Here is a 56,459-nt window from a genome sequence, read left to right as displayed (position 1 = left end):
GCGGAGGCCGAACTCGACCGGGACTGACCCCGCCGCTGCCGCCAGGACCGTACCCACCGAAGAGGAGCGTCGCCGTGCCGAAGCCGCTGATCGGCGTCACGACCTATCTGAACCCGGCCGCCTGGGGGGTGTGGAAACTGCCCGCGGCGCTGCTCCCCGCGGCCTATCCGGAGCTGGTCCAGCGCTCCGGCGGGCTCGCGGCCCTGCTGCCCCCCGACCCCGGCCCGGACGCCGCACGGGAGGCGGTGGCCCGGATCGACGGGCTGATCGTCGCGGGCGGCGCCGATGTGGAACCCGTACGGTACGGGGCCGAGCCGGACGCCAGGACCGGCCCGCCCGCCCGCGACCGGGACGCCTGGGAACTGGCCCTGATCGACGCGGCGCTGGAGTCGGGCACCCCGCTGCTCGGCATCTGCCGGGGCATGCAACTGCTGAACGTGGCCCTCGGCGGCACCCTCACCCAGCACATCGACGGCCATACCGGCGGCGAGGGCGTCTTCGGCAGCCACCGGGTCACCCCGGTCCCCGGCACGCGCTACGCCGCCGCGGCCCCGGTGCCCGTCCGGGTCCCCACCTACCACCACCAGGCCGTCGACCGCCTCGCCCCGCCCCTGACGGCCTCGGCCCACGCGGACGACGGCACGGTCGAGGCGGTGGAACTCCCGGGACCGGCCTGGGTCCTGGGCGTCCAGTGGCACCCGGAGATGGGCGACGACCTCACGGTCACCGAGGCCCTGGTCCGGGCGAGTACGGCCCGCTGAGCCCTGTCCGGGCCGCTGAGGTCCCGTTCAAACGGACGGCAGCCGGGGCACGCTGGCCACCAGGCGGGCCGTGTAGGGGTGTTCGGGGGTGGTCAGGACCTGTTCCGTCGGGCCCTGTTCCACCACCCGGCCGCCGCTGAGGACCGCCGTGCGGTCGCAGAGGGAGGCGACCACGGAGAGATCGTGGGAGACCATGACCAGGGCCAGTCTGCGGTCGTCGCGGAGTTCGCGGAGCAGTTCGACGACCTTGACCCGGGTGGTGACGTCGAGGGCGCTGACGGGTTCGTCGGCGAGCAGGACCCGGGGGTCGCAGACGGTGGCGCGGGCGATCGCGACGCGCTGGCGCTGGCCGCCGGAGAACTCGTGCGGATAGCGGTCGGCGGCGTCCGGCGGCAGCCCTACGGCGGTGAGCGCGGCGGCCACCCGGGGCGCGGCCTCCCGGCGGGTCGCGAGGCCGAGGGAGCGGAGGGGTTCGGCGACGGAGTCGCCGACCCGGCGGCGGGGGTCGAGGGAGGCGTACGGGTCCTGGAAGACGCACTGCACGCCCCGGCGGAAGTGCCGGGTCAGGGCGCGGTCGCGGGGCCTCAGCTCCTCGCCCTCGTAGCGGACCGTCCCGGCGGTGGGGCGGGCGAGGCCGAGGAGGAGCCGGAGCAGGGTGGTCTTCCCGGTGCCGGACTCGCCGACCACGGCGAGGCTCTCCCCCGGGGCGACCGCGAGGGAGACATCGGTGAGGACGCTCGCCCCGCCGCCCCGGTAGGCGTACGAGACCCGGTCGGCGGCGAGGACGGGCTCACCGCCCGGGGTTCCGGCGGTGGTACGGGTGTCCGCGCCGGTCCGGACACCGGCGTCGGACGGGCCGGTTCCGGCCGGGCGGCCGTTGGTGCCTTCGGCGGCTTCGGCAGCGGTCATCGGGGCGTCCTCCGTCCCGTCAGGGCGTTCTCCAGGGTCCGGGCGCTGGCCACCAGCGCCTCGGTGTAGGGCGCGCCCGGGGCGGTGACGACCCGGTGGACCGGGCCCTCCTCGACCGCCCGGCCGTCCTTCATCACCAGCGCCCGGTCGGCGACCCCGGCCACCACGGCCAGGTCGTGGCTGATGAAGAGGAGCGCCATGTCCCGTTCGCGGACCAGGGTGTCCAGCAGTTCCAGCAGTTCGGCCTGGACGGTGACGTCGAGGGCCGTGGTGGGTTCGTCGGCGATCAGCAGTTTCGGCGCGCAGGCCAGGGCCATGGCGAGGGCGACGCGCTGGCGCTGTCCGCCGGAGAGTTCGTGCGGGCGGGACCGGGCGATCCGGTCCGGCTCCGGGAGCCGGACCCGTTCCAGTTCGGCGGTGACGGCCTGCCCCAGGGCCGCGCCCTTGAGTCGCCGGTGCCGGGCGAGGGGTCCGGCGATCTGGGCGCCGACCCGCATCAGCGGGTCGAGGGCGGTCAGCGGCTCCTGGAAGACGACGGCCGCGTCCCGGCCCCGGACGGCGGTGAGGTGTTTCTCGCGGGCGCCGACGATCTCGGTCCCGGCGAGCCGGACGCTGCCCTCGGCGGTGAGTCCGGCGGGCAGCAGTCCGAGGGTCGCGAGGGCCGTCAGGGACTTCCCGGAGCCGGACTCGCCGATCAGGCCGAGCCGTTCGCCGGGGGCGATGTCGAGGGAGAGGCCGTCGACGAGGGCGCGGCCGTCGCGGGTGCGGACGGTCAGCCCGCGGACGGCGAGGAGGGGAGTCATGCGCGCCTTCCGCGGCTGGTGGGGTCGAGGGTGTCGCGGAGTCCGTCGGCGACCAGGTTGACGCCGACGACCAGGACGACGAGGAGGATGCCGGGCGCGAGGGCCCCGGCGGGCGCGGTGGTGAAGGTGGCCTGGGCGTCCAGCAGCATCCGGCCCCAGGAGGCGTTGGGCGGCGGCGCGCCGAGGCCGAGGTAGGACAGGCCCGCCTCGGCGAGGACGGCGAGGCCGAACTGGAGGGCGAGGTTGACCACGAGGGTGGGCCAGATATTGGGCAGGACGTGCCCGGTGACGATCCTCGGCCAGGTGGTGCCGGAGGTCCGGGAGGCGGTGATGTAGTCCTGGGCGAGGACGCGTTTGGCCAGGATCCGGACGAGCCGGGCGACGACGGCGCTCTGGGCGATGCCGATGGCGAGGATCGCGGAGCCGAGGCTGCCGGAGCGGGCGGCCACGATCAGCATCGCCAGCAGCAGGGTGGGGAAGGCGATCAGCAGATCGAGGCAGGCGGAGAGGGTGTCGTCGAGCCAGCCCTGGGCGAAGGCGGCGAGCAGTCCGAGTACGGTGCCGAGGGCGGCGGCGATCAGCACGGAGCCGAGACCGGCCTGGACGGCGATGGTGGCGCCGTTCATCACCTGGGTGAGCAGGTCGCGGCCGAGCTTGTCGGTGCCGAGGAGGTGCTCGCCGCCGGGTGCGGCGAGCCGTCCGCCGGAGGTGTCGTCGGTGGCGTAGGGCAGCCAGAAGAGGGAGACCAGGGCGAGGAGGGCGACGGCTCCGGCGAGTACGGCCCCGGTGATCAGGGTGTACGACCGGCGGGGCCGGGCGGCGGCCCGCTTTTGGGTGGGGGCATCCCCCGGAAGGGTGGTGGTGGTCATCGGGTGCCTCCCGCGAGTCCGGTCCGCAGCCGGGGGTCGACCACGCGCTGGACGATGTCGGCGGCGAAGCCGATCAGCAGCACCGCGAGGGTGGAGACGAACAGCACGCCCTGGATGACCGGGTAGTCGTGCTGGCTGATGCCGGTGGTGAGCTGGGAGCCGAGGCCGGGCAGGGCGAAGACGGACTCCACGACGACCGCGCCGAGCAGGGTGGAGGCGAGTTCGATGCCGAGGACGGAGATGACGGGTACGGAGGCGTTCCGCAGCCCGTGCCGCCACATCGCGGACCCGAAGGAGGCGCCGAGGGCCCGGGCGGTGCGGAGGTAGTCGCTGCCGAGGACGTCGAGCGTGGCGGAGCGTACGTAGCGGATCAGGGACGCGCTCATCACCAGGGCGACGGTGATGACGGGCAGGGTCAGGGCGCGGACCGCCTCGGTGGGGTCGGCCCAGCCGTCGGGCGGGAAGCCGCCGGAGGGGAACCAGCGGGCGTTGACCGCGAGTACGGCGACCAGGATCATCCCGAGCCAGAACACCGGGATCGCGATGCCGAGTTGGGAGACCCCGCTGAGCAGGGCCCCGTACCAGGTGTGCCGCTTGTGGGCGGCGACGAACCCGGCGGGGACGGCGACGGCGACGGCCAGCAGGAACGCGGCGAGGGTGAGCGGGAGGGTGACCTGGAGCCGGGTGGCGATCTCGGGTCCGACGGGCAGGGAGCTGACGAAGGATGTACCGAAGTCGCCGCGGACGAGCTGTCCGGTCCAGTGGACGAACTGTTCGGGCAGCGGCCGGTCCGAGCCGATCGACGCCCGGGCGGCGGCGATCTGCTCGTCGGTGGCGCCGACGGCGGTGAGCGCGTTGGCGGGGTCGCCCGGCAGCATCCGCAGCAGGACGAAGAGTACGACGGTGGCCAGCGCCAGGGAGACCAGCAGCAGGGCCAGCCGTCGCAGGACGTAGCGGGTCATCGGTTCTTCTTGATCCCGTAGGCGTGGAACTGGGAGTTCAGCCCGTTGAGGGGGTAGCCGGAGATCCGGCTGTCGGCGACCACGATCTGGGGGTAGAGGTAGAGCCACTCACTGGCCGCCTCACGGGCGGTGGTCCGGTTGACCTTCTTCAGCAGCTCGGTCTGCTCCGCCGGGGTCGAGGACCGCTCGGCCTCCTCGACCCACTTGGCGACCTGCGGGTTGTCATAGCCCCAGTAGAAGTCGGGGTTGCCGTACCAGACCAGATCTCGGTCGTTGACGTGCTCCTGGAGCGTGGCGTCGAAGTCCTTGTTCTTGTAGACCTTGGTGTACCACTGGTCCGGGGTGATGGGTTCGATCTTCACCTCGATGCCGACGGCGCCGAGCTGGGACGCGATGAAGGTCGCGGCGGTGGGATGCGGGTCGTACGACGGGGTCTGGAGGGTGAAGGAGAAGCCGTCCGGATGTCCGGCCTCGGCCAGCAGCCGCTTCGCCAGGGCCGGGTCGTACGGGTCGGTGCCGGTGAGGTCCTCGTACCAGGGGTCGGTGGGCGGGACCATGGAGCCGATCGGCTTGCCGTGGCCGCCCCAGACGGATTCCAGCAGCTTCTTGTCGTCGACGGCGGCGGCGACGGCCCGGCGGACCCGGACGTCGGTGAAGGGTTCGGCCTTGTCGTTGAAGGCGAGCAGCAGCTTGGTGGTGGAGGCACCTTCGGTGATCTTGTACGCCGGGTCCTTCTTGAAGCGGTCGAGCGCGTCGGGCGACTGCTGGCTGGTGACCAGGTCCACGCCCTTGCTGAGCAGGGCGTTGTTGAGCGCCGACGCGTCCTTGAAGTAGCGCAGCACGATCTTCTTGCTGGCGGCGGCCTCGCCCCAGTAGCCGGTGAAGCGGTCGAGTCCGAGGGACGAACCCCGGGTCCAGTTCCCCAGCTCGAACGGTCCGGTGCCGTCGGCAGCGGCCCGCAGGTCACCGGCGTCGGCGTTGACGATCCAGACGTAGCTCAGGTTGTAGACGAAGGAGATCGACTTCTGGGAGAGCGTGACGGTGACGGTCTTCGGGTCCGGGGCGGTGACCGTCTTGATGACGGAGAGGTTCTTCTTCCGCGCGGACTGGGAGTCGGGGCCGATCACCCGCTCCAGGCTGTGCTTGACGTCGGCGCTGGTGAGCTTCTTGCCGCTGTGGAAGGTGACGCCGTCGCGGAGGGTGAAGGTGTACGTGAGTCCGTCCGGGCTGACCTTGTGGGATGCGGCGAGCAGCGGCTCGGTCTTCCCGGTGTCGGTGAGCCGGAACAGGCCCTCGTAGACATTGCCGTGCAGGGCCTCGGTGACGCCCTGGCCGCCGCCCGCGGTGTTGTCGAGGTTCTGCGGCTCGTAGAGGGAGCCGATGGTGACGGTCGCGTTCGGGTCGTGCTTGCCGGTGCCGCCGCCGCTGCCACCGCCGACGGGGTCGCCGCCGCAGGCGGTGAGGGCGAGGACGAGGGCCGCGGCGGTGACGGCGGGCAGGACGTGACGGCGGGTGCGGGCGGTGCTGCTCATGACGGGGCTGCTCTTTCGTGCGGAGGTACGGCGGGACGGGATCAGTGCGTGGCGGTCGCGCCGCCGCGGCTGACGACCCGCTTCTCACCGGCCGTGACGGGCAGGTGGAGGCGGTTCTGCCGCGGCGGCATCGGACAGTTGTACTGATCGGAGTAGCCGCAGGGCGGCACGAAGGCCCGGTTGAAGTCGAGGCGTACGGAGCCGTCGCCGGTACGGGTCACGAAGAGGAACCGCCCGGCGCCGTAGGTGCCGTCGTCGCCGGGGGCACCGTTGGTGGGGTCGCCGAAGACCAGCAGCAGGGTGCCGTCGTCGTCGAAGGCGCTGAGGGTGTACTCGCGGCCGTCGAGGGTGAGGGCGATGTCGCCGGGGACGACGAGGTCGCGGGTGCCGCCGTTGTCCCTGATGTGTTCGAAGGGGATCCGGCGGGCGCCGGGGACGGGGGTGAAGGTGGCGTCGAAGACCCAGTCGGGGTCGTACGGGAAGACCTCGGTGCGCTCGTAGGCGCGGAGGGCGGGGGCGTCGGCGGACCAGAAGCGGAGCCCGTACTCGGGGGCGCCGGTGACCAGGTCGGTCCGTTCGACGGTGGTGACGGTGTCGCCGTCGGGGAGTCCGGCGCGGGCCGCCGCCGGGTCGGGGCGCTCCCCGGCCGGCAGCCAGCGGGTCTCGACCAGGGCGAGGTTGCCGGTGGGCGAGGTGACGGCCCGGTGGCGCTCGGCGCGCCATTCCTTCCACGCCCCGGCGGGGTCGCTGACCGGCGGTACGGGGGTGGGGTGGGACACGGCGGCACTCACTCACATCGGACGAAGGCGGGACGAACCGGGGGGACGGGCAGGCATACGAATGCTCCGGACGCACCGCCCATTCGTCACAGGGGGCGACGTTCAACCCAAAGCCTGATCTTTATCTTCCATAAGGTGAACTAATGTCAAGTACAACCAGATGCTGAGACGCGGTTCCGGACAGCCTGAGCGGCAGGGCGTTTCCGCAGGCCAGAGCCGTGCGACCGGCTTGGCACGGCAATCCCCTTACGACTGTGGGCGGTTGGGGCGGCCGTCGGGCTTCATCCGGATGTCACAGAGACGGGGTCGGCGCGGTCGTCACCGAGGCGGGTTCGACGCGGTGGTGAGCGCCAGCAGTTCGCGCGCCGGTCCGGCGGGCCGCTGGGAGCGCCGCCAGACCGCGCGCAGCGCCCGGCGCAGCGGAACGTCCGCCAGCTCCACCGCCACCAGCCGCCGGGCGGCCAGTTCGTCCGTGACGGCCAGCTCGCTCAGCACGGTCGGGCCCGCGCCGCTGACGGCCGCCGCCTTCACCGCCGTGGTGGAGGCCAGTTCGAGCAGGGGCGCCGCGGTGCCGCCGTAGCGGGCCAGCGCCGCGTCGAGCACCTGCCGGGTACCGGAGCCGGGTTCCCGCAGCACCAGCGGTGCCGCGGCGAGTTCCGCCGGGGGTACGGGGGTACGGCGCCGGGCCCAGGGGTGCCCGGGGGCGACCACCACCAGCAGCCGGTCCTCGGCGACGGTCGCCCCGTCGAGCCCGGCCGGGATCCGCAGCCCCTCGACGAAGCCGAGGTCGGCCTCGCCCGAGGCGAGCCGGTCGGCGACGGCGGCCGAGTTCCCGGCGTACAGGGAGACGGCGGTATCGGGCCGCAGCGCCCGCAGGGCGACCAGCCAGCCGGGCAGCAGGTACTCGGCGATGGTCATCGAGGCGGCGATCCGCAGCCGGGAGTCCCGGTGGCCGCGGAGCGCCTGGGCGCCCGCGTCGAACGCCTCCGCCGCCTCCACGATCCGGCGCGCCCAGTCGGTGACGAGGACGCCCGCCGGGGTGAGCCGGGAGCCCGTGGGCGAGCGGTCGACCAGGGCCACACCCAGCCGCGTCTCCATGGACCTGATCCGGCCGCTGGCGGCGGGCTGGCTGATGCCCAGCTCACGGGCGGCCCGGCCGAGACTGCCGTGCCGGGCGACGGCCAGCAGCAGTTCGAGGGCGCCCAGGTCCGGGACCCGGTGCGCCAGCGGCGAACGCCGCGGTGCCCGGTCCGCCGCGTCTTCGGGTCCGCCATCGCTCATCGGCCCAGCTTATGAGGTCATAGCGGATACGTCCCTGGCGGGGCCGGTGACCTGCGACGACAGTGGGGACCATGGCCACCGCCGCACAGCCCGTACGCCCCTCGCCCACCGCCGGACACCCCGTCGGAGGCACGCTCGACGCCGTTCCGACGGCGGGCCGGGAGACGCCCGGCGCCGCCACCGGCCGGGCCGCGGGGCCCTCGACCGCGACCGGGATCCCGGCGGACTCCCCCGGCACCGGCCGGGCCGCGGGAGTCCGCGCGCCGACGGCGCCCACCGGCGGAACCACGGGCCCGGATCCCGGGTCCGGCCCGGGAGCGGACGGACGGGCCCCGGCGGCCTCCGCCGGGGCACCACCGGCCACCCCCTCCCCCGGGCCGGTGGAACCCGCCGCCGCGGCCGTACGCCCCTCCCGCGTCACCGGCCGGGAAGCCGCCCCCGGGGCCCGTGCGGCCGGATCCTTCCCCCGGCTGCGGGAGTTCGGGCCGCAGTGGTACGCCGCCGTGATGGGGACCGCGAGCGTCGCCGTGGCCGGGTGGGCCGTGTCGGGTTCGGGCGGCCCGGTCCGGGCCCCGCTGGCCGCCGTCTGGGCGCTCTCCGCGGTACTGCTGGCCGCCGTGGCGACCGCGCGGGCGCTCCACTGGCGCCACCATCGCGACCGGGCCCGGGCCCAGCTCCACGACCCGGCCGTCGTGCCGTTCTACGGCTGTGCCGCGATGGCCCCCCTGGCCGTCGGGATCGGCGCGCTCGGGCCGGGCCGGGAGGTCGTCGGCGACCGGGCCGCGCTCCCGGTCGCCGTCGCCCTGTTCGCGGTGGGCTGCGCCGTCGCCGTACTCGCCGCGGCGGCGGTGCCGTATCTGCTGGTGGTACGGGACCGCCCGGCGCCGGACGCCCCGGCGGCGGAACCGTCGCCGGTCTGGCTGCTGCCGCTGGTCGCCCCGATGGTCGCGGCGGCCTTCGGCCCGCTGCTGGCGGCCGCGGCCCCCGACGGCGAGCTGCGGCGGACCCTGCTGGTGGTGAGTCTGGGGCTGGCCGGTGCCAGCGGTCTCGCGGCGCTGGCGGTACTGCCGCTGGTCCTGGCCCGGCTCTTCCGGCAGGGGCCGCTGCCGCTCGCGCTCACCCCGTCGCTGCTGCTGGTCCTGGGGCCGCTGGGGCAGTCCACGACCGCCGCGAACCAGCTGGCGGACGCGCTGCCGGGACGGCCGTACGCGGGTCTCGTCGCGGTCGGCTACGGGGTGCCCGTGATGGGTTTCGCCCTGCTGTGGCTGGCGCTGGCGGCGGCGATGCTGGTGCGCGCGGCCCGCCGGGGGCTGCCGTTCACCCTCGGCTGGTGGGCCTTCACCTTCCCCGTCGGCACCTGTGTGACCGGGGCGGCCGCGCTCGCCCAGCGGACCGGTCTGACGCTGCTCTGGGTGGTCGCGGCGGCGCTCTACGCGCTGCTGGTGACCGGCTGGGCGGTGGCGGGCTGGCGGACCGTGCGCGGACTGCTCAGCGGAGCGCTGCCCGCAGCGCCGCCGCCAGCTCCCGGGGCGCCGCTTCCAGCGACGGCCCGTACCAGGTCAGGGCCCGGCCGCTGACGAGGGCGGCGGGCAGCCCGGGGAACGCCTCCGGGCCGTCGCCGGGGGCGAAGCGGTACGGCTCGTCGGGCAGGACGACCAGTTCGGCGCCGGACGTCCGCAGTTCGTCAAGCGGGATCCGGGGATAGCGCTCCGGATGCCCCGCGCAGACATTGACCACGCCCAGCCGGGCCAGCAGATCGCCCGCGAAGGTGTCCCGGCCCAGCACCATCCAGGGGCGGCGCCAGATCGGGATCACCGCCGGTACGGGGCGGTCCGCGACGGGCCCGGCGGCGGCCCAGGCGGCCCGGGACCGGTCCAGCCACTCGGGCACAGGCGACCCGCAGCCGTCGGCCAGTACCCGGCGCAGTTCGCGCAGCCCGCCCGGCAGGTCGCGGACCTCGGTGACCAGGACCTCCACTCCGGCGGCCCGTAGCCGGTCCAGGTCCGGGGCCCGGTTCTCCTCCTCGTTGGCGACGACGAGATCGGGCCGCAGCCGCAGTACGGCGTCGGTGTCGGGGTTCTTGGTGCCGCCGATCCGGACGACGTCGAGGCCGGCGGGGTGGGAGCACCAGTCGGTGGCGCCGACCAGCAGCCCGGGGGCGGTCACGGCGATCGCCTCGGTCAGCGACGGTACGAGGGAGACCACCCGCATCCCGGTCAGCCGCCGGGGGGCGTCTCGATGTGTTCGGCAACGGTGACCACGACGACCCGGGTCTCCGCGCCCCCGGCCCGCCAGCGGTGCCGTACGCCACCGGAGAGGAACAGGGTGTCACCCCGGCCCAGCCGGTAGGCGCGGCCCTCGGCCTCGATCTCGACGGTGCCGTCGGCGACGTACATCAGCTCGTCGTTGCGGTGCTGGAACTCGCCCTCGGTGTCGTGCTCCCCGCAGAACTCCAGCGCCTCCAGCTGATGCCGTCCGTGGACCAGGCGGCGGGTGCGGGGCGCGGCGGGGGTCCCGTCGGCGGGGGCGGCCGGGTCGGCCCGGGAGACGGTGACCGTACGGGCCGCGTCGGAGGCGGCGATCAGCCGGTCCGCGGTGGTCTCCAGGGCGTCGGCGACCCGCTGGAGGGAGCGGCGGCTGGGCCGGGCCCGGTCGTTCTCGATCTGGCTGAGGAAGGGCACCGAGAGTCCCGAGCGCTCGGCGACGGAGGCCAGCGTCAGATCGAGGGCCCGCCGCCGCCTGCGCACGGCGGTGCCGACCCGGAGACGCTCGGTCTCCTTCGGGTCCCTGCCGTCCTTGGCGTCAGCGTCCATGCGCCGGCTCCCCTTCCTGCGTTCTGTACAACCTTACGCAGCTTCCGGCGCGGCTACCTCCGCGATCACCCCCGAGAGGGGCCGAAAACGGCCGGGGTGGCCCGGACACTGTCCGGAACCACCCCGTACCCCCGGGTGAACGCGTACGTCACCCGGTGACCGGAACCGTCTTCTCGACGAAGCCGGGGTTCTTCTCCAGCCAGGCCCGGACGGCCTGCTGCTCCTTGCCCTTGCCGGTGCGCTGGATCTCCGACTCCAGGTCGGTCAGCTCCTTCTCGGTCATCCGGAAGTCCTTGAGCCACTTTCCGACCTCGGGGTGGTCGGCGGCGAAGCCGTCCCGGGCCAGGGTGTGCACCCCGTCGCCCTTGCCCCAGGCGGCCTTCGGGTCCTTCAGCTTCTTCAGGTCGTAATCGCTGTAGGCCCAGTGCGGGGACCACAGGGTGACGACGACCGGCTCCTTCTTGGCGTAGGCGCGCTTCAGCTCGGCGAGCATGCCGGGCGTGGACCCGTCGACGACGTCGTACTCGCCTTCGAGGCCGTACTCCTTCAGGACCTTGTCCTTGAGCAGGCCCATCATCCCGGCGCTCGGCTCGATACCGATGATCCGGCCCTTGAAGGTGGACGACTTGCCCTTGAGATCTGCGAGTGAGTCGACCCCGTCGACGTAGGAAGGCACCGCCAGTTCGAGGGATGTGGGCCCGTACCAGGCGCCGAGGTCCTCCAGCCGGTCGCCGTACTTCTTCCAGTACGAGGCATGGGTCACCGGCAGCCAGGAATCCGTCTGGAAGTCGATCTGCCCGTTGGCGAGACCGGTGTAGAGGGCCCCGGTCTCCAGCTGCTTGGCCTCGGCCTCGAAGCCGCGCCGCTCCAGCAGCTCCTTCCAGAGGTAGGTGGAGGCGATGGCCTCGTCCCACGGGATGTAGCCCATGGTCACCTTCTCGCCCTTGCCGACGTTCTCCTCGCCCGTCACCGAGGTGGTGCCGGTGGAGGAGGGGCCGAAGACCGAGAATCCGCCCGCGACCAAGGCCAGGACGACCAGTCCGACCACGGCGACGGACGACTGGGGCCGGTGGTGCCGGATCGAGGGGCCGCCCGCCAGGGCGCGGGCCTTGGCCATCGCCCGGCGGCCCAGCGGGGAGACCTGGCGGCCCAGTTCGCCGGTGATCCGGTCCAGATACATGGCGAGGATGACGATCGAGAGCCCGGCCTCGAAGCCCAGACCGATGTCGACATTGCCGATGGCGCTGTAGACCTCGCCGCCGAGACCGCCGCCGCCGACCATGCCCGCGATCACGACCATGGAGAGGCCGAGCATGATGACCTGGTTGACCCCGGCCATCATGGTGGGCAGGGCGAGCGGGAGCTGGACCCGCAGCAGGGTGTCACGGGGCGTGGTGCCGAACGCCTCGGCCGCCTCGACGAGTTCCTTGTCGACCTGGCGGATGCCGAGTTCGGTCATCCGTACGCCGGGCGGCAGGGCGAACACGATGGTGGCGATGATCCCGGGGACCACACCGACACCGAAGAAGATGATGCCCGGGATCAGATAGACCATCGCGGGCATGGTCTGCATGAAGTCGAGTACGGGCCGGACGACGGCGCTGACGGTCGCCGAACGCGACGCCCAGATGCCGAGCGGGACCGCGATCGCCAGGGTGACGATCGTGGCGACCAGCACCAGGGAGAGCGTCGACATGGCCTCGTCCCAGAGGGCGACCGAGTCGATCAGGGCGAATCCGGCGAAGGCCAGCAGTCCGGCGAGCAGTCCGCGCAGCCACCAGGCGAGTACCGCCAGGATTCCGGCGAACAGCAGCGGCTCCGGGGTGGAAAGGACCGTGTCCAGTCCGTCGTACATTCCGGTGACCACGGTACTGATCGCGTCGAAGAGCCAGGTCAGATGGGTCTGGAGCCACTCGACAGCGCTGTCGGTCCATTCCCCGAGGGGCAGTCTAGGCATGGGCCACCGCCCCGGTGCCGGCGGACTTCGGGCTGGTACCGGAGCCGTCCGGCTCCATGGTCCCCGCCGTCTCCACCGGTTGGTCGGGGGTCATCGGCTCACCGAGCACGGCCAGCAGCCGGGCCCTCGGTACGACTCCGATCAGCTCGCCCTTCTCGCAGGTCACCGCCACCGCCACCCCGCTGGTGGAGCAGGGGGTGAAGAGTTCCGTGATCGGGGTGTCCGCCTTGACCACGGCGGGCGCGGCGGCCATCACCTGCTCGGCGGAGCCCAGCTCCTCGCCCTCGTCGGTCCGGGTGCCGTAGGCGGTCTCCGGTTCGGCCATGATCGCGCCCGCGGTCAGTACCCGGGTGCGGTCGACGTCCTGGGTGAAGGAGGCGACGTAGTCGTCGGCCGGGGTGACCAGGATGTCCTCGGCGGAGCCCTGCTGGACGATCCGGCCGTCCCGCATCACCGCGATCCGGTCGCCGAGCCGCATGGCCTCGTTGAGGTCGTGGGTGATGAAGACGATGGTCTTCTTCAGGGTCTTCTGGAGCTCCAGCAGCTGGTCCTGCATGTCCCGGCGGATCAGCGGGTCCAGGGCGCTGAAGGACTCGTCCATCAGCAGCAGATCGGCGTCCGTGGCCAGCGCCCGGGCCAGGCCCACCCGCTGCTGCATCCCGCCGGACAGCTCGTCGGGCCAGGAGTCCTCCCAGCCCGCGAGCCCGGCGAGGGCCAGCGCCTCGGTGGCCCGCCGCTTGCGCTCGGCCGGTTCGACGCCCTGCACCTCCAGCCCGTACGCCGCGTTCTCCAGCACGCTTCGATGGGGGAAGAGCGCGAAGTGCTGGAAGACCATACTGATCCGCCGCGAGCGTACGGAGCGCAGCTCACGGGCGCTGAGGGCGGTCAGATCACGGCCGTCGAAGAGGACCCGGCCCGCGGTGGGTTCGAGCAGTCCGTTGAGCATCCGCAGCAGGGTCGACTTGCCCGAACCGGAGAGGCCCATGACCACGAAGATCTGCCCGGGCTCGACGGTGAACGAGGCGTCGATGACCGCCGCCGTCGTTCCGTCGGCGCGCAGCTCGTCGCGGTTCGCGCCCCCTTCGATTCGCCGGACCGCCGCTTCGGGTCGTCTGCCGAACACCTTGTACAGATGCTCCGCCTCGAGCCTGGACACATACACCTCACGTCTCGTACGGAATCGATCCGCCACCCCCATCCGGGCGGATCGCGGAGCCCGGCGGGATCCGCCCGCCCCCGGCCCGCGCGCGGCTTCGGGGCCGCGGCGCCACGGGTCGGCTCCGGCGGCGCGCCTGCCCCCGGCCTGTACCGCCAAACGCAACAGTGATCCACATCACGCAACAGTGGCGGCCGGAAAGAGGTGTCCTGCCGGATTTCGGTGGGCGGAGGCGAGGCCGGGGGCCGCACCGGGGCGGGTGGCGGCTCGCCGGGCGGCCGGGCCCCACGAACGGGGGTCCCGGCGCCCGCCCCGGAGGGCGTACCGCGGGGCCGCTGTGCGGCCGGACTCACGGCCCGGGCGAGGTCCCGGCGGCGGGGCCGCCGGGACCCGCGAACGAGGGTCCCCGCACCCGCGGGCCCCGGCGCCCGGCACCGGACCAGGGGTCGGTGTCGCCTACCGGCGGGGCCACCGGCCGGCCGGACGCACGGCCCGAGCCGGGGCCACCGGCGGGACCCCGCGGTGCCGGGGCTGCCGGACGGCCGGGACCCGGGCCGGGGCCTCCGCCGCCGTCAGCCCTGCCGGCGGCGGGCCTTCGGCCCGCACGCGGCGGCGCGAGACGGCCGAGCGGTCCCGCCGCTTCCACCGCTTCCACCGCTTCCACCGGGGAGACCGGCTACGCGTCCGGCGACCGGCGCGGCGGCACCGGGCGCCCGGGCGGCCCACGTCCCGGCACCGCCGGTACGCGACACCGCCCCCGGCCGGGCGTCGGCGTACGGCCTCCCGGCCGCTGTCGGTGGCGTACGGCATGATCGGGGTGTGACGCGACGCCTGATGCTCCTCGACACCGCATCCCTGTACTTCCGGGCCTATTTCGGGGTCCCCGACTCGGTGCGCGCCCCCGACGGCACGCCGGTCAACGCAGTCCGCGGACTCCTCGACTTCATCGCGCGCCTGGTGCAGGACCACCGGCCGGACGATCTCGTCGCCTGCTGGGACAACGACTGGCGGCCCCACTGGCGGGTGGAGCTGATCCCGTCCTACAAGGCGCACCGGGTGGCCGAGGAGACGGAGACGGGACCCGACGAGGAGGAGACCCCGGACACCCTCGCCCCGCAGGTCCCGGTGATCGCGGAGGTCCTCGCGGCGCTGGGCATCGCCCGGGTCGGCGCCGACGGTTACGAGGCGGACGACGTCATCGGCACGCTCACCGCGCGGGCCGCCGGCCCGGTCGACATCGTCACCGGCGACCGCGACCTCTTCCAGCTGGTGGACGACGCCCGGCGGCGCCGGGTGCTGTACCCGCTGAAGGGTGTGGGCACGCTCCAGATCACCGACGAGGCGTGGCTGCGCGGCAAGTACGGCGTGGACGGCCCGGGGTACGCGGATCTGGCCCTGCTGCGCGGCGACCCGAGCGACGGACTGCCCGGGGTGCCCGGGATCGGCGAGAAGACCGCGGCGAAGCTGCTCGACGCCTACGGCGATCTGGCCGGGATCATGGCGGCGGTGGCGGATCCGGCCTCCCGGCTGACCCCGGCCCAGCGGCGGCGGCTCGCCGAGGCCCGGGAGTACGTGGCGATCGCGCCCAAGGTGGTCCGGGTGGCGCCGGACGCCCCGCTGCCGCCCTTCGACCCGGCGCTGCCGTCGGAGCCGCGCGATCCGGCGACCCTGGACGAGCTGGCGGAGCGCTGGGGTCTCGGCGGCTCCCTCCAGCGACTGCTGGCCGTTCTGAACCCCTGACCGCGTACGGCCTACGGACGCGTTCCGGTCGTGTTCGTACGGGCGTGTTCCGGCCGCTGGCGCCCGACGGCCGTCCGTCCGCGGCCGTACGGTGCCCCGCGTGGCCGTACGCGCCCGCGCGGGGCCTCCCGCGTCCGTACGCGCCCCCGTACCTCCGTCCCGTACCGGTACGCACCGGCCCGGGGCACACCGGCGGCTCTCCCGTGCTGAGCTTTCCGGCACGGAGTGTTAACTTAGGCAAGCCTAAGCAAGCGCAGCACGAGCCCGGGAGAGCGCCGTGACCGACCGACCCGCCCGCACGTCACCGTCGCCCTACAAGGCCCATGTCGTGCATGCCGAACGACTCACCCCCCATATGGCGCGGATCGTCTTCGGCGGCCCCGGGCTGGCGGGATTCGGGCTCGACGGCTATACCGACCACTATGTGAAGCTCGTCTTCCCGGCGGAGGGCGTCCGGTATCCGGAGCCCTGGGACATCGACCAGATCAAGGCCGACTTCCCCCGGGAGCAGTGGCCGTCCAACCGGACGTACACGGTCCGTAGCTGGGACGCCGAGACGGCCGAACTGACCATCGATTTCGTCGTCCACGGGGACGAGGGGCTCGCGGGCCCCTGGGCGGCCCGCGCCCGGGTCGGCGACCCGATGTGGATCATCGGCCCCGGCGGCGGATACGCCCCGGACCCGACCGCCGACTGGCATCTGCTGGTCGGCGACGAGAGCGCGCTGCCCGCGATCGCGGCATCGCTGGAGCGGATCCCCGAGGGCGCCCTGGTCCATGCCTTCGTGGAGATCGAGGACCCGGCGGAGGAGCAGAAGCTGGTGGCCCCGGCCGGGGTCACCGTCCAGTGGCTGCACCGGAACGGCCGCCCGGTGGGCCGGGCGATGGTCGAGGCAGTCACCGGACTGGACTTCCCGGCGGGCCGGGTGTCCGCCTTCGTCCACGGCGAGGCGGGCTGTGTGAAGGAGCTCCGGCGCCATCTGCGACTGGACCGGGGCATCGACCGCGCCCAGTTGTCGATCTCCGGCTACTGGCGGCTGGGGCAGAACGACGAGGCGTGGCGCGCGGTGAAGCGGGCGTGGAACGAGCAGGTGGAGCGCGAGCAGGAGAGCGCCGAGCCGGGCGACCGGGTGGCCTGACGCCTGTCGGCGGCGGCCGGATCCGGGCGTACGAGAACCTCTCCACGCCCCTGGTCCGGCCCCGCCGCCCGTCAGCCGGCCGACTCCCCGCCCGCCCCTGAAGTCCCCGTACCGGTATCCGTCTCCTTACCCGCCTCCGGCGGGGTGCTGCGGCTGCCGTAGCGCCGCGCGGAGCGGTCCGTCTGGGCGATCTGCCGCAGGGCCTCGAAGACCGCGTTCCCCAGGACGGTACCGACGATCACGGTCTCCACGAGCTGGTCCCGGCTGGTCCGGTCGGCGAGATAGCCGAGGTCGGCGTCGGCGACCAGTTCGGCCGCGTCCGCGTAGGCGTCCAGCAGCCGGCGCTCGAAGTCGCCGTGCCCGAGCCGGGCCATCGCGGCCAGCGCCCCGGCCAGCAGTTCGGGCCCCGGCGCGTCGTCCTCCACCTGCCAGCCGCGCCGGTCGATCAGCGCGTCGACCGTCCGCCGCGCGCTCTCCCCCGCCTCGTCCGGCTCGGGCTTCACCGGCCGCGCCACCAGCAGATCGGAGGCGGAGCCCAGGACGTGGTGGAGCGGCTTGCCGGGGTCGTCGACGGCCGCCAGCACCCCGCCGATCGCGGCGATCTTCAGCCCGCCGATGTCGAGCAGGGCCCGGATCAGCCGCAGCCGCCGCTCGTGCCCGGGGCCGTACGCGGCCTGATTGGGGCTGGTCAGCTCACCGGCGGGCAACAGGCCCTCGCGCAAGTAGTACTTGATGGTCGGTACCGGTACCCCGGTTCTCCGACTCAGCTCACCGATCCGCACGTCCGCTCACCGCCGTCTCACCAGGACCATGTCCGTCCCGGCCATCTTAGGTAGCGTCGCGTATCGCTATCCGTACAGCTCCCCTCCGTGTGCCCGCCCCGGCACCACCCGGGCGCCGAGGGACGACATCCGGCCGAAATACGGCCCGGGACGCCGCGGTCCTGATAGAGACGGCTCATGTCCGTCTCCGTCATGCTCTTCACCTCTGATCTGCGGGTCCACGACCAGCCGGCGCTCGCCGCCGCGGTCCGGGACGCCGATACCGTGATCCCCCTCTTCGTCCGCGATACCGGCATCGGCCGCGCCGGTTTCGACGCGCCCAACCGCCGGGCCTTTCTCGCCGACTGCCTGGCCTCACTCGACCGGAGTCTGCGCGATCGCGGCGGCCGGCTCGTGGTCCGCTCCGGCTCGGTCGTCGACGAGGTGTGCCGGGTGGTCGCGGAGACGGAGGCGGAATCCGTCCATGTCGCGGCGGGCGTCAGCCGGTACGCGACGGCCCGCGAGGACGCCCTGCGCGACGCCCTCGCCCCGGCGGGCGCGGCGCTGCACGTCCACGACGGCGTCGTCACGGCCCTGCCGCCGGGCCGGGTGACCCCCGCGAACCGGGACCACTTCGCCGTCTTCACCCCGTACTTCCGCCGCTGGGAGGCGGCCGGTACGCGCCCGGTGGTGACGGCCCCCCGCCGGATCACGGTCCCCGAACTCCCCGGCGAACCCCTGCCCCGGCGCGCCTCGGTCACCGGAGTGTCCCCCGGACTCGCCGCGGGCGGCGAGGAGGAGGGCCGGAAGCGGCTCACCGGCTGGCTGGCCCGGACCGGCGACGGGGTGGCCGCGTACGAGGAACGCCATGACGACCTCGCGGGCGACGCCACGTCCCGGCTCTCCCCCCATCTCCACTTCGGCACCCTGTCCGCCGTCGAACTCGTCCGCCGCGCCCGCGACAAGGGCGGCCCGGGGGCCGAGGCGTTCGTCCGCCAGCTCGCCTGGCGGGACTTCCACCACCAGGTCCTGGCGGCCCGCCCCGACGCGGCCGCCGTCGACTACCGCCCTCGCCACGACCACTGGCGCGACGCCCCCGAGGAGATCGACGCCTGGCGCGAGGGCCGTACGGGCTGCCCGATCGTGGACGCGGGCATGCGCCAACTGCGCCACGAGGGCTGGATGCACAACCGGGCCCGGCTGCTGACCGCGAGCTATCTCACCAAGACCCTCTACGCCGACTGGCGCACCGGCGCCGCGCACTTCCTCGGCCTGCTGGTCGACGGGGACATCGCCAACAACCAGCTCAACTGGCAGTGGGTCGCGGGCACCGGCACCGACACCCGCCCCAACCGGATCCTCAACCCCCTGACCCAGGCCCGCAGATTCGACCCCGACGGCGCGTACGTCCGCCGCTGGGTCCCGGAACTCGCCGCGCTCCCGGACCGCACGATCCACGACCCGTCGTCCCTCCCCGCGTCCGACCGGGCCCGCCTCGACTACCCGGCCCCCTTGGTCGACCTCTCCGAGGCCCGCACCCGCTTCACCCGCGCCCGGGGTCTCGACGACTGATCCCGGCGTCCGCCGGGCGTCCGGGAGTGCCGGAAGCCCGCCCGGTCGGGAGGATCGACCAGGCGGGCCCGAGAGCTCGGTCCTGCCAGGGCAGGAGGGTTTCAGGCCGAGATCACTTCCGGAGACCAGGGCTCGGGGGTCAGCCCTGCCGAAGTCGCACGGCCGTGGTCCGCCACTCCTCCATCACCGCCAGATACCCGAAGAGAGTCTGGAATGAGGCACCGATGCGCCGTGCGGGAGCCCTCAGCAGACGGCTGGAGGCGCCAAAGGTGTGCATCAGCGACATGGCTTCCTGAAAGTCCACCGGCCCGGTCTCGGAAGGGGCCTCTACCAGCTGCCGCAGTACATCGGTGAGGCCGTCCGGCCACTGGCCGCGCGGAGTGGCCTCCGCCCACTCCATGAACGCGTTGAGGGCGGAGGCGGCGACGTTCATCCGCTCGGCAAGGCGTTCCGTGGCCGACTCCAGTTCACCGGCGGGGCCGTCGAGCGCCTTGGCCAATTGGTGCATCACCGTCAGCTTGGCGCTCATCCGGGCGCCGGGATGAGTGACCCGGGCCATGTCCTCGGCGACGAGTTCCATCATCGCCGCGAGGTCGGCCACCGCCGCGTCCACATCGGCCATGTCCTTCGTGATGCCCTCCATCTGCACCTCCGCCTCCGCCACGAGGTCCAGGAGGCCGGGGGCGTTGTCATCGCCCCGCCCCGGATCGGCGCCGTCGGTCGCAGTCGTCCGGCCGGTGGTCCCGCTCGTGGTGGACGCCTCTCGCAGTGCGTCCGCCAGGAGACTCATGAGCTGATTTCGAGCCGGAGCCAGCTCCGAGACTTGGCGCGGGAGCGCGATGGAAGGGCTCGTACCTCCCCCAGGAGGGAGGGCGGCGCCATCGGCGAAATGAATGGTGCACCGGCCGAGTGCGTGTCGCACGCCGAGCCCGAAGGACAGTTCCTCGCCGGTGCCGCTGAGGTCGGCGACGACGATGTCCGCTTCCGCCACAAGACGCAGCAACTGATCCACCGGGAGTCCGGCCTTCGTCAGATCCTCGGCCCGCAGGAGGATGAGGCCGAACTGCTCGCAGGAGGGCCGCACGACGTCCTCGTAGAGGACCACTGAACGGTTCGGCCCGTTCCCCACGGAATCAGCGGAATCACTGGAGGGGAGAGGGATCGTGCCCCCCGTTCCCAGGGCAAGGCAGGTTGGCATGACAAATCCTCCGTCGATGGCTCGGATGTGTTCTGCGATGGAGTACCGGCGTCCCGGCCGGACGCTCAGTCGAAGAGTGTGAGCGCCACTCCGTCGGCGATCTCGTCGGCGAAGACAGGGCGCTCCTCGACGCCCAGCGACCGCAGCAGGTCGACCGTCAGTACGCGGTGCCGTCCGCCGACCCGACGCGTGGGGCAGGGGAACTCGTCGAGCGCGACGAGTCGGTAGGCCGTCCCCCGGCACATCCCGAACGCTCTGGCGGCCGTCCCCAGATCGACGCTGACGGGAAGATCGAAGATCTCGCGGAAGGTGAGCGGGGTCGCTCGGTGATCGGTCACCGGTTCCTCCCGGGCCGTCGCAGGGAGATCGTCGCGACCTGGCGGCCCCGGTGCGCACGCGGGATCTCCGTGACCGTGTCCGCCAGCCCCCAGGCCCGGGCCAGGGCACCGAGCCGTACGCCCTCGACCCGATGGCCGGGAACGGTGAACCGCAGACCGGCGGGGAGCCCCGCGGGCCGCACCGGTGGGTTGTACTCCACCTGCCAGGGGCCTTCCGGGCCCTCGCCGGACCACGATTCCCCGGCCCGGTCCGTATCCGCCACCGCCAGCTCATGGCGAGCCCAGCCCCATACTTCCCAGGCGCGTGAGCAGGCCGCGCGCAATACCCGGCCGCCCGGGTCCGAAGCATGCGTGCCGAACTCCGCCAGAGCCTCCAGATAGCAGGTGACGAGTTCGGCCTCGACGTCCTCGCTCTCCGCGCCCCGGGCGGCGACGATCTTGCGGGCGGTGCGCCGGAGCCCCGGCAGCCCCAACCACACCACCGCCGACGGCCAGTCGGACGTCGCCGCGTCGAGGCGGGCCCGTTCATCGATTTGATGCCACAGCGCCGTACGTACCGTGTGGCTCGCGGAGCGGTCGTACAGCACCCGGCGGGCCTCCGCAAGGGTGACCGTCGGTCCCGGCTCGCCCGTTCCTTCGAGCACACGCAGTTCCGGTGTCGGATTCCGGTCGGCGAACAGCCTCTCGACCGAGGCGAAGAGTCCCGGGTACGGGGGCAGTGTCATCGTTGGTTCCCCTTCGGTCCGAACTCGCGGACGGAGTTCCTCGTACGCCACGAGGCCAGCAGGCTCACGGCCAGTTCCTTGCCGGGCACGGCATCGGGACCGCGCTCCACGGCGAGCAGCCATCGGAGGAAACCGGGGCGCCGGGCCGCGGTCAGGCCCTCCAGAAGCGCTGTGAGCGCCGGATCGGGCTCCGGGGCGGCGTCCGCCTCACGGCACCAGTCGAGCAGGACGTCCCGCATGGACTCGTAGGTACTCGGCTCGCTCAGGGTGTGTCCGGTCAGCCGAACCACCCGGGACGTTCCTTCCGCACCGCCGAGAATCCGTTCGCGGCACCAGGCCCGGTCCGTCGCCGCCATGAGGAGGAATGCCTGAGCGACGACGAGCCCCGGAATACCGTCCGACTCGGCCCAGTACGGGATCCTGCCCAGGATCGTGTCTTTGGTGAGGGTGTCACCCACCATGAAGTGCTGGACGAGCGCGTCCTTGATCGAAACGGCGACGTCGGCGTCGTCCCGGTCACCGCCCAGCGTCTGAATCAGCCGCTCCAACAGCTCCAGGGTCCGATCGAGCGGCGGCCCTCCCCGGTCCGGCCGGCAGGCGTACGCTACGGCCCCGCGCAACGCGGCCTCGGGCGCGGCACTCCACTGGTCGAGGAGTTCACCCGCCTCGGGCGCCGCCGCCGGGTCTTGGGCGACCAACCCCAGGCACCAGCCCGCGATCTCGGCGGCCGGCGGCCAGGGACTCAGGGCCAATCGACGCAACAGAGCCAATGTCCTGCCGCCGGTCGCCGCCGCCATGGCCGCAGCCGCCCGCCCCGCCTTCTCGATGTGCTGCGGATCAGCTCCGGTACCGGCAAGCCAGGCGTACAACAGAGGTGACAGCTCCTCGTGCTGTCGGCACAGGCTCTCCCAGAGCGCGTCGGCCGTGGTCGGCCAGTAGAAGGAGGCGTTGTCCGGGCCGTCCGTCCCGGCACCCGGCCCGCACCGCGCCCCGAGGGCTCGCAGTGTCCCGGACAGGGTTTGCTGTCGGGCCGGGCCGTCCTGTGGTTCTCCGGCTCGGCGGAACAGGGCCCGGACGGCCGGTACGTGCTCCCATCCGACCTCGGCCACTTCCAGCAGTTTCACCGCGCGCTCCGCCACGACTGCCCGCTCCAGGCCGCCGTAGACACAGAGCGACAGCAGATGGGCGAGGAGCTGTGGCTCCTCCCGGGCACGGGCCATGAGCTCCGGCGCCTCCGTCCGCCCGAGGGCGTACAGCAGATCGGCGCCGGTATCGCCGTCGGCGATACCGATACGGGCCAGGGCTTCCGCCGCCGCGGCAGCGCGACGCGGCGGCAGTTCGGACGGCAGCACGTCGCCGAGGAGCCCCGATTCGAGGGAGCGCAGTAACCGGGCCCGCCGCTCCTCGTCGGAACAGACGTCCTTCACATGGGCGGCGAAGACCTCCCGCGGATCGGGCGACACGTGCCGGAGGACCGGCGCACCCAGGTGCTCCGCCACAGCGGAGACGAGCCCTGGAGACTCCGCCAATACGATGATCAGGTGGGCCCCGGCATCCGCCAAGGGCACCTCCAGCCGGGACAGATCCCAGGAGCGCAACGCAAAGGGATCCGGCGGCTCCATCACCAGATATCCGTGTACGCCATACGGCCGCGGCTCCCATCGTGTGAGGTCGACCGCTCCGTCGACCTGGTGGAGCACGGCGTTCTCCCGGCCGTGAGCCAGGAGGTTGAGCGCATAGGTCTCACGACCGGTCCCCGGCGGCCCGACCAGTACGGCGATACCGGATTCGAGGGCCGCAACCGCTCGCTCGAATCCGGGCGGCGGCACGAAGCGCCGCCTCGCCGTCTCCAGGTCCTTGGCCCGTACGGGCCCCTGCCGCACGGGGAGGGCGGTGGAACCCCCCTCCCCGGACACGACCGTGGAGACGACATGTCGCTGGCCGCCCGTCACGAGTCCGGTGTTGACCGTGCCGTTCGGAGCGACGACCACCATCCTCTGCTCGGAGGACAGGGCCGCGACGACGGCGTCCAGCTCCCCGTCGGGAAGCAGCTCAGATGTCACCGTCGGCTCCTTCGGCACGGTGGCCGGCCACCTTGACGGACGTCAGGTGCTGGCCGCCGTGGACGGTCCCGGTATTGATGATCCCTCCGGCCGCTTCGAGAACCGTCATGGTTCCCGTTTCGGCCTCCTCAGAGGTCTGCACCGGTTCCGAGGAATCGCCGATCGGCCGGTGGATCGGCCGCGAACGCAGGGGAGTCACCTTGTCCATGCGACGTGTTTCCGCTTCTCTCATGTCGTCCTCTCCGAACAATCGAACCGTCCGAGAATCGCCCGTACGCGGGTTCTGAACACTTCAAGCGTGGCGTGGCAAAGGCTCGCCGTCTGCTTTCCAGGTGCATAAAACGGGTGACCGCCGCCACACGTTCGGATGTGGCGCTGCCCTGATGACGCGAAGAGGCGGGCGCGCCGCCCGATGGCGACGCGCCCGCCTGTCCCGTAGCTAATTCCCTCCGCTCAGATCGCCACTCCGGGAACTTGCCGCCCCAAGGCCGCGATCCGGTCACGAAGAATGCCGGAGATCTCCTTTCGCTCCTGTTCGCTCAGGGTTCCGAGGAGCCGGGCCAATTCCTCCTGCCAGTCCGTCTGCGCGCGGCCGAGCAGTTCCTGATGGCTGACTGACCAGTCCAGGACCTGCTGCACCTGGTCGGGATGCCTGAGGAGCCAGAGAGCCGCGAGGGAGACCGGACCGGCACGCAGCGCCTGGAGACAGAAGTCGTACTCCCCGGTGCGGGTCCACGACTGCCGTACCCACTCGTTCTCCGGTTGACCGAGGTAGAGCTCCTCACCGGACTCACGGGGCCGGATGTCGAACACCCGGTAGCTCAGGCCCAGCTCCGCCATGCGCTGCGTGCCGCCCAGGTTTCGCATGATCTCGGGAGACCCGATTCCGCTCTCCGCGGCTGTCTGGGCATCGGCGAGCTGACGCAGGGCACTGCCCAGGCGGGTTCGGACCTGATGCCATCCGTACAGGGTCCTGCTGCGCACGACCTGCACCGGATCGTGCACCCACCAGGACACCCACAGATCCACCGACTCGGTTCCGTACACGGTCGGGATTCCCACGGCCCGGCTGTCCATGTGCTCGGTCACGTCCACGTGGAAGGCGTCCGCGTAGCCGCCGCGCAGGCTCGGGGCCATGGCGTCGTCCATCACCGGCGTGGCCTCACCGGAGTCGACGGGGTCGCCGCGTCGGCCGAGCACGAAGTACCGGCCCGTGACATCCCGGAGCACCAGGGACGACTCGCTTCTCGCCGACCACCGGTAGCCGAGGATCTCCCGCCAGGGCGCCCGGCTCGTCCGGGAGTAGAGCTGCCCCGCAGTTTCGTCACTCATGCGGCATCCCACCCTTCGCCATTACGCCATCCGGCGAGGGCGGTTCGGGCGATGTCGCGCCCCGCCCAGCCCTCCGCGCCCTTTTGGTCGATCTCCACGAACAGGCGCAGTTCGCCATGTCTCATGTCGCGGGCCAATTCTCGGAAGAGGTAATCCACCGCCTGGGACGCGGTTTCGTCCCAGCTCCCCTGGTCGGCCCATCGCAGCAGGGCGGAACAGGCGGCATCGAATGACCCGTCCGTGTTCAATGCCATGCGGGTGACGTCCACCACGGAGTGCCGATGATCGGCTTCCTGGGAGAGCTGTCGCTGAAACCACACCGAGGACTGCAGCAGGTGGCCGAACAACACCAGTAACCGTTCCTGCTCGACTTCGTCGTCGTTCAGCCATTCCAGGATCCGGGTGAAAACCCGATCCTGATGCCCGGCGTGGAACAACGAGGAGACAGCCTGCCGCACGGCGAAGTAGACCCACTGATGCTCCTGCTCGACCCGCTTACCCGGCCGCACATCCCGTATGAGTCTGTCCAGCAGTCGAAGGGCGACATCGGGCCGCGCCCGGCCGAAGTCGGCCTCACAGGCAAGGGCGACCGTAACCCTCCGATAGGGACTGGCCGCCACGCTCCATTCCCTCAGCCGACGGCGCACATCTGCGACCAGTCGAGGATCCTCGGCCGCGAGGCCCAGGGCGTAGGCCGCGATCATCTGACTGGTCATGCGCTCGGAGGCCGCCAAGGTGGCGATATGGCGGAGAGCTCGTCGGCCGCCGCCCCAACTCGCCGCCTGCCCCATGACCCGGCCGGCCGACATGGTGAGTTCGCGGTCGGGGCTCACTTCACTCAACCACCTTACGAGCAGGTCCGACACCTGGCTGTACTCACGCCATACATGGCGGAGTACGGCTTCGGCTCGCCGGTGCCTTACAAAGGAGAGCGGCTCGATGCTGTGGAGGTAGGCCCCGCCCGCCGCGGTGTCGGACATCCGCCGTGCGGCGCCGACGGCGTCGAGCAGCTCGGTGAGTGAGCGCCGGAAGACGAACTGTGGATTCGGCCGCTCCACACTCCTGACACCTTCCGGATCCGTTACCGGCAGTACCGAGGCGAGGCGGCCCTCGGACAGCTCCAGCAGCCGGTCGGCCTCCTCCTTGACGATGCGGTGGTCCAACCCCTCATAGACACAGGCAGCCAGCAGAAAGGCCAGCGCGTCGGCCTCATCGCGCAAGCCAGCCACCAGTTCGGGGACTTCCTGCTCGGCTCGGAAACTCAGCCGTCCCCGGAGATCCCCCAAAAGGGTCGCGTCCCCGTCGGCCGCCACGATGGCCCGCACCAATTCGACCACCTCGGCCGGTACCAGTTCGGGTGCCAGAAGTTCATCGAGCAGTTGATCGTCCAGCGCCGCCAGCAGCCGTTCCCGCTCGCGCTGATCCGGAACCTCCGCCCCGAACCGGCTGCCGAAAACCAATGAGGGCGGTGGTGGCTCGCACATGACGGGAGTGACATGGAGATACTGCTCGAGTCGCCGCAGGAGTGCCGTGTCGTCCGGCAGGACTATCACCATGCACGCACCGGCCTTCTCCAGCAGAGCGCGCACATGGCCGAGCACGCCCGGGCCGAGGGGTTTCTCCGGAAAGAGTCCGTCGACGAGATAGCCCCGTACCGAGGGCTCGGTGGGCTGCCAGCGGTCCAGTTCGGTAACGCTGTCCAGAGCCTGAAGGGGGGCACCGTCACCGCAGTATCGGCGCAGCAGGTTGAGAGCGGCGGTACGACGCCCGGATCCGGGGCGGCCGGCCAGAAAGAGCACTCTCCGGTCCAACTCCCGCCTGGCCGTTCCGAACCACGCGGGCTCGGCGAACCCGAAGACCGCGGCTTCGACCTCCGACGCCGGAACGGGCCCCTCGTGCACCCGAGCGGTCCGCCGGATTCCCCCGTCCCCCACCGGTCCGTTGTGAACCCGCTGGTCCCCGTATACGGAACCGGTGTTGACATTCGCGCCCGGCGCCAAGATGTAGGGTCCCGGAGCACCCCCGGCTCCGCCGAAGAGGGAAAACGCCTCGGAGAGGTCGTACTCGGGCTCGTCTGGCGACGGGTCTTCGGCGGGCTGTGGTTCGGGGGCCGACGCCGTCGTGTCAGGCGGTCCCGCGACGGCGGCCGGAGCTTCCGTGGTCATGAGCGCCCACGGTTCTTGTCACCGCGGACTTGGTCACCCTGGAAACCGCGTACCCGGTTGGCCTTGTTCCCCTCGACATAGTCCCCGGCGATGCCGTGGTTGCTCACGCTCTGGCCACCGTGGACCGTACCCGAGTTGATGTTTCCACCGGGGGCGCTGTTCTCCACCCGCGGACTTTGCGGCCCGGCGCTCTCGGAGACCGGGGCATCCTCGCGTACCGCCGCAGTAGTGCTGTCATCGGCGTCCAAGGCTCCGTCGTACAGCGGCCCGGACGGCTGGGGCACATAGACCCAGGCCCGCTGGGCGAAGGGCTTGCCGTCCACCGTCGCGCCCACCTCGACGAAGTGGTCGAGATGGCGTCCGGTGTATCCACTGAGCACCGCGTCCTCGTAGCACCGATCCGAGAGGATCGACGCCAGATGGGTGATGTTCTCCTTGTGAGAGGCGAGCACCGCCTTGACCGGGCGGGAGTCGAGCAGCCGGTGGGTGTCGTTGCGTACGGTTCCGTTGCCGCCGAACTCGTCCCCCGTGTCGGCCAGCGGACCGACGTGCAGACTGGCCCGCAGCCTCATGGGGGCGACCCCGTGGGACAGGACGTTGTAGTCGGTCAGCACTTCCTGAAGAGTGTGCAGGAAGGGGTGGATCACCAAGGGCATGAGCGACGCGTCGAACCCGAACACATAGCCGTCACCCGTGGTGTTGGGGAACTGCCGGTCGTCCCAGAGCCTCCGCAGCCCCACCCGGGCGAGGGCGGTCATGAGCAGGTCCGGCACCGTCCGGCTGATGGTCTCGTGCTCGAGGGCGGGCCGCCCGGTGAAGTCTTTGGCGTCCACCGCCAGGACGCCCCGGTACGGAGGTAGCCGACGGCTGCGGGTGAACGGGCGTGCGTCCCCGTCGGACTTGCTGAACTGCTCCTGCATGGATACGGCTCCTCGGTGAAGCCCCACCCGGGAGAACCGGGCGGGGTCGGAGTGTCCTTCGTCGTTCCACTCCAGGCTCTCGACGAGCCCTCTCGAGTTCCGCTCCGCGAGTGCGTACGGCAGGTGACGTAGAGCACAACGCGGCTACGAGCAGGCGTCCTTGAGCGCTTCTCGCAGTCCTTCCACACTGGTCACGCTGATGCGCCCTTTCTCCACGCGCACCTTGCCCGGCCCGAGGATTCCCAGACCTTTGGTGACGGAGTTACGCCCGGCCCCGATGTGCTGGGCCAGCTCCTCCCGGGTGAGAGAGAAGGAGGACACCCCCTCCGAGACGTCGACCAGGCGGAGGAGCGCCATGGCCAGACGCTGATGCACCGCGCCGTCGTACAGCTCGGTCTGCTCGCGGAGCCGGCTGGAGGCGAGGACCGCGAGGGAGTAAGCGAGATCGTGCCGCTCCACCAGACGATGGAAGTCCTGGGCGGGGATCCATACGACTCGGCATCTGCTCATCGTCCGTACATCCGCCAGCCGTTCACCACCGTGCTGAAGTGCCATCTCACCCAGAATCTCCCCGGGACCGCGGAAGGCGAGCAGGCGCTGCCGGTCGTCGCGATCCCGCCTGATCACCTTGACCATGCCGCTGATCAGCGCGAACGCCCCTGTGCCCGGAGTGCCCTGTTCTAACAAGGTGACGCCGGACGGCCGGAATCCGAGTGGGCGACGGGTGAGCTCCGCCCAGACCTCTTTCGACACCAGGTCGCGCAGAGTTCGCGCCGAAGAGTGACGATCTCTGTTCATACGGTAACGCTAGGGGAATCGGGTTCCGACAGGCCACGGAACTGTGGGTTCAGGCCATCGGCCGGGCGAGGTCCCCACCCTGCCCGCAAAGCCCGGCTCACCGCGGCAACCGGCGACACACAGGGCCGACCGGTCCCGGCACTGCCCCGGCGAGGAGCCGCGGGGAAACGGCGGAGTGCCGGGCCCGGAACGATCCCGGGCCCGGCATTCCGCAAGCGCTCCCTAGCCGACCGAGCTGTACGCCACCACGCCCCGCAACAGGCCGTCCACCGCCTTGCGGGCGTGCTTGGCGACCGTGCCCCGGTCGGCGGGGGCCGCCGCCGCGATCTGGCCGAGGACGTCGATGACCTGCTTGGACCAGCGGACGAAGTCGCCCGCGGGCATCTCCGTCTCACGCAGTACCTCGTCCAGGCTCTTGCCGGAGGCCCACTGGTAGGCGGCCCAGGCGAAGCCGAGGTCGGGCTCGCGCTGGCCGACGCCCTCCGCCTGGTGGATCTTGAAGTCTTCCTCCAGGGCGTCGAGCCGGCCCCAGATGCGGACCATCTCGCCGAGCGCCGCCTTCGCCGCTCCGGCGGGGACCTTGGGGGGCACGGCGTCGTCGGACTGGCGGGACTCGTAGACCAGGGCCGAGGCGCAGGCGGCGAGTTCGGCCGGGCTGAGGCCGTCCCAGACGTCGTCCCGGAGGCATTCGCTGGCGAGCAGGTCCAGTTCGCCGTAGAGCCGGGCGAGCCGGCGGCCGTGCGGGGTTACCTCGTCCTCGCGGAGATAGTCCAGCTCCGTCAGGAGGGCGACGATCCGGTCGAAGGTGCGGGCGATGGTGTTCGTACGCCCCTCGATCCGGCGCTCCAGCTGGCGGGTGTCCCGCAGCAGCCGGTGGTAGCGCTCCGCCCAGCGGGCGTGGTCCTCGCGCTCGGAGCAGCCGTGGCAGGGATGGGCCCGCAGATCGGCCCGCAGCCGGGCGATCTCACGGTCGTCGGCCGCCGCGGACCGCTCCTTGCGGTGCCGGTCGGGCACGATGTGACCGGCCTTGGTGCGGAGCGCCGAGGCCAGGTCGCGGCGGGACTGCGGAGATCGCGGATTGAACGACTTGGGGATCCGCATCCGCTCCAGCGCCTCCACGGGCACCGGGAAGTCCATCGACGCCAGTCGTTTGACCTGCCGCTCCGCGGTGAGGACCAGGGGCCGCGGGCCGTCGTGGTGTTCGAAGCCGCGGTGGCCGTTGGTCCGCCCGGCGGGGATACCGGGGTCGAGGACGAGCGCGAGGCCCGCGAACTTCCCGGTCGGTACGTGGATGACGTCGCCCGGCTTGAGCCGCTCCAGGGAGACCGCCGCCGCGGCCCGCCGCTGGGCCGCGCCCTGCTTGGCCAGCTCGTTCTCGCGGTCCTTGAGTTCGCGGCGGAGCCGCGCGTACTCCTCGAAGTCGCCGAGATGGCAGGTCATGCCCTCCCGGTAGCCCTCCAGGCCGGTCTCGTTCTTCTGGACCTGGCGGGAGATGCCGACCACCGAGCGGTCGGCCTGGAACTGCGCGAACGAGGTCTCCAGCAGCTCCCGGGAGCGGTGCCGGCCGAACTGCTGGACCAGATTGACCGCCATGTTGTACGAGGGCTTGAAGCTGGAGCGCAGCGGGTACGTCCTGGTCCCGGCGAGACCGGCCAGCGCGGCCGGGTCCATGGCCCGCTGCCACAGCACGACGGCATGCCCCTCGACGTCGATCCCGCGCCGTCCGGCCCGGCCGGTGAGCTGCGTGTACTCGCCGGGGGTGATGTCGGCGTGCTGTTCGCCGTTCCACTTGACGAGCTTCTCCAGGACCACCGAGCGCGCGGGCATGTTGATGCCGAGGGCCAGGGTCTCGGTGGCGAAGACCGCCTTCACCAGTCCGCGGACGAACAGTTCCTCCACCACCTCCTTGAAGGTGGGGAGCATTCCGGCGTGGTGCGCGGCGATGCCCCGCTCCAGGCCCTCCAGCCACTCGTAGTACCCCAGGACGTTGAGGTCCTCGGTCGGGATGGCCGCGGTCCGCTCCTCGACGATCTCCCGGACCCGGGCCCGGGCCGCGTCGTCGTTGAGCCGGAGTCCCGCGTAGAGGCACTGGTGGACGGCGGCCTCGCAGCCCGCCCGGCTGAAGATGAAGGTGATCGCGGGCAGCAGCCCCTCCGCGTCCAGCCGCTCGATCACCTCGGGGCGGCCCGGCGTCCAGATCCGGGACCGGCTGCGCCGCTCCCGCTCCCGGTCGGCCTCGCGGACCATCTTGCCCCGGCGGCGGTCCCGGGGGTTGTACGACCGCTGGTTCTCCGTCCGGGCCAGCCGGACCAGGTCCGGATTGACCTCGCGGCGCCCGGTGCCCCGGCCGCCGTGGTCGGACCCCTCCTCGAAGAGGTCGTAGACCCGGCGTCCGGCCATGACGTGCTGCCACAGCGGGACGGGGCGCTCCTCGGAGACGATGACCGCGGTGTCACCGCGTACGGTGTCCAGCCAGTCGCCGAACTCCTCCGCGTTGGAGACGGTGGCGCTCAGTGACACCAGGGTCACCGACTCGGGGAGGTGGATGATGACCTCTTCCCAGACGGCGCCCCGGAAGCGGTCGGAGAGGTAGTGCACCTCGTCCATGACGACATAGCCGAGGCCCCGCAGCGACTGCGAGCCCGCGTAGAGCATGTTCCGCAGTACCTCGGTGGTCATCACGACCACGGGCGCCTCGGAGTTGACGCTGTTGTCACCGGTGAGCAGGCCGACCTTGTCGGCGCCGTACCGCTTGACGAGATCGGTGTACTTCTGGTTCGACAGGGCCTTGATGGGCGTGGTGTAGAAGCACTTCCGGCCCTGCTGGAGGGCGAGGTGGACGGCGAACTCGCCGACGATGGTCTTGCCGGAGCCGGTCGGCGCGGCCACGAGCACGCCCCGGCCCGCCTCCAGCGCCTGGCATGCCTCGATCTGGAACGGGTCCAGATCGAACTCGTACATCTCGCGGAACGGGAACAGGGCGGTGGCCTGCTCTGCGGCGCGGACGCGGGAGGCCGCGTAGCGCTCGGCGGGTGAGAGATCCTCGGTCATCTTGTTGACGAGCCTACCCGCCGGGTACGACAGTCAGCGCGGCCTTATCGCACCGTCGGGCGCCCGGCGCGCGCCCACGGCGCGTCCGTGCGCCCGCGAGCCCCCTGCGTCGGCCGGGCACGAGACCCGGCGAGGCGCCGGGCGCAGCCCGTCGTACGGCCGGACCGTACGGAGACCGGTTCCGCTACGACGCGTCACGCGCCGGTCACGGGCGGCGGCCCGGGTCGCCGGGGCGGGGCGCCAGGACCCGGAGCGCTCCCGGGACGCACTCGGCGGTCAGCGGCAGCGGGCCGAGCCGTTCCCCGTCGGCGTAGGCGGTGAGCCCTTCGGCGGCCAGCCGGACGGAGCGGACCCGGTGGACGGTGACCTTCGGGTGGTCGAGATGGGTGCCCTTGTAGACCCGGGGGAAGACCCGGAGCAGGGTCCTGCGGTCGCAGGCCGCGACGACCGTCACGTCGAGCAGTCCGTCGTCCGGGACGGCCCCGGCGCAGATCCGCATGCCGCCCCCGTAGGAGTCGCCGTTGCCGACGGCGACCAGGATCGCCTCGACCTCCAGCTCCGGGCCGTCGTCCAGGGTGAGCCGGTACGGGATCGGGCGCAGGGCGGCGAGTTCGGCGAGGAGCGCCAGATCGTAGGTGAAGCGGCCCGCGATCCGTCCCATCCGGTTGCCCCGGTCGTTGACGCGGGAGTCGAAGCCGGAGGCGAGGACCGTGCCGAACCAGCGGTCCCCGGCCCGGCCGAGGTCGATCTCCCGGGCCCCGCCGCCCTTGAGGACGTCGGCGGCGAGCCGTCCGGCGGCGGCGGGGTCGCGGACCGGGAGGCCGAGGGTGCGGGCGAAGTCGTTCCCGGTACCGACGGCGATCACCCCGAGCGGGGTGGGTGTCCCGGCCACGGCCTGGAGCGCGAGGGAGACGAGTCCGTCGCCCCCGACGGCTATCAGCGCGCCGGTGCCCGCCGCGACGGCCTCCCGGGCCCGCCGCAGCGCGTCGGGCGCGTGCTCGCCGAGGACGGTACGGACCGAGAACCCGGCGTCCCGCAGCGCCCGGGCGGCGGGCTGGGCGGCGTGGGCACCCCGGCCGCGGCCCGCCGTGGGGTTGACGAAGAGAGTGATCTCATGAGTCACCCGGGTGACGGTACTCGAACAACGAAGCGGCGACCCCGCGCCGGTCCCCCGGGCGCCCGGCGGCACCGGGCGCCGAGGCCGTGTCCGGCACACAGCGCCGTCCGCCCGCAGGGCGGGGCCGTGGCGTCCGGAGCGTGTGATGCGCGACGGCGGCGGGTCCCCCGGCGAAGCCGGGGTGCGGTCCGCCTCGTACCGGACGTACGCGGGAATCCCGACAACGCCGGGCCCCTCCCGTGCCCGACGGGCTACCGGGGAGAGAGCCCGTGCCGGACACCGCGGGCCGGGCGGGATTCGTCGGACCCGGCCCCGGCCACGCCGCTCCCCGGCGTACGAGGGTGGGAGGGCGCGGGAACCCCCTGTTGCCGAAGGCGCGGGACGACCGGGCGGGGCTCTACGCGCCGGGGGCCGGACGGCTCGTGGCCGTCCGGCCCCCGGGGCCGCGCGTCGGACGCTCTTCGCGTCAGGTGATGTCGTCGAAGCCGTTGACCCGGTTGGCCCGGCCGCCGTCGCCCTCACGGCTCGACTGCTCAGGCACCCGGTTCGCAGCGCCGACCGCCTCCACCGCGCCGATGTCGGCGGGGGTGAGATCCAGCTCCGCCGCCTCGTCGTCCCCGGGTCCCCGCAGCTCCCGCAGCCGTCGCCGCCGGTCGTTGAGGAGTGAGATGCCGGTGGCGAGGAAGTACAGCAGCACGATGGGGGCGGCCAGCGCCATCATCGTCAGGGGCTCGGTGCTGGGCGTGGCCACGGCCGAGAAGATCGTGATGCCCATGATCATCGCGCGCCACCAGCCGAGCATCCGCCGGCCGGTGACGGCGCCGCCGATATTCAGCATCACCAGCAGCAGCGGCAGTTCGAAGGCGAGCCCGAAGACGACCACCATCCTGGTGACCAGGTCGAGCAGATCGTCCAGCGGCAGCAGGTTGTCCACGCCGACGGGGGTGAACTCGATCAGTACCTTCGCCGTGGTCGGCAGGACCGCGTAGGCGAAGTAGCCGCCCATGAGGAAGAGCGGGGAGCCCGCGCCGACGAAGGCGAGGGCGTACTTCTTCTCGTTCCGGTGCAGTCCGGGCGCGACGAAGGCCCAGAGCTGGTACAGCCAGACCGGCGAGGCGAGGACCACACCCGCCATCAGCGACACCTTCAGCGCCAGCGTGAAGGGCGTCAGCAGGCCGTTGATGGTGATCTGGGCGCAGGTCGTCCCGTCGGGCTTCTTCTGGAGCTCCGAGAAGGACAGGTCACAGCCCACCGAGTCCAGTACCGGCTTGGTGAAGAAGTTGATGATGTCGTTGTAGAAGAAGGCGGCCACGACCGTGACGGCCACGATGGCCAGGACGCCCTTCGCGAGCCGGTTCCTGAGCTCGCGCAGATGCTCCACGAGGGGCATCCGCCCCTCGGGGTCCTTCTCCTTCTTGCGGGCAGGCTTGAGCAACCCACGTCCTCATCTCGTGCGGCAGGCCCGTCGCGGCAGACGGGCCTGTGGGCGGCCCGGTGTCAGCGCTGAGCGGAGTCCGTCGGCTCGGTCACGGGACGCGCGCTCGTGACATCACCGGGCGCGGCCTTGATGGTCCGCGGGGCGGGCTGCTCCTGGGCGGGTCCCGGCTGCGGGGGCGCCGCCGCGGCGGAGTCCTGGCTCTCGGCCTTCATGGCCTTGGCCTCGCTCTTCAGGATCCGGGCCGACTTGCCCAGGGAACGGGCCATGTCCGGGAGCTTCTTGGCACCGAACAGGAGGATGATCACGACGAGGACCAGAATGATCTCGGCAGGGCCGATCCGTCCACCGAACATAAGCGTGTACCTTCTCACCGAGGCGGCTGGGGTGTAGCTGCGGCACCGGGGCGGACAGAGGTCCGACCATGATGCGTTGTGAGCGATCGTAACCCCAAGCAGTGAACACAGGGCAATGCCCGTGCATCCCCCAAATGACCGGAACCCCGGCTTCACCTGGGCTGTTACCGATTGAACGCCCTTGGTAGCGGGCGCGTACACACGGCCGGAACCCGCCCAACGAAGATCGTCGGCATTCCGTCGGCCGGCGGGGGCGGTACGAACCCGCTCCCGGATCGGCGCGGCCGGTGCTCGGGCCCGGCGCCGCCGGGCCCGGATCAGCGCAGCCCGCTCGCGTTCCCGGCCGCCCGTTCGGCCGCCCGCTCCAGATCTCCGGCGGCGGCCCCGATCCGTTCGGCCGCCCTGGTCACCTCCAGCCCGAGCCGCCGGGCCTCCAGGAAGACCCGGATACCGAGGACGCCGAGGACGGCGATCCCGAGGAAACCGAGGACGATGGCGAGCACGGGCCAGAACATGGGCGTTACCTAGGCGTTCGAGGTGGTGGGGGCCGCGGGGGCCACGGCCTGGAGACGGAGCGTACTGACTCCGCCCCGGGTGAGGAGTTCGACGATCCGCTCCCCGGCCGGACGGCGGACGGCGGAGCCGCACTCGGGGCAGGTGAAGGAGTAGAAGGTGGTACGGCGGCTGCCGCCGATGGCGAGCCGCAGCGCCTGGGCGGTCAGCTCACAGCGGGCCCGGCAGTCCGGGCACAGGGCCCTGAAGAGCACGGGGCCGCTACCCGGGGCCGTAGCCGTGATATCGAACATGAGCGACATATGACACGAATCTCCTCAACCGTGAACGGTACTTCCCGCCCGAATGATCCCGCGCCCGGCGGCCCCGTGTCCGCGTCGGCCGGAAATCGACACAACCCCCGCCACGATGAGGCATCGTTTCCGGACATTTCCCGGACACCGAACGCGGCGGCCGGGACAGAGCGTCCGGAACCAGACGCTCCGGCGGACCGGGCCGCCCGAACCCTCGTACGATCCGGCCGCGCCGAACCGGGTCGGACCCGGATCCCGGCCGGCTGTGCCGGATCCCACCGGACCCACCCGTACGATCCGGCCGCGCCGAACCGGGTCGGACCCGGATCCCACCGGACCCACCGGACCCACCGGATTCAGCGGGGGTCCGACCCGCCGAACCCATCGGATCCGGCCCACGCGCGTCTCCGGCCCGCTCCCGCGAAACCGGCTAGGGCGTGTCTCGTGGATCAGGCTGGATCAGCGAGCGGGGTCCGGTGCCGTGGATCGCGAGGCGGAGGAATGCCACTGCCGCGGGGCACGCCCCTGGGCTTCGCCCGGGGGGACCCCACCCGGGCCGCCGGGCCCAGAGGGAGCGCGGTGCCAGGGCACGCGAGCCCGGCAAGATCCACAAGACCCGGCCTAGGCCGTGTCCCCGTACGCGGCCAGCGCCTCCCGGGCCGCCCGGCGGGCGCTCTCCGCCAGATCTCCCGGCTCGGTGATCCGCCCGTCGGCGCCCAGCCGCAGCGCGAGCCGTCGGAGCGTGGCCGGGGACGAGGTGCGCAGGGTGATCCGCAGACCGCCGCCGGGCAGTTCGTCGGCCCGGTCGTACGGGTAGTACTCGGCGACCCAGCGGCCCCCGGGCCCCACTTCCACGACCACCTCGGGATCGTCGGCGGAGGGCTGGACGAGCCCCGTCGACAGATCCGAGAGATCCCGGAGTTCGATCTCGGGCGGCGCTGCGGGGGCGTCGAGCAGCCGGATCTCGGCGACCCGGTCGAGCCGGAAGGTCCGCCGCGCCTCGGAGAGCCGGCACCACGCCTCCATATAGGTGTGGCCGACCGCGAACAGCCGGATCGGGTCCACCTCGCGCTCGGTCAGCTCGTCCCGCGCCGGCGAGTAGTAGCGCACCCAGAGCCGGCGCTTCTCGGTGATCGCCCGGTCGACGGCGGCGAAGACGCCGCCCTCGGCCTCGAAGGTCACCGACAGCCGGGACGACGCCCCGGCGGCCTCCCCGGCCGCGGTCTCCAGCTTGGCCGTGGCCCGCAGCAGTGCCTCGCGGTCGCTCTCCCGCAGCCCCGGCAGCATGGCCACCGCGCGGGCGGCGACCAGCAGGGCCGTCGCCTCGTCCGCGGCCAGCCGGAGCGGCTCGGCGACATCGTCCGGGTTGTGCCACCAGATCCGGTCGCCGTCGGTGTCGATGTCCAGCAGATCGCCGCCGCGGAAGCTCGTCCCGCACATCGGCAGCAGGTCGAGGTCCGAGATCAGTTCGTCCTCGGTGATCCCGAAGGCACGGGCGACGTCCTCGACGCGCGCGCCGGGGCGTTCCCGCAGATAAGTGACCAGGGAGAGCATCCGCCTGGTCTGGTCGATGGCGTTCGCGGCCACGGTCCGGTCCCCTTTTCCTGAGCTTTCCCTCGGCTGCCGTCAGCCCGCGGCCACCGCGCGCAGCCGGTCCACCACATCGGCCCGCAGATCCGCCGGTTCCACCACGACGACATCCGGCCCGAACTCGACCAGCCAGGCGTCGAGGCCGTGCCCGTACGGGATCTCCAGCTCGTCCCAGCCGTCGCCCGCCGGGCGGACCGAGGCGGCCCTGGCCCGCAGCGGGTATCCTGCGCCGGAGCGCAGCCGGATCCGCGCGGTCCGGGTGGCGGTCTCCCCCGCCCAGCTCTCCACGGTCTCCCGGACCGTCGAGACGTCGGGCACGGGCGCGGTGAAGGACCCGGCCCTGGAGCGGACCCGGCCGGTGATCCGGGAGAGCCGGAAGACCCGCTCGGCGCCCCGGTCGCGGTCCCAGCCCGCGAGATACCAGTGGCCGCGCCAGCACTCCAGCGTCCACGGCTCGACCTGCCGCTGCTCGGGGCGGGCGGCGCTGGCCTTGCGGTAGTCGAAGACGACCGGGCGGCGGTCGCGGCAGGCGAGCATCAGCGGTTCGAACGCGGCCTCGTGGACGGGGATCCGCGGCTCCAGGGCACCGGCCCGGTCCTCGTACGCGTCCTCGGCCTCGGGCATTCCGGCGGCGCGGAGCTTCTGGAGCGCCCCGCTGGCGGCACCGGCGAGCCGGGCCTGCTGCCAGACCCGGGCGGCGACCCCGAGGGCCGCGGCCTCCTCCGCGTCGAAGGTGATGGGCGGCAGCCGGTTGCTGTCCCGGCGGGCGAGATAGCCGACCTCGCCGTCGAGGTTCTCCACGGTCTCGATGACCAGGCCGAGTTCGCGGAGGTCGTCCTTGTCGCGTTCGAACATGCGGTTGAAGGACTCGTCGGAGCCGGCCGAGGCGTCGGTGGGCCGGAACGCTTCCAGATACGCCTCGATGGACTCACGCAGCTCGCGCTTGCTCAGCGGGCGGCGCGTCCCCAGCAGGCACAGCGCCAGATTCATCAGCCGCTCGGCCTTGGCAATCGCCATCGACGCCCCGCACCTCTTCTGACTCTTCAGATCGTTCCGGTCGAACCAGCGTTTCCGCTCGATGACCGTACCGTCCCGGGGCGCCAAGGTGAAAGCCGGGCCGACGGGGCTGTGGACAACCACCGGGAGCCGTACCGGAACGGCGTGTTCGGGGCGAGCCGCGGGCGGGCGGCGGGTGCGGGGCGCCGGGACCGCGACGGGCCCGGGAACGGCCGAGGGTCCGCGCCCCGCGGGGGCGCGGACCCTCGGTCAGTTCCGCCGACTCCGGGCCGACCCGGTGTCCGGGCCTGCTCAGACTCCGAGCAGGTCCACGACGAAGATCAGCGTCTCGCCCGGCTTGATCCGGCCGCCCGCGCCCCGGTCGCCGTAGGCGAGGTGGGCCGGGATGGTGAGCTGACGACGACCGCCGACCTTCATGCCCTGGACACCCTGGTCCCAGCCGGCGATGACCTGACCGGCACCCAGCTGGAACTGGAACGCCTGGTTACGGTTCCAGGAGGCGTCGAACTCCTCACCGGTGGAGAAGGCCACACCCACATAGTGGACGCTGACGAAGTTCCCGGCCTTGGCCTCGGCGCCGTCGCCTTCCCAGATCTCCTTGATCTCCAGGTCCTTCGGCGGCTCGCCGCCCGGGAAGTCGATCTCGGGCTTCTCGATGCTCACGGTCTACTTGCTCCTCGAATGATGAACGGGCAACCGGGACAGTGTTACACCTTCGCCAGGATGTCCATCACGAAGACCAGGGTCGAGTTCTTCGGGATGCCCTGCTGCTCCTGGTCGCCGAACGCCTGGTCGGGCGGGAGGACGAGCAGCACCCGGCTGCCGACCTTCTTGCCGACCGGACCGTCCTTGAGGCCCTTGACCTGAAGGTTGGCGAGGCTGAGCGTCTCGGTCATGTCGTTCCCGAACGTGCCGCCGAAGTTCTGGCCGCCGTCCCACAGGAACGCGTCGTACTTCACGACGATGTCGTCCTTGGCGGTAACCGCCGGGCCCGTGCCCTCGATCACATACTCCGAGACCAGCTTCTTCGGCGCGGCGGCCGACTTCGGGAAGGTCACCGAGGGCGCCTTGCCGTCCGTGTTCACCCCGACCTTCGGCAGGGCGGCGTCCCGCTGCGGGACCTCCACGCCCTTGGCGGCGGCCGGAATGCTGGTGCCCTTGACGATGTCCATGACGAAGACCAGGGTGGCGTTGGCCTTGATCTCGCCGCGCGCGGTGTCGCCGTACGCCAGGTTCGGCGGGATGGACACCTCCAGCCTGCTGCCGATCTTCTGGCCGTCGAGCGCCTTCTGCCAGCCCTCGATGACTCCGCCGCCGCCGATGTTGACCGGGAAGAGCTGACCCTTGCCGAAGCTGGCGTCGAACGGCTTGGTCTCGTCCCACTCCTGGCCGTAGTAGTCGATCTGCGCGTGGTCGCCCTTCTTCAGGGTGGCCCCCGTACCGGCGCTGATGACCTCGATCTTCAGCTCCTTGGGCGGCGCGCCCTCTCCCTTGGCGAGGGTGGGCTTCTCCCCGAACTTCGTCCCGGCCGTGATCGCGGGCAGTCCCCCCTTGGACGAGATGGAGTCGGAGCCCTTGTCGTCGTCGCTGCCGCACGCCGCTGTCGACAGCAGGAGCGCGGGGACGACGAGGAGGCCGGTCACGGCCCGGAGGGCGGCAGGTCGACGCACGTGTTCCTCAGATCTCAGATGGTCATGGTGAAGGGTCCCCGACACTCTAGGGCGTGCCACGGGCCCCGCACGAAGAACGTACGGGGCCCGAGCCGCGTTCCACCTTTTGGTGGGACGCGGAACACGTCGTCGCCGACATGGCCGCCGCGGCGGCCCACCGGTCACATTCCGGCGATCAGCTTCTCCACCCGGTCGTCCACCGAACGGAACGGGTCCTTGCAGAGCACGGTCCGCTGCGCCTGGTCGTTCAGCTTGAGATGCACCCAGTCCACGGTGAAGTCGCGGCGCTGCTCCTGCGCCCGCCGGATGAAGTCGCCGCGCAGCCGCGCCCGGGTGGTCTGCGGGGGCACCGACTTGCCCTCGAAGATCTTGAGGTCGTTGCAGATCCGGGCCGCCCGCCCCTTGCGCTCCAGCAGGTAGTAGAGCCCCCGGCGGCGGTGGATGTCGTGGTAGGCGAGATCTATCTGGGCGACCCTGGGGTGCGACATGGTCATCTGGTGCTTGGCCCGGTACTGCTCGATCAGCTGGTACTTCATGACCCAGTCGATCTCGGTGGAGATCCGGTCCAGGTCCTGGGCGTCGATCGCGTCGAGGGTCCGGCCCCACAGTTCGAGCACCTGCTCGACGGTGCCGGTCCGGATACCTCGCCGGTCCACGAAGTCGACGGCCTTCTCGTAGTACTCCCGCTGCACCTCCAGTGCCGACGCCTCGCGGCCACTGGCGAGCCGGACCTTCCGCTGGCCGGTGATGTCATGGCTGACCTCGCGGATCGCCCGGATCGGGTTCTCCAGGGTCAGATCGCGCATCACCGTGCCCGCCTCGATCATGCGGAGCACCAGGTCCGTCGCGCCGACCTTGAGGAGCATCGTCGTCTCGGACATGTTGGAGTCGCCGACGATCACATGGAGCCTGCGGTAGCGCTCGGCGTCGGCGTGCGGCTCGTCCCGGGTGTTGATGATCGGGCGCGAGCGGGTGGTGGCGGAGCTGACGCCCTCCCAGATGTGTTCGGCGCGCTGGCTGACGCAGTAGACCGCGCCGCGCGGGGTCTGCAGCACCTTGCCCGCGCCGCACAGCAGCTGACGGGTGACCAGGAACGGGATCAGGATGTCCGCGAGCCGGGAGAACTCCCCGTGCCGGGCGACCAGATAGTTCTCGTGGCAGCCGTAGGAGTTTCCCGCCGAATCGGTGTTGTTCTTGAAGAGATAGACGTCGCCCGCGATCCCCTCCTCGTGCAGGCGGCGTTCCGCGTCGACGAGCAGACCTTCGAGAATGCGCTCGCCCGCCTTGTCGTGCGTGACCAGTTCGGTCACGTTGTCGCATTCCGGTGTCGCGTATTCCGGATGCGATCCCACGTCGAGGTAGAGGCGGGCGCCGTTCCGCAGGAAGACATTGCTGCTGCGGCCCCATGACACGACACGGCGGAAGAGGTAGCGCGCCACTTCGTCAGGCGACAGCCGGCGCTGTCCCCTGAATGTGCACGTGACGCCGTACTCGTTCTCCAGCCCGAAAATGCGGCGGTCCATGTCTGAACATTACGCCTCACGCCCGGAGCTGAAACCGGGTTCGGCCGCCCCGTTGCGATCATTTTCCCCGGAGCCCGGTCGCCCGGCGGCGCCCGGACCCCCGGGATCCGGTACCGGGACCGCCCGGGACACCGGCGCCGTCAGCACTCCCCTGGTCGCCGTCAGGACCAGCAGGGCGGCCACTCCGCCGAACCCGGCCACGGTGAAGCTCCACGCGGTTCCCGCGCCGTCCACCACCGGCCCGGTGACGGCGGTTCCGGCCGCCGCCCCCACCCCGAAGGCGGTCACCAGCCAGGAGAACGCCTCCGTCACGGTCCCCCTCGGGGCGTGCCGGTCCACCACGACGAAGGAGCAGGCGAGCGCCGGGGCGAGGAAGAGCCCGGAGAGCGCGGCGAGTGCCAGCATCGGCAGCGGTCCCGGGGTGAGCGCCAGCGGGAGATAGCCGAGCGCCAGCAGGGCGACGATCGCCCGGAGCCGGGTCTCGGGCGGACCGGCCCACTGCCGGGCGCCGTACCCCGCGCCGCCGACCAGCGCGCCGAGGCTCAGGGCCGCGAGCAGCCAGCCGTAGATCTCGTCCCGGCCGTGGTCGTCGGCGTAGGAGACCCCGGCGACGGTGATCGAGCCGAGGGCGAGTCCGACGAAGAAGAAGGAGCCGAAGAGCGCCAGCAGGCCCGGGGAGCGCAGGGCGCCCAGCCAGTGCGCCTCGCGGGGCGCGGACCGCCAGGTGCGGGAGGGCTCGCTGGCCACGACCGCCAGGGCGCCCAGCACGCCCAGCACATTGATCACGACCAGTGCCGCGGCCTCGGAGTGGACCGCGACGAGCAGGGTGACCAGCAGCGGCCCCACCGTGAACATGATCTCCTGGGCCACCGCGTCCAGCGCGTACGCCCGGTGGACCTGGTCCTCCCGCTTCAGCACGCTCGGCCAGAGCGCCCTCAGCCCGCCCTCCAGCGGCGGGGTGAAGAGTCCGGCCACCGCGACCGCGGCGAAGGCGACCGGGAGCACGCCGATCCCGGCCACCGCCAGCAGCACCATCCCGAGCGCGGAGACGACGGCCGCGGGCAGTTGCACCCGGGGCTGTCCGTAGAGGTCGACGGCCCGGCCCAGCAGGGGCTGTCCGACGGCCGTGGTGAGGCCGTAAACCGCGGCGAGCGCCCCCGCGAGGCTGTATCCGCCGCCCTCCGCCCGGGTGAAGAGCACCACGGCGACCGGCCCGGTCGCATGGGGCAGCCGCCCGATCAGCGTCCCGGTGAGCAGCCGTGCCGCGTACGGCACCCTGAGCACCTCCGCGTAGCCGGTGGTCTTGCCGGCCTCGGTGACTTCGGTGGTCCCGCCCCCCGCGCCCATGGCACCCCTTCCCCTCCGCCCGGCGGAGTGTTACGTATAACTGAAGGCGTCATACGTATCACGACCCGGGTTCGGGGGTCTACGGCGCTTCCGGGACACCGCCCCCGAACGGGGTCCCCGGGGCGGCGGCGCTATGTTGAGGGCGCTCCACCACGCCCCGAGAAAGGCACCCATGGCAGACGGCCGGGCCGACCGCACCGCCACCCCCTCCGGTATCGCCGTACCCCGGCCCACCAGCCGGGACGTCGCGCGGGCCGCCGGGGTCTCCCAGGCGACGGTCTCCCTGGTTCTCGGCGGCAAGTGGCGCGGCCGGGTCTCGGAGCGGACCGCCGACGCGGTCCGCGACGCGGCGCGGGAACTCGGCTACCGCCCCAATCTCGCGGCCCGCAACCTCCGGCTCGGCCGGACCCGGACGGCGCTGCTGGTGGTCCCGGCCCTCACCAACGAGTTCTTCGCCCGGGTCTACACCGGTGCCGCGTCGGTCGCCGCCGAACGCGGCTTCGGCGTGGTCGTCTACCCCGCCCCCGATGTCCACGAGCGGGCCAGGGACCCCTTCGGCTCCGCCCGGGCCGCCCTCGACGGGGTGATCGCCTCGTCGATGGCGACCGAGGTCCTGGGCGCGCTGCACTCCTCCGGACTGCCGCTGGTGATGCTGGACAGCGATCCCGCCGACAACACCGCGGCGGCCCAGATCAATGTCGACATCGCGGACGGGATGCGCCGGGTCGCCGGGCATCTGCTCGCACTCGGCCACCGCCGGTTCCTCCATCTGGCCGCCTCGGTACGATCCTGGACCTTCGACGTCCGGGCCCGGGCCCTGGCCGAGACCCTGGCCGCCGCCCCCGGGGCCTCGGTCCGGACCGTGCGTACGGACCTGGCGGTGGCACCGGCCCGCGCGGCGGCCGAGACGGCCCTCGGCGGCCCGGATCCGCTGCCGACCGCGATCATCTGCGACAGCGACATGATCGCCGCCGGTGCCTGCAAGGCCGTACGGCGCCGGGGGCTGCGGGTTCCCGACCACGTCTCGGTCACCGGCTTCGACGATCTGACCCTGGCCACGGCCCTGGAACCGGAACTGACCACCGTGGCGCTGCCCGCCGAACGGGTCGGCGAGCGCGGGATGACGGCCCTGATCGCCGCCATCGACGGCGGGGCGCCCCCGGTCGGCGACCTCCCGGTCCGGCTGGTCACCCGGGGCTCCACCGCCCCGCCGCCGGGGCGCTGAGCACCGGGTTCGTACCGGATCCGTACGATCGTGTCTCAGCTCCGTGTCCACCCGGTTGCGGAGGCCGTCCGGCCCTTGAGGGCCGGACGGGCGCATGCCACGATCACGATCATGACGAGCCCGGCGGAGACATCCATCGACGCCGTCCCGGCCGGGACGGTGGCCACCGCGCCGGGCCCGGTCCTGCCGGAACCGGGCGAACGGCTCTCGGTACGGCGCGAGGACCGGCTGGAGGTCTACGGCTCCGGGGCCTTCCTCGGCGGTGGGGAACCGCTGCACCGTGTGGAGGTCCCGGCCGAGACGCCCGCCGCGCCCCTGGACGACGGCGCCGTACTCGCCGAACCCGACCGGGTACGGGCCGTCGGCGGCGACGGCGCCACCCGCTGGGAACTGCCGCACCCGCCGTGGCGGGGCGGCCTCGGCACCCCCAGGGCACCCGGTGTCCCGTCGGTCAGCCCGGACGGCGCGCTGGTCGGTGTGGTCGTCCCGGCGCTGGCCGAGGAGCCGGGCCATCAGGTGCTCTTCCGGGACGAGCGGACCCGGCTGCGGTACGGCCGGGACGTGCTGCTGCTGGTGGAGGCGGCCAACGGCCGCATCCGGGCCAGCCGCCCGGTGAACAGCTGCGCCTCCGTGGTCACCCAGCGCTGGCACCCCGGCGGACGGCTGCTCGCCCTCTCCTGCTGGACCGCCTGGTACTCCTGGTCGACCTGGTGGGTGGCGCCCCGCCGCGACGGCCTCCATCTGCGCGGCAGCGCCCGGATGCGGGAGGTCGTCGGCTTCGTCCCCGGCTCGTTCCGGGCCCTGACCCTGCGCCGCGCGGAGCGGCTCGCGCCCGGCGACGACCGGGACGAACTGGCCGCCCACACCATCGGTACCGACGAACCGGTGGCCCTGTACGACCTGGCGGCCCTCACCGGACCGGAACCGGACCCCGGGGAGGGGGCCGACGAGCGGGAGAGCGAGGCGGTGTTCGAGGACGCGCATCTGCTGGACGCCCGGCACGTCCTGGTCACGGCCCGGCACCAGCCCCCGGGCCGCCGTCCCTCGCCCCGGCACTGGCTCTGCGATACGGCCACCCTGCGCCCGCTGGGCCGGATGCGCTATCCGGAACCACCGGGCCCGGTCACCCCGCTCGGCGACGGCACCTGGCTGACCGAGGGCGTACGGGGCTTCCACCGCTGGTCGCTGCCGGCCGGCGGCTGACGGGCCACAAACCAGCCGTGAACCGGCCACAGACCGGCCGCCCGGGGTGCCCCACCAGCGGCGGGACACCCCGGGAGGACCGGGCTGTTACGTCTCGGAGCCCTCGCCGGACTCCTCGGCGTCGGCCTCGGCCGTCGCCGCCTCGGTCCCGGCCCCCTCTTCGTCCAGCAGCCGGGCCAGCTGGCCGCCCACGATGCGCTTGAACTTCCGCTTCTGGGGGCGGGTGCGGTCGAGGACCGCGACCTCCAGCCGGTCCGCGGGAATCTCCCGCTCATTGCCGTTGGTCTGGTTGGAGAGCGCCTGGACCGCCAGTCTCAACGCCGCCGACAGGGACATCCCGTCGTCGTGCCGCTGGTCCAGATAGGTACTGATCTGCTCGGCGTTGCCGCCGACCGCGACCGAACCGTGCTCGTCCACGATCGAGCCGTCGTGCGGCAGCCGGTAGATCTGGTCGCCGTCGGCGGTGTCGCCGACCTCGGCGACCACCAGCTCCACCTCGTACGGCTTCTCCGCCTGGCTGGAGAAGATGGTGCCCAGGGTCTGGGCGTAGACATTCGCCAGTCCGCGGGCGGTCACATCGTCGCGGTCATAGGTGTAACCGCGCAGATCGGCATAGCGCACCCCGCCGATCCGCAGATTCTCGTACTCGTTGTACTTCCCGGCCGCCGCGAATCCGATGCGGTCGTAGATCTCACTGAATTTGTGCAGCGCGCGGGACGGATTCTCCCCGACGAAAACGATGCCGTCGGCATACTGCAGCACGACGAGGCTGCGGCCGCGGGCGATGCCCTTACGGGCGTATTCCGCCCGGTCCTGCATGGCCTGGGCGGGCGAGACGTAGAACGGTGTCGTCACCGGCTATCCGACCCTTCTTTCCAAAATTCTGCCAGAAGTCTTGTCAGGTAGGGGGGCATCACAGCAGCGCGGCGCGGGGACCGTCCGGCTGCTCCAGCCGGTGCTGCACGACCGAGTGGGCCACCTCCGAGGACTGCTCCCCGGTCAGACGGTTGGCGCCCTCGTCGGTGATGACCACGACGATCGGATAGATCCGGCGCGCCACGTCCGGGCCGCCGGTCGCCGAGTCGTCGTCCGCGGCGTCGTAGAGCGCCTGGACGACCAGGGTGACGGCCTGTTCCTGCGTCAGGTCGTCGCGGTAGAGCTTCTTCAGCGAGCCGCGGGCGAAGACGGAGCCGGAGCCGGTGGCCGTGAAGCCCTGCTCCTCGAAGCGCCCGCCGGTGACGTCGTACGAGAAGATCCGGCCGCGGCCGCGGTCGACGTCGTACCCGGCGAAGAGCGGCACCACGGCCAGGCCCTGCATCGCCATGCCGAGATTGCCGCGGATCATGGTGGAGAGCCGGTTGGCCTTGCCCTCCAGGGAGAGCTGCGCGCCCTCGACCTTCTCGAAGTGTTCCAGCTCCAGCTGGAAGAGCTTGACCATCTCCACCGCGAGCCCGGCGGTGCCCGCGATGCCCACGGCCGAGTACTCGTCGGCCGGGAAGACCTTCTCCATGTCTCGCTGCGAGATCATGTTGCCCATGGTGGCCCGCCGGTCACCGGCGATCACCACACCGCCCGCGAACGTGACCGCGACGATCGTGGTGCCGTGCGGGGCCTCGAAGGTCCCCTTCACCACGGGCAGCGCCCGGTTGCCCGGCAGCAGCTCCGGGGAGTGCTCGCCGAGGAAATCCATGAACGACGACGAGCCGGGCGTCAGGAAGGCTGCCGGCAGACGCCCGGTGCTACGCGAATTGGCTTCCACGCGATTCCTTCCGGGTAGGCGGCGGCCCGGCTCGGGAGCGCGGGCCGATCTTACGAACTGTGCACGGACCTTACCCGCGCGGTGACCGGTCATCCGCCCCGGTGCCCCGATTTCGCCGGGGGCGGGGGCAGGGGGCGGACGTCCGGCGCTCCCGGGGGAGCCGAGTGGCTACTCGCCGCCCTTCTGCACGAAGGACCGGACGAAGTCCTCCGCGTTCTCCTCCAGCACGTCGTCGATCTCGTCCAGGACGGAGTCGACGTCGTCGGAGAGCTTCTCCTGACGCTCCCGGAGCTCCTCGGACGCCTGCGCGTCCTGGGTCTGCTCCTCGACCTCCTCCGTGGAACGCGTGGCCTTCTGCTGTCCGCCGCCGGTGTCCTTGGTCGCCATGTCCCTCACCCCGCTCGGTTAGCCCTGACGTGAGTCCGGTCCGGTTCATGATCGGACGCTACCCAGACACTACAAGGAGCGTCCGACAACGGCCCCGCACTTTCTCAACGCCGGGGGGCCTCCACTGTCATTCCGTGTCCCGCTGTCCTTCCGTGATCCACCGTTCCCGTGATGATGCCCGGGCCGGCCGTCTTCACCCCTGTCCGGGGCCGCGGGATCAGCCGCCGGACAACACCCTGACCAGGTCCTCCGCCGTACGGCAGCGGTCCAGCAGGTCCTTGACGTGGGCGCGGGTGCCCCGCAGCGGCTCCAGGGTGGGGACCCGCTGGAGGGAGTCCCGGCCGGGCAGGTCGAAGATGACCGAATCCCAGCTCGCCGCGGCCACGTCGTCCGCGTACTGCTCCAGACAGCGGCCCCGGAAGTAGGCCCGGGTGTCCTCGGGCGGCTTGCTCTGGGCCCGTACCACGTCCTCCTCGGCCAGCAGCCGTTTCATCCGGCCGCGGGCCGCCAGCCGGTTGTACAGCCCCTTCTCGGGCCGTACGTCGGCGTACTGGAGGTCCACCAGATGGAGCCGGGCCGCGTCCCAGCCGAGGCCGTCCCGGCGGCGGTAGCCCTCCATCAGCTCCTTCTTCGCCACCCAGTCCAGTTCACCGGCGAGGCTCATCGGATCGTTCTCCAGCCGGTTGAGGGTGTCCTCCCAGCGGATCAGCACGTCCTTGGTCTGCTCGTCGGCGTCCGCGCCGAACCGCTCGTCGACGTACTTCCTGGCCAGCTCGTAGTACTCCATCTGGAGCTGGACCGCGGTGAGCGTCCGGCCGCTGCGGAGCGTGATCAGCCGCTTCAGATCCGGATCGTGCGAGACCTGGTGCAGCGTGCGGACCGGCTGCTCCACCGCCAGATCGACGGTGATGAAGCCGTCCTCGATCATGGAGAGCACCAGTGCCGTGGTGCCCAGCTTGAGATAGGTGGAAATCTCCGAGAGATTGGCGTCGCCGATGATCACATGGAGCCTGCGGTACTTCTCGGCGTCCGAGTGCGGCTCGTCCCGGGTATTGATGATGGGGCGCTTGAGGGTGGTCTCCAGACCCACCTCGACCTCGAAGTAGTCCGCCCGCTGACTGATCTGGAAGCCGTGGTCGTGGCCGTCCTGGCCGATCCCGACCCGCCCGGCGCCGGTGACCACCTGGCGGCAGACGAAGAACGGCGTCAGATGGCGCACGATGTCCGAGAAGGGGGTCTCCCGCTTCATCAGATAGTTCTCGTGGGTGCCGTAGGAGGCGCCCTTGTTGTCGGTGTTGTTCTTGTAGAGATGAATGGGCTGGGCACCGGGCAGGCGGGCGGCGCGCTCCGCGGCGGCGGCCATGATCCGCTCCCCCGCCTTGTCCCACAGCACCGCGTCCCGGGGGTTGGTGACCTCGGGCGAGCTGTACTCGGGATGGGCGTGGTCGACATAGAGCCGGGCGCCGTTGGTGAGGATCACATTGGCCAGCCCGATGTCCTCGTCGGTGAGCTGGCTGGAGTCGGCGACCTCGCGGGCGAGATCGAAGCCCCGGGCGTCCCGCAGCGGATTCTCCTCCTCGAAGTCCCAGCGGGCGCGGCGCGCCCGGTGCATCGCCGCCGCGTAGGCGTTGACGATCTGGGACGAGGTGAGCATGGCATTGGCGTTCGGATGCCCGGGGACGGAGATTCCGTACTCCGTCTCGATGCCCATTACTCGCCGTACGGTCATGCGGTCCTCCTTGCCCGGCGCCGTTCCCGGCCGGGAACGGCGCTCAAGTACCGCTGGTGCTCCGGTGCGCGTGCGGTGCCCGGCCCCGCACGGCGCGACGCGGCGGTACCGACGAGCCTAGAGGGCCGCCGCGCCGGCGGGGAGATCGTTTTCGTCATTGCTGGAAGTGGCCGGACGGCCGGAAAAGACACCGGCTGCGGATGCCCGGCCCGGGCATCCGCAGCCGGTGTCCGCCGTCACAGGTACTGACCGGTGTTGGCCACCGTGTCGATCGAGCGTCCGGTGTCCGCGCCCTGCTTTCCGGTGACGAGCGTCCGGATGAACACGATCCGTTCGCCCTTCTTTCCGGAGATCCGGGCCCAGTCGTCCGGGTTGGTGGTGTTGGGCAGGTCCTCGTTCTCCTTGAACTCGTCCACGCACGCCTGGAGGAGGTGGGCGACCCGCAGACCCTTCTGGTCGTGGTCGAGGAACGCCTTGATGGCCATCTTCTTGGCCCGGTCGACGATGTTCTGGATCATCGCGCCGGAGTTGAAGTCCTTGAAGTAGAGGACTTCCTTGTCACCGTTGGCATAGGTGACCTCGAGGAAGCGGTTCTCCTCCGACTCCGCGTACATCTGCTCGACCACGGACTGGATCATCGCCAGGGCGGCGGCCTCCTTGGAGCCGTTGTGCTCGGCGACGTCGTCCGCGTGGAGCGGCAGCGTCGGCGTGAGGTACTTGGCGAAGATGTCCTTCGCCGCCTCGGCGTCCGGACGCTCGATCTTGATCTTCACATCGAGCCGGCCGGGGCGCAGGATCGCGGGGTCGATCATGTCCTCGCGGTTGGAGGCGCCGATCACGATCACGTTCTCCAGGCCCTCGACGCCGTCGATCTCGGCGAGGAGCTGGGGGACGATGGTGTTCTCGACGTCGGAGCTGACCCCGGAGCCGCGGGTGCGGAACAGGGACTCCATCTCGTCGAAGAAGACGATCACGGGGGTGCCCTCGGACGCCTTCTCCCTGGCCCGCTGGAAGACCAGACGGATATGCCGCTCGGTCTCGCCGACGTACTTGTTGAGCAGCTCGGGGCCCTTGATATTGAGGAAGTAGCTCTTCCCCGCGGGCTGCCCGGTCACCTCGGCGACCTTCTTGGCAAGGGAATTGGCGACGGCCTTGGCGATCAGTGTCTTGCCGCAGCCGGGCGGACCGTAGAGCAGAATGCCCTTCGGCGGGCGGAGTTCGTGCTCCTTGAAGAGGTCGGGGTGGAGATACGGCAGCTCGACCGCGTCCCGGATCATCTCGATCTGGCCGCCGAGGCCGCCGATCCGGTTGTAGTCGACGTCCGGGACCTCTTCGAGGACCAGCTCCTCGACCTCGCTCTTGGGCACGACCTCGTACACGTAGCCGGAGCGCGGCTCCAGCAGCAGGGCGTCGCCGGGGCGGATGGTGGCGTCCAGCAGCGGCTCGGCGAGCCGCACCACCCGCTCCTCGTCGGTGTGCCCGACCACCAGGGCGCGCTCGCCGTCCTCCAGGATCTCCTTGAGGGTGACGATGTCGCCGGCGCGCTCGAAGGCCATGGCCTCGACCACGTTGAGCGCCTCGTTGAGCATGACCTCCTGGCCGCGTCGGAGCTCGTCGAGCTCGACGCTGGGACTGACGTTCACCCGGAGCTTGCGGCCCCCGGTGAAGATGTCGCAGGTTCCGTCGTCGTTGGACTGGAGATAGACACCGAAGCCGGCCGGTGGCTGGGCGAGCCGGTCGACCTCTTCCTTGAGGGCCACGATCTGGTCGCGGGCCTCACGGAGCGTATTCGCGAGCCGTTCGTTCTGCGCGGACACTCCGGCCAGATTCGTCTGCAGCTCGACGATCCGCTCTTCGAGAATCCTCGTGTGCCGCGGAGAGTCGGCGAGCTTGCGGCGCAGGACGGCGATTTCCTGCTCGAGATAGGCGACCTGGCCGGCTGGGTCCTCAGACCCCCGCCCGGGCCGGATGCCGCGGTTGATGTCGTCGTCGTGGGCTGCCACGGTCCTCACCTCCTCCAAGGGGAGCTGGACGCTTCCTGACCCTACCTGGGCGGGTGGTGATTGAAACCCCTAGATCACAAAGACGGTCGGGGCGTGTCCGATCTTCACCCTTGCGCTCTCCCTCACGCCAGGGGGATACCCACCCAGCCCGTTCCGAAAGCGGGCGGTTGTATCGTCGGGGGTGTTCAACACCCGTCAGGGCTGGCGCGACTTGCTCGCGGACCGCCCCATCGGATGCTTCACCCGACGCAGGAACGGCAGGAGACATGACCGTGCAGCACGAGGGCCCGTCCCCCGACGCAGCCGAGGCTCTGGAGGTCTGGATCGACCAGGACCTCTGCACCGGCGACGGGATCTGCGCCCAGTACGCCCCGGACGTCTTCGAGCTGGACATCGACGGTCTCGCCTATGTGAAGAGCGCCGAGGACGAGCTGTTGCAGGCTCCGGGGGCGACGACTCCGGTACCGCTGCCGCTGCTGCGGGACGTGGTGGACTCGGCGCGGGAGTGCCCGGGCGACTGTATTCACGTACGCCGGGTTTCGGACAGCGTCGAGGTCTACGGCCCCGACGCGGAGTGACGGCCGCGGCACGCTCCGCGCCCGCGGCCGTCCGGCCGGGGCTTCAGAGCGCCGTGGTGTCCGGGCCGCCGGTGCCGCCTTCGGCGTTCTCGGCGGTACGGAGGAATTTCGCCCCGTCCCAGCGCCAGCTGACGCGCTCCTTCCGGTCGGGGCAGCAGACGGGGACCTCGGGCTTCGAGTAGCCGTAGAGGGTCGCCGTCACGGCCCGGCCGGTGACGGCGAGGTCGCCGACGGTCAGCCGGTCGGCGGGCGTGACGAGGGTCGCGACGACCCGGGGCCCGCCGTCCCGTGTCCTCGCCAGGACATAGATGCCCTCCGGAGGCGTTCCCGAACCCGCGGCGCACCGTCCGGCGACGATCGTTTCGGGTCCGCCGTCGCCGTCGAGGTCGCCGACCGCCTTCCGGGTCACCGTGCTCGCCGCGGTCCCGCATTCCAGCGGCAGCCGTACGGCCGCGGGGTCCGGTGCGGTCCGCCCGGGTCCGGCGCCGGATTCCCGGCCGGAGGGGGCGGTGGCGGTGGCCGTGGCATCATCCGGCTGGAGCAGCCCCGCCAGGGCGATCACGGCGGCCATCGCGGTCGCGGTGGCGACCCAGTGCAGGGGACGGGTGCGGGTGTGCGCGAGGTCGGGCAGCTCCGAGTTCTGCACGCGTGAGGTCTCCTGTGGCGGCTGAGCCGACGCGGGGTCGGCACGGGTGGTGCGGCGGGAGGGGCGGCCGGGGTGGAGCCCGATCGTGCCATACGTCACAGAGGCGGGGAACGGCGGGGGCCAACACATGGGCGCCGCCGCCGGGTTCCCCCTGTGGCGGGGGAACCCGGCGGCGGCGCCGGGTCGTTGCGGTGGCGGTCAGCCCTTGTCGGCCGCGCCGTCCTTGCCGCCCCAGCCGGTGTAGTCCTCGCCGTAGGCGCCCTTGGCGGGCCTGCGGCGGCGCATGGGGGGTTCGACGCCGTCGGCGAGCCGCCGGGCGGTGACGAGGAAGCCGGTGTGTCCGATCATCCGGTGATCGGGCCGGACGGCGAGTCCCTCGACGTGCCAGTTGCGGATCATCGACTCCCAGGGCTGCGGCTCGGCGAAGGAGCCGATCTCCCGGATGGCCTCGACGGTCCGGGCGAGCTGGGTGGTGGTGGCGACGTAGCAGCAGAGGATGCCGCCGGGGACGAGCGCCTTGGAGACGGCCTCCAGGCACTCCCACGGCGCGAGCATGTCCAGGATGACCCGGTCGACGTCGGTGTCCGAGAGGTTGTCCTGAAGGTCACCGACGGTGAGCTGCCAGGCGGGGTGGGGTCCGCCGAAGTAGCGCTCGACGTTCTGCCGGGCGATGTCGGCGAAGTCGGCGCGGCGCTCGTACGAGTGCAGCATGCCGGTGTCCCCGATGGCGCGGAGCAGGAACGCGCTGAGCGAGCCCGAGCCCACACCCGCCTCGACGACGCGGGCGCCGGCGAAGATGTCGGCGAAGGCCAGGATCTGCCCCGCGTCCTTGGGGTAGACCACGGCGGCGCCGCGGGGCATGGACAGGACGTAATCGGGGAGCAGGGGGCGCAGCGCGAGGTAGGCGACGTTCCCCGTGGTACGGACAACACTGCCCTCGGGAGCACCGATCAGCTCGTCGTGCGGGAAGGAACCCTTGTGGGTGTGGAAGTTCTTCCCGGCTTCGAGCGTGAAGGTGTAGTGGCGTCCCTTGGGGTCGGTGAGCTGGACCTGGTCCCCGACCTTGAAGGGCCCGCGACGGCGGGCGGCACCGGTCGGTTCGGACATGTCCCCAGCGTACCGGCCCCGAACAGACCCTCTAACCACCCCCCGACACCATGATCGCCCCCGGGCGAGCACGCCGAAGGGCCGCGGCCCATCTCAAGCCGCGTGCCCCGGGGTGCCTCACTCTGGAGAGGGCGAGTGAGCCGAAGGGGCGCGCCGTGTTCTGGAGGGAGAACGCGCGCGGGCCGCGAGGAACGAGCGGCCGAGCACGATCGACTGAAGAACACGGCTCAAGCGCCCCGGAGGCGAACCGAGCCACAAACTATTTGGTCATGGCGGCGACGAAGGCGCGTTCGACGTCGGCGGTGGAGAGGACGCCGTAGATCTCGCCGGTGTCCTCGACGACGAGGTATTCGGTGGCGGGGGTGGTCCGGAGGTGTTCGAGGAGGGATTCGCCGACGAGGTCGGCGGGCATCCGCATGCCGTCGGTGAGGGGCTGGGCGAGGCCGCCGACGGTGACCCAGGGCCGGCGGTGCTGGGGTACGCCGACGATCGCGGCTTCGCGGACGAGGGCGGTGGGTTCGCCTTGGCCGTCGACGACGACGAGGGCGCGGGCTCCGGCTTCGTTGGCGCGGCGGAGCGCTTCGGAGAGCGGGGTGTCGGCTTCGACGGGGACGGCCCGGCGGGTGAGGGTGCGGGCGGCGAGGTCGGGGAGGTGTTCCCGGAGCCGGGCGGTGCGCAGGCTGTTTCCGGCGCCGGTCCAGATGATGGCGGCGAGGATGGCGGCGAGCAGGGCGTCGGTGACGGACTGCATGCCGCCGATTTCCTGGCCGGGGGTGCCGAGGGCGCCGGAGTGGGTGAAGAGGGGGAGGCCGATGAGGACGGCGACGGCGAGGGCGCGGCCGACCCAGGCGGCGGCGACGGTGCCGCTCATGGGCTTGCCGGTGATCTTCCAGACGACGGCGCGGAGCATCCGGCCGCCGTCGAGGGGGAGGCCGGGGAGCAGGTTGAAGATCGCCACGATGAGGTTGGAGATCATCAGTCCGGCGAGCAGGACGCCGGGTACGGTGCCGGGTTCGACGGCCCTCATGCCGAGGTAGAAGACGCCGGCGAGGACGAGGGAGAGCAGGGGTCCGACGACGGCGATGACGAATTCCCGGCCGGGGTTCTCGGATTCCTTCTCGATTTCGGAGGAGCCGCCGAAGAACTGGAGCTGGATGCGCCGGACGGGAAGTTTGTAGTGGAGGGCGGCGACGGTGTGGGCCAGTTCGTGGACGAGGACGGAGGCGTAGAACGCGACGGCGAAGAAGAGGGAGACCAGGTAGTTGAGGCCGCCCAGCTCGGGCAGGACGCGGTTGAGCTGGTCGCCGAAGACCCAGGTGATCAGTGCGGCGACGAGGAACCAGCTGGGGGCGACGTAGACGGGCACGCCGAAGGGGCGGCCCATGAGGATGCCGCCGCCGGGGCCGTCGGGCCGCTTGCGCTTGGTGTCGTCGGGCTCCGGGGGTGTGCCGTGGCCGCCGGACGCGGCGCGTGAGCGCTCGTGGCCCGAGCCGTTCGTCGGGTCGTGGTCGTTCACGGGGTCCCTTCGTCGCGAGGTCGCCGGTGGACCTCTGCTTCGATCATCTCTCGCTCGACGATTCGATGCGTGAATGCTTCGATCATGCAGTGCCCGGTCCTGTGACGTCGATGGTATTGCGCTCGCTGTCAGTGGCGGGCCGTAGGGTCTGAGTCATGAGTACGAGTCAGGCCACTTCCGGGGAGAGCCCGGGCACCGCGGTGTCCGTGTCGCCGCCGACGTCGCTGTCGCCGTCGCGGGCGAGTGACTTCATGCAGTGTCCTTTGTTGTACCGGTTCCGGGTGATCGACCGGCTGCCGGAGAAGCCGAGTGCGGCGGCCACCCGGGGGACGCTGGTGCATGCGGTGCTGGAGCGGCTTTTCGACGCCCCGGCGGCGGAGCGTACGGTTCCGCGGGCGCGGGGGCTGGTTCCGGGGCAGTGGGAGCGGCTGCTGGAGGGTCGTCCGGAGCTGGCTGGGCTGTTCGCCGACGACGAGGGCGGTGAGCGGCTCGCGCGCTGGCTGGGTGAGGCGGAGTCGCTGGTGGAGCGGTGGTTCGGGCTGGAGGATCCGACGCGGTTGGAGCCGGCGGAGCGGGAGCTGTTCGTCGAGGCGGAGCTGGATTCGGGGCTGCGGTTGCGCGGGGTGATCGACCGGGTGGATGTGGCGCCGACGGGTGAGGTGCGGATCGTCGATTACAAGACGGGGAAGGCGCCGCGTCCGGAGTACGCGGAGGGCGCGCTGTTCCAGATGAAGTTCTACGCGCTGGTGGTGTGGCGGTTGCGGAGGGTGGTGCCGCGCCGGCTTCAGCTGGTGTATCTGGGGAGTGGTGATGTGATCACCTACGATCCGGTGCCGGCGGATCTGGAGCGGGTGGAGCGGAAGCTGCTGGCGTTGTGGGAGGCGATCCGGCTGGCCACCGAGACGGGTGAGTGGCGGCCGCGGCCGACGAAGCTGTGCGGCTGGTGCGACCATCAGGCGCACTGTCCGGAGTTCGGCGGGACTCCCCCGGTGTATCCGCTGAGCGTTTCCCCGGCGGAGCCCGCCGGGGACGGTCAGGGCAGAATGGGCCCCGACCGAGTGTGAGGAGTTCCTGTGGCAATCCGCGTTCTGCTGGTCGACGATCAGCCGCTGCTGCGTACCGGCTTTCGGATGATTCTCGAGGCGGAGCAGGACATCGCGGTCGTCGGTGAGGCCGGGGACGGTCTTCAGGCGCTCGACCAGGTGCGGGCGCTTCAGCCCGATGTGGTGTTGATGGACATCCGGATGCCCCGGATGGACGGGGTGGAGGCGACCCGGCAGATCACCGGCCCGGGTCGGGACGGTCCGGCGAAGGTGCTGGTGCTGACGACGTTCGATCTCGACGAGTACGTGGTGGAGGCACTGCGGGCGGGGGCGAGCGGTTTTCTGCTGAAGGACGCCCCGGCGAATGAGCTGGTGCAGGCGATCCGGGTGGTCGCGGCGGGTGAGGCGATGCTGGCGCCGAGTATCACCCGGCGGTTGCTGGACAAGTACGCGGGGCATCTGCCGTCGGGTGACGAGCCGGTGCCGGACACGCTGCATACGCTGACGGACCGCGAGGTCGAGGTGTTGAAGCTGGTGGCGCGGGGCTTGTCGAACGCGGAGATCGCGGCGGATCTGTTCGTCAGTGAGACGACGGTGAAGACCCATGTGGGCCATGTGCTGACGAAGCTGGGGCTGCGGGACCGGGTCCAGGCGGCGGTGTACGCGTACGAGAGCGGCCTGGTGCGGACCTGCGGCTGGCCGCCGCGGCCATCACCCTGCGGCGCCGTACCGGCGGCGACGACGCGGGCTGGCACCTCAAACTGCCCGTCGCCCCCGGA

Annotated in this window: 52 protein-coding genes and 1 pseudogene (1 of these 53 running past the window's edge); 12 read left to right on the top strand and 41 right to left on the bottom strand. The window is 71.7% G+C overall.

Annotated features, from left to right (window positions below):
- A protein-coding gene (gene eat / locus ABZ714_RS24445) for an ethanolamine permease (protein WP_358827468.1) crosses the window boundary here: on the top strand, nt 1-27 show its end. 1,356 nt of this gene lie to the left of the window's left edge; only the last 27 of its 1,383 coding nucleotides appear in the window; its start codon lies off the left edge, out of view; its stop codon occupies nt 25-27.
- A 47-nt stretch (nt 28-74) separates the two neighbouring features.
- Nucleotides 75-761 (top strand): gamma-glutamyl-gamma-aminobutyrate hydrolase family protein, encoded by a 687-nt coding sequence (locus tag ABZ714_RS24440; protein WP_358827452.1) that lies wholly within the window; start codon nt 75-77, stop codon nt 759-761.
- Nucleotides 762-788: 27 nt separating this feature from the next.
- Here ABZ714_RS24440 and ABZ714_RS24435 read toward each other — a convergent pair whose 3' ends face one another.
- The 7 genes from ABZ714_RS24435 to ABZ714_RS24405 all read right to left on the bottom strand — a co-directional run bounded on the left by ABZ714_RS24435 (nt 789) and on the right by ABZ714_RS24405 (nt 7,896).
- Nucleotides 789-1,670, bottom strand: coding sequence for an ABC transporter ATP-binding protein (locus ABZ714_RS24435; protein ID WP_358827451.1), 882 nt, complete (start codon nt 1,668-1,670; stop codon nt 789-791).
- Entirely contained in the window at nt 1,667-2,473 is an 807-nt protein-coding gene (locus ABZ714_RS24430) for an ABC transporter ATP-binding protein (protein WP_358827450.1), read from the bottom strand. Before ABZ714_RS24430 ends, ABZ714_RS24435 begins: the two co-directional genes overlap by 4 nt.
- On the bottom strand, nt 2,470-3,342 hold the full coding sequence (locus ABZ714_RS24425; protein ID WP_358827449.1) for an ABC transporter permease: 873 nt from the start codon (nt 3,340-3,342) through the stop codon (nt 2,470-2,472). The genes ABZ714_RS24430 and ABZ714_RS24425 overlap by 4 nt, the downstream gene beginning before the upstream one ends.
- The gene (locus tag ABZ714_RS24420) at nt 3,339-4,304 is read right to left on the bottom strand and encodes an ABC transporter permease (RefSeq protein ID WP_358827448.1); all 966 of its coding nucleotides are present in this window, start codon (nt 4,302-4,304) and stop codon (nt 3,339-3,341) included. Before ABZ714_RS24420 ends, ABZ714_RS24425 begins: the two co-directional genes overlap by 4 nt.
- Nucleotides 4,301-5,836: an ABC transporter substrate-binding protein gene (locus tag ABZ714_RS24415; protein WP_358827447.1), complete on the bottom strand. Its 1,536-nt coding sequence runs from the start codon at nt 5,834-5,836 to the stop codon at nt 4,301-4,303. Before ABZ714_RS24415 ends, ABZ714_RS24420 begins: the two co-directional genes overlap by 4 nt.
- 41 nt (nt 5,837-5,877) lie before the next feature.
- Nucleotides 5,878-6,615 (bottom strand): DUF1684 domain-containing protein, encoded by a 738-nt coding sequence (locus ABZ714_RS24410; RefSeq protein ID WP_358827446.1) that lies wholly within the window; start codon nt 6,613-6,615, stop codon nt 5,878-5,880.
- A gap of 318 nt (nt 6,616-6,933) precedes the next feature.
- On the bottom strand, nt 6,934-7,896 hold the full coding sequence (locus tag ABZ714_RS24405) for a LysR family transcriptional regulator (RefSeq protein WP_358827445.1): 963 nt from the start codon (nt 7,894-7,896) through the stop codon (nt 6,934-6,936).
- A gap of 470 nt (nt 7,897-8,366) precedes the next feature.
- Here ABZ714_RS24405 and ABZ714_RS24400 point away from each other — a divergent pair, with 470 nt between their 5' ends.
- On the top strand, nt 8,367-9,473 hold the full coding sequence (locus ABZ714_RS24400) for a C4-dicarboxylate ABC transporter (RefSeq protein WP_358827467.1): 1,107 nt from the start codon (nt 8,367-8,369) through the stop codon (nt 9,471-9,473).
- Here the strand turns inward: ABZ714_RS24400 and ABZ714_RS24395 are convergent.
- The 4 genes from ABZ714_RS24395 to ABZ714_RS24380 all read right to left on the bottom strand — a co-directional run bounded on the left by ABZ714_RS24395 (nt 9,385) and on the right by ABZ714_RS24380 (nt 13,822).
- Nucleotides 9,385-10,107: a helical backbone metal receptor gene (locus ABZ714_RS24395; RefSeq protein WP_358827444.1), complete on the bottom strand. Its 723-nt coding sequence runs from the start codon at nt 10,105-10,107 to the stop codon at nt 9,385-9,387. The genes ABZ714_RS24400 and ABZ714_RS24395 overlap by 89 nt on opposite strands.
- A 5-nt stretch (nt 10,108-10,112) precedes the next feature.
- Nucleotides 10,113-10,709: an XRE family transcriptional regulator gene (locus ABZ714_RS24390; protein ID WP_358827443.1), complete on the bottom strand. Its 597-nt coding sequence runs from the start codon at nt 10,707-10,709 to the stop codon at nt 10,113-10,115.
- A gap of 148 nt (nt 10,710-10,857) precedes the next feature.
- Nucleotides 10,858-12,666 (bottom strand): ABC transporter permease/substrate binding protein, encoded by a 1,809-nt coding sequence (locus tag ABZ714_RS24385; protein ID WP_358827442.1) that lies wholly within the window; start codon nt 12,664-12,666, stop codon nt 10,858-10,860.
- Complete coding sequence (locus ABZ714_RS24380; RefSeq protein ID WP_358827441.1) at nt 12,659-13,822, bottom strand: glycine betaine/L-proline ABC transporter ATP-binding protein; 1,164 nt, start codon at nt 13,820-13,822, stop codon at nt 12,659-12,661. Before ABZ714_RS24380 ends, ABZ714_RS24385 begins: the two co-directional genes overlap by 8 nt.
- Nucleotides 13,823-14,656: 834 nt before the next feature.
- Here ABZ714_RS24380 and ABZ714_RS24375 point away from each other — a divergent pair.
- Both ABZ714_RS24375 and ABZ714_RS24370 read left to right on the top strand, forming a co-directional pair.
- Nucleotides 14,657-15,562 (top strand): 5'-3' exonuclease, encoded by a 906-nt coding sequence (locus ABZ714_RS24375; protein ID WP_358827466.1) that lies wholly within the window; start codon nt 14,657-14,659, stop codon nt 15,560-15,562.
- Between the two features lie 277 nt (nt 15,563-15,839).
- Complete coding sequence (locus ABZ714_RS24370) at nt 15,840-16,700, top strand: siderophore-interacting protein (protein ID WP_358827440.1); 861 nt, start codon at nt 15,840-15,842, stop codon at nt 16,698-16,700.
- Between the two features lie 71 nt (nt 16,701-16,771).
- Here the strand turns inward: ABZ714_RS24370 and ABZ714_RS24365 are convergent, their stop codons facing one another.
- Complete coding sequence (locus ABZ714_RS24365; protein ID WP_358827439.1) at nt 16,772-17,482, bottom strand: MerR family transcriptional regulator; 711 nt, start codon at nt 17,480-17,482, stop codon at nt 16,772-16,774.
- 177 nt (nt 17,483-17,659) lie between these two features.
- On the opposite strand from ABZ714_RS24365, the gene ABZ714_RS24360 reads away from it, so the two are divergent.
- Nucleotides 17,660-19,033, top strand: a complete 1,374-nt coding sequence (locus ABZ714_RS24360; RefSeq protein ID WP_358827438.1) for a deoxyribodipyrimidine photo-lyase — start codon at nt 17,660-17,662, stop codon at nt 19,031-19,033.
- A 139-nt stretch (nt 19,034-19,172) separates the two neighbouring features.
- Here ABZ714_RS24360 and ABZ714_RS24355 read toward each other — a convergent pair whose 3' ends face one another.
- The gene (locus ABZ714_RS24355) at nt 19,173-19,823 is read right to left on the bottom strand and encodes a hypothetical protein (RefSeq protein ID WP_358827437.1); all 651 of its coding nucleotides are present in this window, start codon (nt 19,821-19,823) and stop codon (nt 19,173-19,175) included.
- Between the two features lie 99 nt (nt 19,824-19,922).
- Here ABZ714_RS24355 and ABZ714_RS24350 point away from each other — a divergent pair, with 99 nt between their 5' ends.
- Nucleotides 19,923-20,141, top strand: coding sequence for a hypothetical protein (locus ABZ714_RS24350; RefSeq protein ID WP_358827436.1), 219 nt, complete (start codon nt 19,923-19,925; stop codon nt 20,139-20,141).
- A 155-nt stretch (nt 20,142-20,296) separates the two neighbouring features.
- On the opposite strand, the gene ABZ714_RS24345 is transcribed toward ABZ714_RS24350, so the two are convergent.
- The 20 genes from ABZ714_RS24345 to ABZ714_RS24250 form a co-directional block, all read right to left on the bottom strand.
- Nucleotides 20,297-20,569 (bottom strand): DNA-binding protein, encoded by a 273-nt coding sequence (locus tag ABZ714_RS24345; protein WP_358827435.1) that lies wholly within the window; start codon nt 20,567-20,569, stop codon nt 20,297-20,299.
- Entirely contained in the window at nt 20,566-21,294 is a 729-nt protein-coding gene (locus ABZ714_RS24340) for a hypothetical protein (RefSeq protein ID WP_358827434.1), read from the bottom strand. Before ABZ714_RS24340 ends, ABZ714_RS24345 begins: the two co-directional genes overlap by 4 nt.
- Nucleotides 21,291-23,357 (bottom strand): hypothetical protein, encoded by a 2,067-nt coding sequence (locus tag ABZ714_RS24335; RefSeq protein ID WP_358827433.1) that lies wholly within the window; start codon nt 23,355-23,357, stop codon nt 21,291-21,293. The genes ABZ714_RS24340 and ABZ714_RS24335 overlap by 4 nt, the downstream gene beginning before the upstream one ends.
- Entirely contained in the window at nt 23,347-23,565 is a 219-nt protein-coding gene (locus ABZ714_RS24330; protein ID WP_358827432.1) for an S-type pyocin domain-containing protein, read from the bottom strand. Before ABZ714_RS24330 ends, ABZ714_RS24335 begins: the two co-directional genes overlap by 11 nt.
- Nucleotides 23,566-23,810: 245 nt before the next feature.
- Complete coding sequence (locus ABZ714_RS24325) at nt 23,811-24,689, bottom strand: hypothetical protein (protein WP_358827431.1); 879 nt, start codon at nt 24,687-24,689, stop codon at nt 23,811-23,813.
- Complete coding sequence (locus tag ABZ714_RS24320) at nt 24,686-26,854, bottom strand: hypothetical protein (RefSeq protein ID WP_358827430.1); 2,169 nt, start codon at nt 26,852-26,854, stop codon at nt 24,686-24,688. The genes ABZ714_RS24325 and ABZ714_RS24320 overlap by 4 nt, the downstream gene beginning before the upstream one ends.
- A complete protein-coding gene (locus ABZ714_RS24315) occupies nt 26,851-27,774 on the bottom strand; it encodes a hypothetical protein (RefSeq protein WP_358827429.1) in 924 nt (307 codons plus the stop codon). The genes ABZ714_RS24320 and ABZ714_RS24315 overlap by 4 nt, the downstream gene beginning before the upstream one ends.
- Nucleotides 27,775-27,918: 144 nt before the next feature.
- Complete coding sequence (locus ABZ714_RS24310; RefSeq protein ID WP_358827428.1) at nt 27,919-28,572, bottom strand: Crp/Fnr family transcriptional regulator; 654 nt, start codon at nt 28,570-28,572, stop codon at nt 27,919-27,921.
- 222 nt (nt 28,573-28,794) lie between these two features.
- Entirely contained in the window at nt 28,795-31,623 is a 2,829-nt protein-coding gene (locus ABZ714_RS24305; RefSeq protein WP_358827427.1) for a DEAD/DEAH box helicase, read from the bottom strand.
- A 205-nt stretch (nt 31,624-31,828) separates the two neighbouring features.
- Nucleotides 31,829-32,746, bottom strand: coding sequence for a diacylglycerol kinase (locus ABZ714_RS24300; protein WP_358827426.1), 918 nt, complete (start codon nt 32,744-32,746; stop codon nt 31,829-31,831).
- A gap of 460 nt (nt 32,747-33,206) precedes the next feature.
- Complete coding sequence (tatC, locus tag ABZ714_RS24295) at nt 33,207-34,175, bottom strand: twin-arginine translocase subunit TatC (RefSeq protein WP_358827425.1); 969 nt, start codon at nt 34,173-34,175, stop codon at nt 33,207-33,209.
- Between the two features lie 62 nt (nt 34,176-34,237).
- A complete protein-coding gene (tatA, locus tag ABZ714_RS24290) occupies nt 34,238-34,531 on the bottom strand; it encodes a Sec-independent protein translocase subunit TatA (RefSeq protein ID WP_358827424.1) in 294 nt (97 codons plus the stop codon).
- 317 nt (nt 34,532-34,848) lie between these two features.
- Nucleotides 34,849-35,046 carry a hypothetical protein gene (locus tag ABZ714_RS24285; RefSeq protein ID WP_358827423.1) on the bottom strand — a complete coding sequence of 66 codons (198 nt, stop codon included), beginning with the start codon at nt 35,044-35,046 and terminating at the stop codon, nt 34,849-34,851.
- 9 nt (nt 35,047-35,055) lie between these two features.
- Entirely contained in the window at nt 35,056-35,346 is a 291-nt protein-coding gene (locus ABZ714_RS24280; RefSeq protein WP_358827422.1) for a hypothetical protein, read from the bottom strand.
- Between the two features lie 612 nt (nt 35,347-35,958).
- Nucleotides 35,959-36,924 carry a WYL domain-containing protein gene (locus ABZ714_RS24275; RefSeq protein ID WP_358827421.1) on the bottom strand — a complete coding sequence of 322 codons (966 nt, stop codon included), beginning with the start codon at nt 36,922-36,924 and terminating at the stop codon, nt 35,959-35,961.
- A gap of 39 nt (nt 36,925-36,963) precedes the next feature.
- Entirely contained in the window at nt 36,964-37,944 is a 981-nt protein-coding gene (locus ABZ714_RS24270) for a WYL domain-containing protein (RefSeq protein WP_358827420.1), read from the bottom strand.
- A 291-nt stretch (nt 37,945-38,235) separates the two neighbouring features.
- Nucleotides 38,236-38,607: an FKBP-type peptidyl-prolyl cis-trans isomerase gene (locus tag ABZ714_RS24265; RefSeq protein WP_358827419.1), complete on the bottom strand. Its 372-nt coding sequence runs from the start codon at nt 38,605-38,607 to the stop codon at nt 38,236-38,238.
- Between the two features lie 44 nt (nt 38,608-38,651).
- Nucleotides 38,652-39,614, bottom strand: coding sequence for an FKBP-type peptidyl-prolyl cis-trans isomerase (locus tag ABZ714_RS24260; protein WP_358827418.1), 963 nt, complete (start codon nt 39,612-39,614; stop codon nt 38,652-38,654).
- Between the two features lie 161 nt (nt 39,615-39,775).
- Nucleotides 39,776-41,137: a Pup--protein ligase gene (gene pafA, locus ABZ714_RS24255; RefSeq protein WP_358827417.1), complete on the bottom strand. Its 1,362-nt coding sequence runs from the start codon at nt 41,135-41,137 to the stop codon at nt 39,776-39,778.
- A gap of 9 nt (nt 41,138-41,146) precedes the next feature.
- Nucleotides 41,147-42,484: an MFS transporter gene (locus ABZ714_RS24250; protein WP_358827416.1), complete on the bottom strand. Its 1,338-nt coding sequence runs from the start codon at nt 42,482-42,484 to the stop codon at nt 41,147-41,149.
- A gap of 172 nt (nt 42,485-42,656) precedes the next feature.
- Here ABZ714_RS24250 and ABZ714_RS24245 point away from each other — a divergent pair, with 172 nt between their 5' ends.
- Nucleotides 42,657-43,709, top strand: coding sequence for a LacI family DNA-binding transcriptional regulator (locus ABZ714_RS24245; RefSeq protein ID WP_358827415.1), 1,053 nt, complete (start codon nt 42,657-42,659; stop codon nt 43,707-43,709).
- Nucleotides 43,710-43,820: 111 nt separating this feature from the next.
- The gene (locus ABZ714_RS24240) at nt 43,821-44,912 is read left to right on the top strand and encodes a hypothetical protein (protein ID WP_358827414.1); all 1,092 of its coding nucleotides are present in this window, start codon (nt 43,821-43,823) and stop codon (nt 44,910-44,912) included.
- Nucleotides 44,913-44,999: 87 nt separating this feature from the next.
- Here ABZ714_RS24240 and prcA read toward each other — a convergent pair whose 3' ends face one another.
- The 5 genes from prcA to arc all read right to left on the bottom strand — a co-directional run bounded on the left by prcA (nt 45,000) and on the right by arc (nt 50,790).
- A complete protein-coding gene (gene prcA / locus ABZ714_RS24235) occupies nt 45,000-45,767 on the bottom strand; it encodes a proteasome subunit alpha (protein WP_358827413.1) in 768 nt (255 codons plus the stop codon).
- 58 nt (nt 45,768-45,825) lie between these two features.
- Nucleotides 45,826-46,671, bottom strand: coding sequence for a proteasome subunit beta (prcB, locus tag ABZ714_RS24230; protein ID WP_358827412.1), 846 nt, complete (start codon nt 46,669-46,671; stop codon nt 45,826-45,828).
- A gap of 168 nt (nt 46,672-46,839) precedes the next feature.
- Nucleotides 46,840-47,058, bottom strand: coding sequence for a ubiquitin-like protein Pup (locus tag ABZ714_RS24225; protein ID WP_358827411.1), 219 nt, complete (start codon nt 47,056-47,058; stop codon nt 46,840-46,842).
- A 217-nt stretch (nt 47,059-47,275) separates the two neighbouring features.
- Complete coding sequence (gene dop / locus ABZ714_RS24220; protein ID WP_358827410.1) at nt 47,276-48,787, bottom strand: depupylase/deamidase Dop; 1,512 nt, start codon at nt 48,785-48,787, stop codon at nt 47,276-47,278.
- Nucleotides 48,788-49,023: 236 nt separating this feature from the next.
- Complete coding sequence (arc, locus tag ABZ714_RS24215; protein WP_358827409.1) at nt 49,024-50,790, bottom strand: proteasome ATPase; 1,767 nt, start codon at nt 50,788-50,790, stop codon at nt 49,024-49,026.
- A gap of 266 nt (nt 50,791-51,056) precedes the next feature.
- On the opposite strand from arc, the gene ABZ714_RS24210 reads away from it, so the two are divergent.
- Nucleotides 51,057-51,368 (top strand): ferredoxin, encoded by a 312-nt coding sequence (locus ABZ714_RS24210; protein WP_358827408.1) that lies wholly within the window; start codon nt 51,057-51,059, stop codon nt 51,366-51,368.
- Nucleotides 51,369-51,411: 43 nt separating this feature from the next.
- Here ABZ714_RS24210 and ABZ714_RS24205 read toward each other — a convergent pair whose 3' ends face one another.
- The 3 genes from ABZ714_RS24205 to ABZ714_RS24195 all read right to left on the bottom strand — a co-directional run bounded on the left by ABZ714_RS24205 (nt 51,412) and on the right by ABZ714_RS24195 (nt 54,637).
- Nucleotides 51,412-52,014 carry a hypothetical protein gene (locus tag ABZ714_RS24205; protein WP_358827407.1) on the bottom strand — a complete coding sequence of 201 codons (603 nt, stop codon included), beginning with the start codon at nt 52,012-52,014 and terminating at the stop codon, nt 51,412-51,414.
- 198 nt (nt 52,015-52,212) lie between these two features.
- Complete coding sequence (locus ABZ714_RS24200; RefSeq protein ID WP_358827406.1) at nt 52,213-53,121, bottom strand: tRNA (adenine-N1)-methyltransferase; 909 nt, start codon at nt 53,119-53,121, stop codon at nt 52,213-52,215.
- 259 nt (nt 53,122-53,380) lie between these two features.
- Nucleotides 53,381-54,637, bottom strand: a complete 1,257-nt coding sequence (locus ABZ714_RS24195; protein ID WP_358827405.1) for a site-2 protease family protein — start codon at nt 54,635-54,637, stop codon at nt 53,381-53,383.
- A 155-nt stretch (nt 54,638-54,792) separates the two neighbouring features.
- Between ABZ714_RS24195 and ABZ714_RS24190 the strand changes: the two genes are divergently transcribed.
- Together ABZ714_RS24190 and ABZ714_RS24185 are read left to right on the top strand one after the other, a co-directional pair.
- The gene (locus ABZ714_RS24190) at nt 54,793-55,701 is read left to right on the top strand and encodes a PD-(D/E)XK nuclease family protein (RefSeq protein ID WP_358827404.1); all 909 of its coding nucleotides are present in this window, start codon (nt 54,793-54,795) and stop codon (nt 55,699-55,701) included.
- 9 nt (nt 55,702-55,710) lie between these two features.
- A pseudogene (locus ABZ714_RS24185) lies at nt 55,711-56,367 on the top strand (response regulator transcription factor); the annotation flags it as partial.
- Nucleotides 56,368-56,459: the final 92 nt, after the last annotated feature.

It is taken from the genome of Streptomyces sp. NPDC006798 (assembly GCF_040635975.1).
GTDB lineage: Bacteria > Actinomycetota > Actinomycetes > Streptomycetales > Streptomycetaceae > Streptomyces.
Note: the sequence above shows the minus strand (reverse complement) of the source record. Positions and strands in the feature narration are given on the sequence as shown.

Excerpts from the sequence above, each read along its gene's own strand:
- ABZ714_RS24435 (WP_358827451.1), bottom strand. The coding sequence starts at position 1,670 with ATGACCGCTGCCGAAGCCGCCGAAGGCACCAACGGCCGCCCGGCCGGA.
- ABZ714_RS24430 (WP_358827450.1), bottom strand. The coding sequence starts at position 2,473 with ATGACTCCCCTCCTCGCCGTCCGCGGGCTGACCGTCCGCACCCGCGAC.
- ABZ714_RS24425 (WP_358827449.1), bottom strand. The coding sequence starts at position 3,342 with ATGACCACCACCACCCTTCCGGGGGATGCCCCCACCCAAAAGCGGGCC.
- ABZ714_RS24420 (WP_358827448.1), bottom strand. The coding sequence starts at position 4,304 with ATGACCCGCTACGTCCTGCGACGGCTGGCCCTGCTGCTGGTCTCCCTG.
- ABZ714_RS24415 (WP_358827447.1), bottom strand. The coding sequence starts at position 5,836 with ATGAGCAGCACCGCCCGCACCCGCCGTCACGTCCTGCCCGCCGTCACC.
- ABZ714_RS24405 (WP_358827445.1), bottom strand. The coding sequence starts at position 7,896 with ATGAGCGATGGCGGACCCGAAGACGCGGCGGACCGGGCACCGCGGCGT.
- ABZ714_RS24395 (WP_358827444.1), bottom strand. The coding sequence starts at position 10,107 with ATGCGGGTGGTCTCCCTCGTACCGTCGCTGACCGAGGCGATCGCCGTG.
- ABZ714_RS24390 (WP_358827443.1), bottom strand. The coding sequence starts at position 10,709 with ATGGACGCTGACGCCAAGGACGGCAGGGACCCGAAGGAGACCGAGCGT.
- ABZ714_RS24385 (WP_358827442.1), bottom strand. The coding sequence starts at position 12,666 with ATGCCTAGACTGCCCCTCGGGGAATGGACCGACAGCGCTGTCGAGTGG.
- ABZ714_RS24375 (WP_358827466.1), top strand. The coding sequence starts at position 14,657 with ATGCTCCTCGACACCGCATCCCTGTACTTCCGGGCCTATTTCGGGGTC.
- ABZ714_RS24360 (WP_358827438.1), top strand. The coding sequence starts at position 17,660 with ATGTCCGTCTCCGTCATGCTCTTCACCTCTGATCTGCGGGTCCACGAC.
- ABZ714_RS24355 (WP_358827437.1), bottom strand. The coding sequence starts at position 19,823 with ATGAGTCTCCTGGCGGACGCACTGCGAGAGGCGTCCACCACGAGCGGG.
- ABZ714_RS24350 (WP_358827436.1), top strand. The coding sequence starts at position 19,923 with ATGAATGGTGCACCGGCCGAGTGCGTGTCGCACGCCGAGCCCGAAGGA.
- ABZ714_RS24340 (WP_358827434.1), bottom strand. The coding sequence starts at position 21,294 with ATGACACTGCCCCCGTACCCGGGACTCTTCGCCTCGGTCGAGAGGCTG.
- ABZ714_RS24330 (WP_358827432.1), bottom strand. The coding sequence starts at position 23,565 with ATGGACAAGGTGACTCCCCTGCGTTCGCGGCCGATCCACCGGCCGATC.
- ABZ714_RS24325 (WP_358827431.1), bottom strand. The coding sequence starts at position 24,689 with ATGAGTGACGAAACTGCGGGGCAGCTCTACTCCCGGACGAGCCGGGCG.
- ABZ714_RS24320 (WP_358827430.1), bottom strand. The coding sequence starts at position 26,854 with ATGACCACGGAAGCTCCGGCCGCCGTCGCGGGACCGCCTGACACGACG.
- ABZ714_RS24315 (WP_358827429.1), bottom strand. The coding sequence starts at position 27,774 with ATGCAGGAGCAGTTCAGCAAGTCCGACGGGGACGCACGCCCGTTCACC.
- ABZ714_RS24310 (WP_358827428.1), bottom strand. The coding sequence starts at position 28,572 with ATGAACAGAGATCGTCACTCTTCGGCGCGAACTCTGCGCGACCTGGTG.
- ABZ714_RS24305 (WP_358827427.1), bottom strand. The coding sequence starts at position 31,623 with ATGACCGAGGATCTCTCACCCGCCGAGCGCTACGCGGCCTCCCGCGTC.
- tatA (WP_358827424.1), bottom strand. The coding sequence starts at position 34,531 with ATGTTCGGTGGACGGATCGGCCCTGCCGAGATCATTCTGGTCCTCGTC.
- ABZ714_RS24285 (WP_358827423.1), bottom strand. The coding sequence starts at position 35,046 with ATGTTCTGGCCCGTGCTCGCCATCGTCCTCGGTTTCCTCGGGATCGCC.
- ABZ714_RS24280 (WP_358827422.1), bottom strand. The coding sequence starts at position 35,346 with ATGTCGCTCATGTTCGATATCACGGCTACGGCCCCGGGTAGCGGCCCC.
- ABZ714_RS24270 (WP_358827420.1), bottom strand. The coding sequence starts at position 37,944 with ATGGCGATTGCCAAGGCCGAGCGGCTGATGAATCTGGCGCTGTGCCTG.
- pafA (WP_358827417.1), bottom strand. The coding sequence starts at position 41,137 with ATGGACCGCCGCATTTTCGGGCTGGAGAACGAGTACGGCGTCACGTGC.
- ABZ714_RS24250 (WP_358827416.1), bottom strand. The coding sequence starts at position 42,484 with ATGGGCGCGGGGGGCGGGACCACCGAAGTCACCGAGGCCGGCAAGACC.
- ABZ714_RS24245 (WP_358827415.1), top strand. The coding sequence starts at position 42,657 with ATGGCAGACGGCCGGGCCGACCGCACCGCCACCCCCTCCGGTATCGCC.
- ABZ714_RS24240 (WP_358827414.1), top strand. The coding sequence starts at position 43,821 with ATGACGAGCCCGGCGGAGACATCCATCGACGCCGTCCCGGCCGGGACG.
- ABZ714_RS24225 (WP_358827411.1), bottom strand. The coding sequence starts at position 47,058 with ATGGCGACCAAGGACACCGGCGGCGGACAGCAGAAGGCCACGCGTTCC.
- dop (WP_358827410.1), bottom strand. The coding sequence starts at position 48,787 with ATGACCGTACGGCGAGTAATGGGCATCGAGACGGAGTACGGAATCTCC.
- ABZ714_RS24210 (WP_358827408.1), top strand. The coding sequence starts at position 51,057 with ATGACCGTGCAGCACGAGGGCCCGTCCCCCGACGCAGCCGAGGCTCTG.
- ABZ714_RS24200 (WP_358827406.1), bottom strand. The coding sequence starts at position 53,121 with ATGTCCGAACCGACCGGTGCCGCCCGCCGTCGCGGGCCCTTCAAGGTC.
- ABZ714_RS24190 (WP_358827404.1), top strand. The coding sequence starts at position 54,793 with ATGAGTACGAGTCAGGCCACTTCCGGGGAGAGCCCGGGCACCGCGGTG.